The 55,741-nt window shown below is 74.3% G+C and carries 57 protein-coding genes and 1 riboswitch (2 of these 58 only partly in view); of the genes, 11 read left to right on the top strand and 46 right to left on the bottom strand.

The window, feature by feature from the left end; translation table 11 throughout:
* On the top strand, positions 1–1,118 hold the 3' portion of the coding sequence (sppA, locus tag ICW24_RS06350) for a signal peptide peptidase SppA (RefSeq protein WP_226344880.1). Its footprint begins 763 nt before the window's first position; 1,118 of the gene's 1,881 nt are visible here — the last part of the coding sequence; its start codon lies off the left edge, out of view; its stop codon occupies positions 1,116–1,118.
* 151 nt (positions 1,119–1,269) lie between these two features.
* Positions 1,270–2,010 carry a PIG-L deacetylase family protein gene (locus ICW24_RS06345; protein WP_226344879.1) on the top strand — a complete coding sequence of 247 codons (741 nt, stop codon included), beginning with the start codon at positions 1,270–1,272 and terminating at the stop codon, positions 2,008–2,010.
* Between the two features lie 22 nt (positions 2,011–2,032).
* On the opposite strand, the gene ICW24_RS06340 is transcribed toward ICW24_RS06345, so the two are convergent.
* A complete protein-coding gene (locus tag ICW24_RS06340; protein WP_226344878.1) occupies positions 2,033–2,779 on the bottom strand; it encodes a cobalt-precorrin-6A reductase in 747 nt (248 codons plus the stop codon).
* 74 nt (positions 2,780–2,853) lie between these two features.
* Here ICW24_RS06340 and ICW24_RS06335 point away from each other — a divergent pair, with 74 nt between their 5' ends.
* Entirely contained in the window at positions 2,854–4,050 is a 1,197-nt protein-coding gene (locus ICW24_RS06335) for an epoxide hydrolase family protein (protein ID WP_226344877.1), read from the top strand.
* A 503-nt stretch (positions 4,051–4,553) separates the two neighbouring features.
* Here ICW24_RS06335 and ICW24_RS06330 read toward each other — a convergent pair.
* From ICW24_RS06330 to ICW24_RS06300, 7 genes are all read right to left on the bottom strand, one after another.
* The gene (locus ICW24_RS06330) at positions 4,554–4,883 is read right to left on the bottom strand and encodes a DMT family transporter (protein WP_226344876.1); all 330 of its coding nucleotides are present in this window, start codon (positions 4,881–4,883) and stop codon (positions 4,554–4,556) included.
* The gene (locus ICW24_RS06325) at positions 4,883–5,245 is read right to left on the bottom strand and encodes a DMT family transporter (RefSeq protein ID WP_226344875.1); all 363 of its coding nucleotides are present in this window, start codon (positions 5,243–5,245) and stop codon (positions 4,883–4,885) included. The genes ICW24_RS06330 and ICW24_RS06325 overlap by 1 nt, the downstream gene beginning before the upstream one ends.
* Positions 5,242–5,802: a TetR/AcrR family transcriptional regulator gene (locus ICW24_RS06320; RefSeq protein WP_226344874.1), complete on the bottom strand. Its 561-nt coding sequence runs from the start codon at positions 5,800–5,802 to the stop codon at positions 5,242–5,244. The genes ICW24_RS06325 and ICW24_RS06320 overlap by 4 nt, the downstream gene beginning before the upstream one ends.
* Before the next feature lie 138 nt (positions 5,803–5,940).
* Positions 5,941–6,846, bottom strand: a complete 906-nt coding sequence (locus ICW24_RS06315) for a M14 family zinc carboxypeptidase (RefSeq protein ID WP_226344873.1) — start codon at positions 6,844–6,846, stop codon at positions 5,941–5,943.
* 376 nt (positions 6,847–7,222) lie between these two features.
* Positions 7,223–7,969 carry a precorrin-4 C(11)-methyltransferase gene (gene cobM, locus ICW24_RS06310; RefSeq protein WP_226344872.1) on the bottom strand — a complete coding sequence of 249 codons (747 nt, stop codon included), beginning with the start codon at positions 7,967–7,969 and terminating at the stop codon, positions 7,223–7,225.
* Positions 7,966–9,360: a precorrin-6y C5,15-methyltransferase (decarboxylating) subunit CbiE gene (gene cbiE / locus ICW24_RS19655; protein WP_226344871.1), complete on the bottom strand. Its 1,395-nt coding sequence runs from the start codon at positions 9,358–9,360 to the stop codon at positions 7,966–7,968. Before cbiE ends, cobM begins: the two co-directional genes overlap by 4 nt.
* Positions 9,357–9,899, bottom strand: a complete 543-nt coding sequence (locus tag ICW24_RS06300; RefSeq protein WP_226344870.1) for a GNAT family N-acetyltransferase — start codon at positions 9,897–9,899, stop codon at positions 9,357–9,359. Before ICW24_RS06300 ends, cbiE begins: the two co-directional genes overlap by 4 nt.
* Positions 9,900–10,077: 178 nt before the next feature.
* Between ICW24_RS06300 and ICW24_RS06295 the strand changes: the two genes are divergently transcribed.
* Positions 10,078–11,379 carry a cytochrome P450 gene (locus ICW24_RS06295; protein WP_226344869.1) on the top strand — a complete coding sequence of 434 codons (1,302 nt, stop codon included), beginning with the start codon at positions 10,078–10,080 and terminating at the stop codon, positions 11,377–11,379.
* A gap of 53 nt (positions 11,380–11,432) precedes the next feature.
* Here ICW24_RS06295 and ICW24_RS06290 read toward each other — a convergent pair whose 3' ends face one another.
* The 4 genes from ICW24_RS06290 to hisF all read right to left on the bottom strand — a co-directional run bounded on the left by ICW24_RS06290 (position 11,433) and on the right by hisF (position 16,560).
* Complete coding sequence (locus tag ICW24_RS06290) at positions 11,433–12,392, bottom strand: methyl-accepting chemotaxis protein (RefSeq protein WP_226344868.1); 960 nt, start codon at positions 12,390–12,392, stop codon at positions 11,433–11,435.
* A gap of 312 nt (positions 12,393–12,704) precedes the next feature.
* Positions 12,705–14,294, bottom strand: coding sequence for a methyl-accepting chemotaxis protein (locus ICW24_RS06285; RefSeq protein ID WP_226344867.1), 1,590 nt, complete (start codon positions 14,292–14,294; stop codon positions 12,705–12,707).
* A gap of 444 nt (positions 14,295–14,738) precedes the next feature.
* Entirely contained in the window at positions 14,739–15,704 is a 966-nt protein-coding gene (locus tag ICW24_RS06280; protein ID WP_226344866.1) for a DUF5996 family protein, read from the bottom strand.
* A gap of 52 nt (positions 15,705–15,756) precedes the next feature.
* Positions 15,757–16,560, bottom strand: coding sequence for an imidazole glycerol phosphate synthase subunit HisF (hisF, locus tag ICW24_RS06275; protein ID WP_226344865.1), 804 nt, complete (start codon positions 16,558–16,560; stop codon positions 15,757–15,759).
* Positions 16,561–16,600: 40 nt separating this feature from the next.
* On the opposite strand from hisF, the gene ICW24_RS06270 reads away from it, so the two are divergent.
* Positions 16,601–18,145, top strand: a complete 1,545-nt coding sequence (locus tag ICW24_RS06270) for an FUSC family protein (RefSeq protein ID WP_226344864.1) — start codon at positions 16,601–16,603, stop codon at positions 18,143–18,145.
* 52 nt (positions 18,146–18,197) lie between these two features.
* On the opposite strand, the gene ICW24_RS06265 is transcribed toward ICW24_RS06270, so the two are convergent.
* Positions 18,198–18,545 (bottom strand): universal stress protein, encoded by a 348-nt coding sequence (locus tag ICW24_RS06265; RefSeq protein WP_226344863.1) that lies wholly within the window; start codon positions 18,543–18,545, stop codon positions 18,198–18,200.
* 306 nt (positions 18,546–18,851) lie between these two features.
* Here ICW24_RS06265 and ICW24_RS06260 point away from each other — a divergent pair, with 306 nt between their 5' ends.
* The 3 genes from ICW24_RS06260 to ICW24_RS06250 are packed head-to-tail and all read left to right on the top strand — an operon-like array spanning position 18,852 to position 21,920.
* Positions 18,852–19,808: a tripartite tricarboxylate transporter substrate binding protein gene (locus ICW24_RS06260; protein ID WP_226345076.1), complete on the top strand. Its 957-nt coding sequence runs from the start codon at positions 18,852–18,854 to the stop codon at positions 19,806–19,808.
* Entirely contained in the window at positions 19,805–20,413 is a 609-nt protein-coding gene (locus ICW24_RS06255; protein WP_226344862.1) for a tripartite tricarboxylate transporter TctB family protein, read from the top strand. The genes ICW24_RS06260 and ICW24_RS06255 overlap by 4 nt, the downstream gene beginning before the upstream one ends.
* 1 nt (position 20,414) lies before the next feature.
* Positions 20,415–21,920, top strand: coding sequence for a tripartite tricarboxylate transporter permease (locus ICW24_RS06250; RefSeq protein WP_226344861.1), 1,506 nt, complete (start codon positions 20,415–20,417; stop codon positions 21,918–21,920).
* 57 nt (positions 21,921–21,977) lie between these two features.
* On the opposite strand, the gene ICW24_RS06245 is transcribed toward ICW24_RS06250, so the two are convergent.
* The 32 genes from ICW24_RS06245 to pyrR all read right to left on the bottom strand — a co-directional run bounded on the left by ICW24_RS06245 (position 21,978) and on the right by pyrR (position 52,824).
* On the bottom strand, positions 21,978–22,424 hold the full coding sequence (locus ICW24_RS06245) for a TA system VapC family ribonuclease toxin (RefSeq protein ID WP_226344860.1): 447 nt from the start codon (positions 22,422–22,424) through the stop codon (positions 21,978–21,980).
* Positions 22,414–22,641, bottom strand: coding sequence for a hypothetical protein (locus tag ICW24_RS06240; protein WP_226344859.1), 228 nt, complete (start codon positions 22,639–22,641; stop codon positions 22,414–22,416). The genes ICW24_RS06245 and ICW24_RS06240 overlap by 11 nt, the downstream gene beginning before the upstream one ends.
* 120 nt (positions 22,642–22,761) lie before the next feature.
* Positions 22,762–23,268 carry a PH domain-containing protein gene (locus ICW24_RS19650; protein WP_226344858.1) on the bottom strand — a complete coding sequence of 169 codons (507 nt, stop codon included), beginning with the start codon at positions 23,266–23,268 and terminating at the stop codon, positions 22,762–22,764.
* 70 nt (positions 23,269–23,338) lie between these two features.
* A complete protein-coding gene (gene hisG, locus ICW24_RS06230; protein ID WP_264176317.1) occupies positions 23,339–24,190 on the bottom strand; it encodes an ATP phosphoribosyltransferase in 852 nt (283 codons plus the stop codon).
* Between the two features lie 74 nt (positions 24,191–24,264).
* Positions 24,265–24,528, bottom strand: coding sequence for a phosphoribosyl-ATP diphosphatase (locus ICW24_RS06225; protein WP_226344856.1), 264 nt, complete (start codon positions 24,526–24,528; stop codon positions 24,265–24,267).
* Between the two features lie 83 nt (positions 24,529–24,611).
* Positions 24,612–25,085, bottom strand: a complete 474-nt coding sequence (gene ribH / locus ICW24_RS06220; protein ID WP_226344855.1) for a 6,7-dimethyl-8-ribityllumazine synthase — start codon at positions 25,083–25,085, stop codon at positions 24,612–24,614.
* Complete coding sequence (ribB, locus tag ICW24_RS06215) at positions 25,075–26,430, bottom strand: 3,4-dihydroxy-2-butanone-4-phosphate synthase (RefSeq protein ID WP_226344854.1); 1,356 nt, start codon at positions 26,428–26,430, stop codon at positions 25,075–25,077. Before ribB ends, ribH begins: the two co-directional genes overlap by 11 nt.
* Positions 26,427–27,134: a nicotinamide riboside transporter PnuC gene (gene pnuC, locus ICW24_RS06210; protein ID WP_226344853.1), complete on the bottom strand. Its 708-nt coding sequence runs from the start codon at positions 27,132–27,134 to the stop codon at positions 26,427–26,429. The genes ribB and pnuC overlap by 4 nt, the downstream gene beginning before the upstream one ends.
* Complete coding sequence (locus ICW24_RS06205) at positions 27,131–27,742, bottom strand: riboflavin synthase (protein ID WP_226344852.1); 612 nt, start codon at positions 27,740–27,742, stop codon at positions 27,131–27,133. The genes pnuC and ICW24_RS06205 overlap by 4 nt, the downstream gene beginning before the upstream one ends.
* Positions 27,742–28,866: a bifunctional diaminohydroxyphosphoribosylaminopyrimidine deaminase/5-amino-6-(5-phosphoribosylamino)uracil reductase RibD gene (gene ribD, locus ICW24_RS06200; RefSeq protein WP_226344851.1), complete on the bottom strand. Its 1,125-nt coding sequence runs from the start codon at positions 28,864–28,866 to the stop codon at positions 27,742–27,744. The genes ICW24_RS06205 and ribD overlap by 1 nt, the downstream gene beginning before the upstream one ends.
* A 132-nt stretch (positions 28,867–28,998) precedes the next feature.
* A riboswitch (FMN riboswitch) is annotated at positions 28,999–29,141 on the bottom strand.
* A gap of 131 nt (positions 29,142–29,272) precedes the next feature.
* On the bottom strand, positions 29,273–29,548 hold the full coding sequence (locus ICW24_RS06195; RefSeq protein ID WP_226344850.1) for a type II toxin-antitoxin system RelE family toxin: 276 nt from the start codon (positions 29,546–29,548) through the stop codon (positions 29,273–29,275).
* Positions 29,545–29,811, bottom strand: coding sequence for a type II toxin-antitoxin system Phd/YefM family antitoxin (locus ICW24_RS06190; protein WP_226344849.1), 267 nt, complete (start codon positions 29,809–29,811; stop codon positions 29,545–29,547). Before ICW24_RS06190 ends, ICW24_RS06195 begins: the two co-directional genes overlap by 4 nt.
* 268 nt (positions 29,812–30,079) lie before the next feature.
* Positions 30,080–30,829, bottom strand: coding sequence for a 2'-5' RNA ligase family protein (locus tag ICW24_RS06185; protein ID WP_226344848.1), 750 nt, complete (start codon positions 30,827–30,829; stop codon positions 30,080–30,082).
* 112 nt (positions 30,830–30,941) lie between these two features.
* On the bottom strand, positions 30,942–31,601 hold the full coding sequence (gene rpe / locus ICW24_RS06180) for a ribulose-phosphate 3-epimerase (RefSeq protein ID WP_226344847.1): 660 nt from the start codon (positions 31,599–31,601) through the stop codon (positions 30,942–30,944).
* Positions 31,602–31,646: 45 nt separating this feature from the next.
* Entirely contained in the window at positions 31,647–33,272 is a 1,626-nt protein-coding gene (locus ICW24_RS06175; protein WP_226344846.1) for an RsmB/NOP family class I SAM-dependent RNA methyltransferase, read from the bottom strand.
* On the bottom strand, positions 33,269–34,231 hold the full coding sequence (gene fmt / locus ICW24_RS06170; RefSeq protein ID WP_226344845.1) for a methionyl-tRNA formyltransferase: 963 nt from the start codon (positions 34,229–34,231) through the stop codon (positions 33,269–33,271). Before fmt ends, ICW24_RS06175 begins: the two co-directional genes overlap by 4 nt.
* Positions 34,231–34,776: a peptide deformylase gene (gene def / locus ICW24_RS06165; protein WP_226344844.1), complete on the bottom strand. Its 546-nt coding sequence runs from the start codon at positions 34,774–34,776 to the stop codon at positions 34,231–34,233. The genes fmt and def overlap by 1 nt, the downstream gene beginning before the upstream one ends.
* Before the next feature lie 400 nt (positions 34,777–35,176).
* Positions 35,177–37,612, bottom strand: a complete 2,436-nt coding sequence (locus ICW24_RS06160; RefSeq protein ID WP_226344843.1) for a primosomal protein N' family DNA-binding protein — start codon at positions 37,610–37,612, stop codon at positions 35,177–35,179.
* Between the two features lie 114 nt (positions 37,613–37,726).
* Positions 37,727–38,941 carry a methionine adenosyltransferase gene (metK, locus tag ICW24_RS06155; protein WP_226344842.1) on the bottom strand — a complete coding sequence of 405 codons (1,215 nt, stop codon included), beginning with the start codon at positions 38,939–38,941 and terminating at the stop codon, positions 37,727–37,729.
* Positions 38,942–38,987: 46 nt separating this feature from the next.
* Positions 38,988–40,379, bottom strand: coding sequence for a bifunctional phosphopantothenoylcysteine decarboxylase/phosphopantothenate--cysteine ligase CoaBC (gene coaBC / locus ICW24_RS06150; protein ID WP_226344841.1), 1,392 nt, complete (start codon positions 40,377–40,379; stop codon positions 38,988–38,990).
* Between the two features lie 7 nt (positions 40,380–40,386).
* Positions 40,387–40,650: a DNA-directed RNA polymerase subunit omega gene (gene rpoZ / locus ICW24_RS06145; protein ID WP_226344840.1), complete on the bottom strand. Its 264-nt coding sequence runs from the start codon at positions 40,648–40,650 to the stop codon at positions 40,387–40,389.
* Between the two features lie 64 nt (positions 40,651–40,714).
* Positions 40,715–41,344, bottom strand: a complete 630-nt coding sequence (gmk, locus tag ICW24_RS06140) for a guanylate kinase (RefSeq protein ID WP_226344839.1) — start codon at positions 41,342–41,344, stop codon at positions 40,715–40,717.
* Positions 41,341–41,664, bottom strand: coding sequence for an integration host factor, actinobacterial type (mihF, locus tag ICW24_RS06135; RefSeq protein WP_226344838.1), 324 nt, complete (start codon positions 41,662–41,664; stop codon positions 41,341–41,343). The genes gmk and mihF overlap by 4 nt, the downstream gene beginning before the upstream one ends.
* A 251-nt stretch (positions 41,665–41,915) precedes the next feature.
* Positions 41,916–42,251, bottom strand: coding sequence for a chorismate mutase (locus ICW24_RS06130; protein WP_226344837.1), 336 nt, complete (start codon positions 42,249–42,251; stop codon positions 41,916–41,918).
* A complete protein-coding gene (gene pyrF / locus ICW24_RS06125; protein ID WP_226344836.1) occupies positions 42,248–43,171 on the bottom strand; it encodes an orotidine-5'-phosphate decarboxylase in 924 nt (307 codons plus the stop codon). The genes ICW24_RS06130 and pyrF overlap by 4 nt, the downstream gene beginning before the upstream one ends.
* Positions 43,172–43,305: 134 nt before the next feature.
* Positions 43,306–44,358: a dihydroorotate dehydrogenase gene (locus ICW24_RS06120; RefSeq protein ID WP_226344835.1), complete on the bottom strand. Its 1,053-nt coding sequence runs from the start codon at positions 44,356–44,358 to the stop codon at positions 43,306–43,308.
* Positions 44,358–45,374 carry a dihydroorotate dehydrogenase electron transfer subunit gene (locus ICW24_RS06115; RefSeq protein WP_226344834.1) on the bottom strand — a complete coding sequence of 339 codons (1,017 nt, stop codon included), beginning with the start codon at positions 45,372–45,374 and terminating at the stop codon, positions 44,358–44,360. Before ICW24_RS06115 ends, ICW24_RS06120 begins: the two co-directional genes overlap by 1 nt.
* On the bottom strand, positions 45,371–48,697 hold the full coding sequence (gene carB, locus ICW24_RS06110; protein WP_226344833.1) for a carbamoyl-phosphate synthase large subunit: 3,327 nt from the start codon (positions 48,695–48,697) through the stop codon (positions 45,371–45,373). Before carB ends, ICW24_RS06115 begins: the two co-directional genes overlap by 4 nt.
* A complete protein-coding gene (gene carA / locus ICW24_RS06105) occupies positions 48,697–49,908 on the bottom strand; it encodes a glutamine-hydrolyzing carbamoyl-phosphate synthase small subunit (RefSeq protein ID WP_226344832.1) in 1,212 nt (403 codons plus the stop codon). The genes carB and carA overlap by 1 nt, the downstream gene beginning before the upstream one ends.
* Entirely contained in the window at positions 49,905–51,254 is a 1,350-nt protein-coding gene (locus tag ICW24_RS06100; protein ID WP_226344831.1) for a dihydroorotase, read from the bottom strand. The genes carA and ICW24_RS06100 overlap by 4 nt, the downstream gene beginning before the upstream one ends.
* Positions 51,251–52,189 (bottom strand): aspartate carbamoyltransferase catalytic subunit, encoded by a 939-nt coding sequence (locus ICW24_RS06095; protein ID WP_226344830.1) that lies wholly within the window; start codon positions 52,187–52,189, stop codon positions 51,251–51,253. Before ICW24_RS06095 ends, ICW24_RS06100 begins: the two co-directional genes overlap by 4 nt.
* On the bottom strand, positions 52,189–52,824 hold the full coding sequence (pyrR, locus tag ICW24_RS06090) for a bifunctional pyr operon transcriptional regulator/uracil phosphoribosyltransferase PyrR (RefSeq protein ID WP_226344829.1): 636 nt from the start codon (positions 52,822–52,824) through the stop codon (positions 52,189–52,191). The genes ICW24_RS06095 and pyrR overlap by 1 nt, the downstream gene beginning before the upstream one ends.
* Positions 52,825–53,069: 245 nt before the next feature.
* Here pyrR and pgi point away from each other — a divergent pair, with 245 nt between their 5' ends.
* The 3 genes from pgi (at position 53,070) to ICW24_RS06075 (ending at position 55,685) form a co-directional block, all read left to right on the top strand.
* Positions 53,070–54,752, top strand: coding sequence for a glucose-6-phosphate isomerase (gene pgi / locus ICW24_RS06085; RefSeq protein ID WP_372360535.1), 1,683 nt, complete (start codon positions 53,070–53,072; stop codon positions 54,750–54,752).
* Between the two features lie 14 nt (positions 54,753–54,766).
* The gene (locus ICW24_RS06080; RefSeq protein ID WP_226344827.1) at positions 54,767–55,351 is read left to right on the top strand and encodes a DinB family protein; all 585 of its coding nucleotides are present in this window, start codon (positions 54,767–54,769) and stop codon (positions 55,349–55,351) included.
* A 91-nt stretch (positions 55,352–55,442) separates the two neighbouring features.
* Positions 55,443–55,685, top strand: a complete 243-nt coding sequence (locus ICW24_RS06075) for a type II toxin-antitoxin system Phd/YefM family antitoxin (protein ID WP_226344826.1) — start codon at positions 55,443–55,445, stop codon at positions 55,683–55,685.
* A 22-nt stretch (positions 55,686–55,707) separates the two neighbouring features.
* Here ICW24_RS06075 and ICW24_RS19895 read toward each other — a convergent pair whose 3' ends face one another.
* On the bottom strand, positions 55,708–55,741 hold the final stretch of the coding sequence (locus ICW24_RS19895) for a GNAT family N-acetyltransferase (protein WP_226345075.1). Its footprint extends 164 nt past the window's final position; the window shows 34 of its 198 coding nt (coding positions 165–198); its start codon lies beyond the right edge, outside the window; the stop codon is at positions 55,708–55,710.

Raw genomic sequence — 55,741 nt, 5'->3', positions numbered from 1 at the left:
CCGCCGTCGGCGCGACCCCGGACCGCGCGGCGGCCCGGGCCACGGCCCGCCCCGAGCAGGACGGGCACGCCGCACCCACGACGCCGGCGTCCCCCACGACCTCCGGCGCCGGCGCGTCGGCGGAGGCGCCGGGGTCCGACGACCTCGACCTGCGCTTCGTCGACCGGTACCGCAAGAGCGTCCTGGAGAACCCGGCGACCACGCTGCGGCGACGCAAGAAGCCCGTCGTGGCCGTCGTGTCGGCCGGCGGGCCCATCCACCTCGGCCGGGCGCACGGGCCGTCGCGGGGCCGGTCGATCTGCCCGGAGCACCTGGGCGCGGCGCTCCGCTCGGTCGGCGAGGAGGAGCACGTCCGCGCCGTCGTCCTGCGCATCGACAGCCCCGGCGGCTCGTACGTCGCCTCCGACGCCCTCCGCCGCGAGATCCTCCGCCTCCGGGACTCGGGACGTCCCGTCGTCGCGTCGATGGCGGGGGTCGCCGCGTCCGGCGGGTACTACCTGTCGATGCCGTGCGACGAGATCGTCGCGGGCGCCGGGACGCTCACGGGCTCCATCGGGGTCCTCGCGGGCAAGCAGGTCGTCTCGGCCGGGCTCGAGCGGATCGGGGTCCACGTCGACACCGTCTCGCAGGGGCGCTACGCCGAGATGTTCTCGGCCCAGCGCGAATTCACGGACGACGAGTGGGCGCGGCTCGACGCGTGGCTCGACGAGATCTACGCCGACTTCACGACGAAGGCGGCCCACGACCGCGGCATGGACCTCGCCGACCTCGAACCCCTCGCCCGGGGCCGGGTCTGGACGGGGGCGGACGCCGCCGAGCGCGGGCTCGTCGACGCCGTCGGCGGCCTGTCGGTCGCGCTCGACCGGGCCTGCGCCGCCGCCGGCCTGGGCCGCGACGCGGTCGAGGTCCGGGCGCTGCCGAAGTCGTCGCCGTTCGAGATGCTCTCGGCCGCCGAGAACAGCGACAGCGTCTCCGTCACGGCCGGGATCGACCCGCTGGCCGGCGTCGTCGGGCGGGCCGTGGCCGACACCGGGGAGGCCCTCTTCGCCCGCGCCGCGGCCCAGCTCGGTCTCGAGCTGCCGGGACCCCTCGCCATGTCCCCGCTGCGCCTGCGGTGACCGATCGACCGACGGCCCCTGCTGTCTCGCCGGGCGCGGGATCGGGGTCACGGCTGCGCGGACGCCGGGCGGTGCCCATGCTCGTAGCCTGGCCGTGTCGGGTGCCACGCCCGGCGGGCCCGCCGGCCCTCTCACCTCGGTAGGAGAAACCATGACGGACGCGCCGTCCCCCGCCCCCTCCGGCGACCTCCCCGAGCTGCCCGACGACTGGGCCAGCGCGCTCGTCGTCGTCGCGCATCCCGACGACATCGAGTACGGGCTGGCCGCGGCCGTGTCGCGCTGGACGAGCGAGGGCAAGACCGTGCGCTACCTGCTCGTCACCCACGGGGAGGCGGGGATCGACGGGGTCGAGCCGGCCGAGGCGGCGCCCCTGCGGGCCCAGGAGGAACGCGACGGCGCCGCCGAGGTCGGCGTGGACTCCGTCGAGTTCCTCGACCACCACGACGGCGTCGTCGAGTACGGCCTGGCCCTGCGGCGCGACCTGGCCCGCGTCATCCGCGCGCGCCGACCCGACGTGCTCCTCGGGATGACGCACCGCGAGCGCTTCGCCGGGGGCGGCACGAACCAGTCCGACCACCGGGCCGTGGGCCAGGCCCTCGTCGACGCGCGCGCCGACGCCGGGAACCGCTGGATCTTCCCCGAGCTCGTCGCCGAGGGGCTCGAGCCGTGGAGCAGCGGATTCGTCGCGCTGGCCTCCTCCCCCGAACCGACGCACGTGATCGACGTGTCCGGCCAGCTCGACGCCGCCGTCGCCTCCCTCGAGGCGCACACGCGCTACCTCGACGGCCTCGGCGAGTCCGCGCCCGACCCCCGCGAGCTGCTCTCCGGGATCCTCGGGGGCGGCGGCGCCCTCGCCGGCGTCGAGCACGCCGTGGCGTTCGAGGTCTTCTGACGTCGGCCGCCGCGCCGGGGCGTCAGGCCCTGGCGAGGGCTGCGCGGGCGGCGCCCGCGGCGTCGGGGACGACGGTGAGGTCGACGCCGGCGACGCGGGGCGGGCGAGGGCGGGCGACCATGACGACCGGCAGGCCGAGGTCGCGGGCGGCGTCGAGCTTGGCGCGGACGTCGCCGCCGCCGCTGTTCTTCGTCACGACGACCTCGATATCCCGGCCGCGCAGTAGCGCGAGCTCCCCCTCGAGGGTGAAGGGGCCGCGGTCGAGGAGGACCTCGTGGCGTGCCGGCAACGGCGGGTCGGGCGGCTCGATGCTGCGCATGAGGCACCAGGCGGCCACCTGCGCGAAAGCGGCGGCGCCCTGGCGGCCGGTCGTCACGAGGAGCCGGTCCCCCAGCCCGTCGGCCACCCGCGCGGCCGCGGCCAGGTCGGGCACCGCGTGCCAGTCGTCGCCGGGCCCCGCCTCCCAGCCGGGCCGGTCGAGGCGCACGAGCGGCACCCCGGTCGCGGCCGCGGCGTGCGCCGCGTGGGCGCTCATCGTCGCGGCGAACGGGTGGGTCGCGTCGACGAGCACCTCGACGTCGTGCTCGCGCATCCACGCCGCCAACCCGTCGGTGCCCCCGAAACCGCCGACGCGGACCTCGCCCGCCACCCCGGCACTCTCGCGGACGCGCCCCGCGAGGCTGGAGGTCACGCGGCACCCGCCGGCGGCGAGACGACGGGCCACCTCGCGGGCCGGGGCCGTGCCGCCGAGGACGAGGACGTGTCGCATGGGCTCGAGTGTGCCCGGGGGGCCGCGCCGCCACCGGCCCCGGGGCGTTCGGACCGCGACCTAGAGTCGTGCCCATGCCTGCCGAGCCCGAGGAATCGAACGCGAACGCCATCACGCCGTTCACCCTGGACATTCCCCAGAGCGACCTCGACGACCTCCGATCACGGCTTCTCCGGACGCGCTGGCCGGACCCAGAGACGGTGAGCGACACGTCTCAAGGGGCTCGGTCCGACAAGATGCGGGCCCTCGTCGACCACTGGATCCATCGCTACGACTGGCGTCGGATCGAGGCGCGACTGAACGAGTGGGGCCAATGCACGACCGTCATCGACGGTCTCACGATTCATGTCCTCCACGTACGCTCCCGCGTCGAGGGGGCCCGACCGTTGGTGTTGACGCACGGGTGGCCCGGCTCCGTCCTCGAGTTCCGACACGTCATCGGGCCTCTCACGGATCCCGAGGCCCACGGCGGTGTCGCCGGCGACGCCTTCGACCTCATCATCCCCAGCCTTCCCGGGTTCGGTTTCTCGGGCCGCCCGACGCGGACCGGGTGGGATCGAATGCGGACGGCGCGCGCGTGGGCCGTCCTCGTCCGGCGCCTCGGCTACGTGAACTGGTTCGCCCACGGCGGTGACGTCGGGGCGTTCGTCACGGCCGATCTCGCGGCGATCGAGGCACGCGAGGGGATCGGACTGCGCGGCATCCATCTCAACGAGACTCCGTTCGCCCCCACGGAGGACGAGATCCGTGACGCGGACGCGCAGGAGCGACAGATGCTGCGGGAGGGAGAGCAGTACGGGGACCGGCTCTCCGGCTACTTCCACGAAATGACCACGCACCCGCAGACCATCGGGTTCTCGCTGTCCGATTCGCCCGTCGGGCTGGCATCGTGGATCTACACGATGGTCCAGGACATGGCGGGGTCGCACAGTGAGCACGGGGATCTCGAGAAGTTCTTCACGCTCGACGAACTCATCGACAACATCATGCTCTATTGGCTTCCCAACACCGGTGCGTCGGCGGCCCGGATGTACTGGGAGGCGGCCTCCGGCGGCACCGCGGACGCGGGGACGCTGGAGGACCCGGTGACCGTGCCCACCGGCGTGAGCATCATGCCGGGCAGCTACGGCCGCCGGTCACGTCGGTGGATCGAGCGTCGCTATACCGACCTCGTCCACTTCTCCGAGGTCTCCCGAGGCGGCCATTTCGCCATGCTCGAGCAGCCCGAAGCTCTCGTGAACGACGTCCGGGCGACCTTTCGCCACCTGTGAATCACAGCCGCCGCCCGGGGCAGGCTCGAAAACACGGGAACGGAGAGTTTTCGGCACGCGTGCGGCTGTACGTACTGACGAGTGAGAAGCTCCCCGAGGTGGCCGAGCGGATCGAGGACGTAGACGACACGGGCCGCCTTTGCCTCCAGTAGTCGCCGATAGAACACAGCGGACTCTTCGGCGTCGCGGGCCGGGATGATGACGTGGTCGAAACGGGCGGTCATCCCTCTCTCCTGTCGGTTCCCGGGCATGCGAAAGGGGCCCGTGCGCGGTCGCGAGGGGCCTGCGGCGGTGAGGGTCGGCGAAGGAGCCGGCGTTGCGCCGGCGGTCGCCGTGACAGGGGTATGACGTTCGCGACCAGTCACGCGAGGATGCTGGGCGCGGGGATGTCACCGTCGACCTTCCAGAGGTTCGGTGCCTCCATGCCTCGCACGGACTGCCACCGGCACGCGACGCTGAGGCTCTCGCCGCGAGGTCCGACGCAGCTCGATCGAGGCGTCCGGTCAGGACGACGCGTGCGCCGCGCCGAGCTCGACGAGGAGGACGCCGCCGATGATGAGGGCGATGCCGCCGAGCATGACGGGGGTGAGGGGCTCGTGGAAGAGGATCCGGGACGCGACGGCGGTGAGGGCCACGCCGGCGGCGGCCCAGATCCCGTAGGCGACGCCGAGGGCGAGCCCCGCCGCGAGCCCCAGGCTGAGCAGCACGAACGCGAGCACGTATCCGACGCCCACGACGACGTAGTAGCGGGGACGGCCCATCGCCGCCACGCGCAGAGACAGGGTGCCGGCCACCTCGCTGAGGATGGCCCCGGTCAGGAACAGCCACCCCATCAGCCGACCTCGCTCGCCTCGGTCGCGCGGCGGGCCCGCTGCGCCTGCTGCGACCCGAGCTCGACGGCGAGGACGCCCGCGATGATGAGGGCGATCCCCACCCCCATGAGCCCGGTGAGCGCCTCCCCGAAGATGAGCGACGACAGGACCGCCGTGGCGGCGACGCCGAGCGCGCCCCAGATCCCGTACGCGACCCCGAGGGCCATGCCGCGGCGCAGGACGAGCGCGAGGAACGTGAACGAGGCCACGTACCCGAGCCCGACGACGGCGTACAGCCCCGGCCGCTCGAGAGCGCCCTTGAGCGACAGGGATGCGGTGACCTCGCTGGCGACGGCCGCCGCGAGGAGGAACCAGGTGGTCACGAGCGCTCCTCGACGAGTCGGTGCCCGAGCTCACGGACCTCGGCGCGGTCCCGCTCCGAGAGGGGAAGGCCGCCGGCGGCGGCGTTGAACCACAGCCCGTCGGCGATGAGGCGGACGCCGTGCAGGCGGGCCCGCCGCTCGGGGGGCGCGTCGGCGGGGATCCCGACGAGCGCCCCCAGACGCTCGTTCCACGTCGCGGCGAGCCGCTCGCGCAGTCGCGGGTCGGCGAACATGACGAGGTCGCCGGAGTCGAAGTGGCCGTCGCAGATCCAGTCGAGGTAGGCGAGCAGCCGGGCCTGCAGGGTCGGCTCCCCCCGGTCCGCTGCGGGAAGACGCCGCCCGAGCGCGTCCTCGTAGGAGTCCATGAGGTGGTCGACGACGGCGACCATGAGCACCTCCTTCGTCGGGAAGTGGTACATCAGCCCCGGCTTGGTCACCCCGGCCGCACGGGCGGCGCTCTCCAGCGAGATCGTCGCGCCCCCGCGGGCCAGCGCGAGCGTGCTCGCCAGGATGTCGCCTCGGGACGAGGGCCGGTGGGCGGGCAGAGGAGACCTCATCCCGTAAATATACCTTCCGGTCGGGTAAGTAACTCGCTCGGGGGTATCACGTTCCCGACCCGCGACGTGCACGGCGTGACGGGTCCGGGGACGCCGACGGGGGCCGGGGCCGACGGCCCCGACCCCCGTCCGGCGGGCTCAGTGGTGGGTCGCGAGATGGCGCAGCGCGGTGACGTTCCGGCTGATCATCGAGGCGGGCACCGGGCGGGACAGCTCGACGGTCAGCGTCTTGACGTCGGGGTGGCGCGTCCCGAGCCAGGTTCCGTTGCTGCCGTGGTAGGCGGGCAGCACCTTGACCGGCAGCCCGGACAGCCGCGCGTAGGTCCGGGCCACCTGCGCACCCGCGCCCGCGTAGTCGACGCAGCGCAGCGCCTGGTGATAGGTGACGTACGCGGTCGGCTTCACCGACCGGACGAGGTCGTACAGGGCGAGCGACTCCGGCTCCGACAGGGCGCCGCGGCCCGGGTAGTACACGTAGCCCGGCTTCCCCTTGGGCGTCCAGCCGACGAAGTTGCGGTTGAGGTCGACCTTGCGGGCGTTGTGGCGCGTGCCGGCGGCGGCCCCGTCGGGGTTGGGCCGTGCGACGAGGACGTAGGCGACCCCCCTGGGGGCACCGCGCCGCGCGACGGCGTCGAGGATGGGCAGCCCGGCGCACTCGTTGCCGTGGATGCAGCCGACGACGATGACCCGCTTCTTCGCCCCCAGGTCGCCGACGACCCGCACGGTGATGGGGCGGCCGCGCACGGACCGCGCGACCGTCTGGGTGCCGGGCTTGAGCTTGAAGGTCGGCCGCAGCATCGCGTACGTCCGCTCGTCGACGGCGCCCGTGGCGCGGAGGCCGTTGCGCGCCTGGAACGCCCGCACACGCGACGTCGTCAGCGGCCCGTACGTGTTCGCCAGCACTCCGGTGCTGCGCGCCCGGCCGAAGTTGCGGATCTCGGAGGCGCGCAGGGCCCGGTCGATCTCGGCGACGACGGCCCCGACGCTGCCCCGCTTCGCGACGACGTCGGTCGCCGCCGCGGCGGACACAGCCGCGGCCGACACGGTGTGCACAGCGGCCGCGGCGGGCGCGGCTGCCGTGACGGCCGTGGCGGCGGGAGCTGACTGCGCGGCCGCGGGCGACGCCCCGAGGGAACCTCCGACCACGAGGGCGGCGATGCCGACGGACGCCGCGCGAGCCGCGCGGGCGGTCGACGATAGGGGGCGAGGGGGTGTGATCGGAACGCTCGACTGGTGCACGGCGGGCCTTTCGACGGGCGACGGACGGAGACGGGAGCCACCTTCGAGGTGGCACCTGCTCCCCCCGCCACCCCGCGGCCCCGCTGCTCGTCAGCGTGCCACGCACCCCGTCCCGACGGGCGGACCCGGCGCGCACCTGTCACCGAATCGTGTTCTCCGCCTTGGGCGCCCGCGCACTCGCTCAGGCGTGTCGTTCCCGGTGGGGCGAGTACAGGTGGCTGTCGGGGAACCCGTCCGCGGCGAGGACGTCGCCGACGAGGATGACGGCGGTGCGGCGCAGCCCGGCCTCGTGCACCTGCCCGGCGATGTCGGCGAGAGTGCCGCGCAGGACCACCTCGTCGGGCCGGGACGCGTAGGCGACCACGGCGGCGGGGCAGTCGGGGCCGTACCCGGGCGTGAGCTCGGCGACGACCTCGTCGATCGCCTGCGTCGCGAGGTGCAGGACGATGAGCGCGCGGGTCGCGGCGAACGCGGCGAGCGTCTCCGTCGGGGGCATCGCCGTCGCGCGCCGGGCGATACGCGTGAGGACGACCGACTGGCCGACCGTCGGCACGGTGAGCTCGCGTCGCAGACTCGCGGCGGCGGCCGCGAAGGCGGGGACGCCCGGCACGAGCTCGTAGTCGATGCCGAGCTCGTCGAGGCGCCGCATCTGTTCCGCGCAGGCCGAGTAGATGGACAGGTCGCCCGACTGGAGGCGCGCCACGTCCTGGCCCGCGGCGTCGGCCTCCGCGAGCACGGCGACGATGGCGTCGAGGTCGAGGTCGGCGGTGTCGACGAGCCGCGCGCCGGGGGCGGCCTGCGCGATGAGCTCGGTCGGCACGAGGGCGCCCGCGTAGACGACGACGGGGCACTCGCGCACGAGGCGCTGGCCGCGCACGGTGATGAGGTCGGGGGCGCCGGGCCCGGCGCCGACGAAGTGGACGGTCATGACGGGTCCTTCGCTGCGATGGAGGGGGTCGAGGGGTGCCGGGTGTCCGAGCGGGGAGGCCGGGACGCCCCGTCCTCTCGCGCGGGACGAGCACCCGGATCGGCGGCGGGTCCGCGCCCCGGCACCGGCGCGAGGCGGTGGGCCCACTGCGTCACGGGCCGCGCGGGCACCCACCCGGTGAACGAGCCGAGGCCCTCCGCGCGGGAGACCTCGAGGCGGGTGAGGCGCCCGCCGAGGCGCCGCGCGGCGTCCACGAGCAGCGCCTCGGACTCGAGGGTCACGGCGTTGACGACGATCCGGCCGCCGGGGCGCAGCGCGGCCAGGCAGTGCTCGAGCAGGCCGGGTTCGGTGAGCCCGCCGCCGACGAAGATCGCGTCGGGCGGGTCCAGCCCGGCGAGCGCGTCGGGGGCGCGGCCGGTGACGACGCGCAGCCCGGGCACCCCGAGCCGGGCAGCGTTGCGGGCGATGCGCTCGGCGCGGTCGGCGCGGGGTTCGAGCGCCACGGCGCGGCAGCGGCGGTGCGCCCGCATCCATTCGATCCCGATCGTCCCCGTGCCGCCGCCCACGTCCCACAGCAGCTCGCCGGGGGCGGGAGCCAGGGCGGCGAGGGTGAGCGCGCGCACCTCCCACTTCGTGAGCTGGCCGTCGGTCTCGTAGGCGTCGTCGGGCAGGCCCGGCACGAGGCCGAGGGCGGGTGTGTCGTCATCGCGCACGCAGGTGATCGCGACGACATTGAGGGCGTCGACCACCTGCTCGTCGGGGCCGGTGCCGTCCGCCCAGTCCGTCGCGATCCGCTCGACCCGGCGCTCGCCCGGTCCCCCGAGCTGGGAGAGGACGGTCACCCGGCTGCCGCCGAACCCTCGGTCGCGCAGGAGCGCCGCCGCCGCCCGGGGGGTCGAGGCGTCGCGGGAGAGGAGCAGGACCCGTTCGCCGTCGTGCAGGGCCGCCGCGAGGGCGTCGAGCCGCCGCCCGACACCGCTGACGACGGTGACGTCCTCGACGGGCCAACCCAGGCGGGCGCACGCGAGCGACATCGACGACGGGTGGGAGTGGAGGACGAGCCGGCCGGCGCCGACCTCCGCCGCGAGCGTCGTCCCGATGCCGTAGTGCACCGGGTCCCCGGAGGCGAGCACGACGAGCGAGGAACGGCCGTACCGGTCGACGAGGCCGCGCACCGCGGGGCGCAGCGGCGTGGGCCAGGCGACGCGCTCGGCGGTGACCTCCTCCCCCAGCAGGTCGAGCTGGCGGGGGCCGCCGATGACGACGCCGGCCCGGCGCAGCACGGCCCGCGCGTCGTCGGTGAGCCCGGCCCAGCCGTCGGCGCCGAGGCCGACGACGTGGACCGGCGCCGCGTCGTCGGCCCGATCCGCCACGCCGGGTTCGGCGCTCACAGGTCGCCGCTGACGAACGAGAACACGACGAGGTCGACGCGCCCGCCCTTGACGACGCCGGCGTTGCGGGCGACGCCCTCGCGCGTGAAGCCGGCCCGGGCGGCCACGGCGAGGGAGGCGGCGTTGCCGGGAGCGGCGCGCAGCTCCACGCGTTCGATGAGGCGGGCCCGGATGGCCCATTCGGCGAGCAGCCGCGTCGCCGCCGACGCGAGCCCGCGGCCGCGAGCGGCGGGGGCGACCCAGTACCCGACCTCCGTGCAGCGCGTGGTCCAGTCCGTGTTCTTCAGATCCAGGCAGCCCACGAGGCCGGAGCCGTCGTCGAGCGCGAAGACGATCCCCGTGTTCCCTTCGAGCGCCCGGGGCGCGGCGACCTCGATGAAGTCCTGCGCGTGGCGGCGTTCGTACGGCTGCGGGACGGACGTCCACCGCTGCGTCTGCGGGTCCGCGCATGCGGCGACCACGGCGTCCACGTCCTGGGGGCCCAGGGGGCGCAGGGTGAGGTCCGGCCCGGCCAGGGTCGTCGGGGTGAAGCGGGTCATGGCCCCCGATCCTAGCCCCCGGCCGCGGCCGTCCCGACCGCCGTTCCGGCCGCGGACAGGGCCGTGACCTGCGATGATGGGGACTCATGAGCCGAGCGGCCCATCACTGCACCGCCGTGACCTGCGCGGGGGGCGCCGGTGGCGCCCGGGTCGGCCACGGAACGGAGGGGATTCCACGATGAACCGGTCCACGCCCGTCTCGGTCCCGCCCGGGGCTCGCAAGTCCTCCCGCGGCGACGACGCCGCCACGCCCGGCCTCGAGCTCGTGGGCACCACGTGGCAGGTGCGCGGCCACGACGAGGTGCGTCACGTGCTGCGGTCGGGGGTCGTCGTCCAGGCCGGCTTCGCCGCCGAGACCGTGCACGGGCGATCGTCCCGCCCCGCCCGACGCCGGGCCCGGCGCCCGTGGCGGCGGCCGACCGGGCCCGCCCAGGCCGCCACCGGGCCCACTCGGGCCTCCACCGGCCGGGCCACCCCGGTGCTCTACGCCCACGGCGAGGAGCACCGCGCCCAGCGCCGCGCCATCGCGCGCTACTTCACGCCGGCCGCCGTGCGCACCACGTACCGCGGCCTCATGGAAGAGCGGGCCGACGACCTCGTCGCGCAGATCGCGTCAGGCGGCCGCGTCGATCTCGCGGCGGTGACGATGCGCTACTCCGTCGAGGTGGCGAGCCGGGTCGTCGGCCTGACCGAGTCCGACGTCGCGGGCATGACGCGCCGCCTGTCGCGCTTCTTCGAGGTCACCCCGCCGCTGCCGGTCGACACCCGCGAGCGGCGCAGCCGACTCGCCTCCTGGATGGCGGTGCTGCGCGGGACGCGGATGACGCTGCCCCTGGTCGCCTTCGATCGCCACGACGTCCGGCCGGCCGTCACCGCCCGGCGCGCGCGGCCGCAGACCGACGTCATCTCCCACCTGCTCGCGTCCGGCTATTCCGACGCCGAGATCCTCACCGAGTGCATCACGTACGCCGCGGCCGGGATGGTGACGACCCGCGAGTTCATCTCGATGGCGGCGTGGCACCTGCTCACGCACGAGCCGGTCCGCCGCGACTACCTCGCCGCCGACGAGACCGGCCGCCACCGGATCCTGCACGAGATCCTCCGGTTGGAGCCGGTCGTCGGCCACCTGTACCGCCGCGCGAACGCTCCGCTGGAGTTCGACGACGGCACGGTCGTCCCGGCGGGGGCGCTGCTCGACCTCCACGTCCGCGGCGCGAACGCCGACGAGGGCGCCGTCGGCCCGGACCCGCTCTCCCTGTGCCCGCACCGCAGCACCGCGCCCGGGGTCCGCGACGAGGCGCTGGCCTTCGGCGACGGCAGCCACCGCTGCCCCGGCAACGCGCTCGCCATCGCCGAGAGCGACGTGTTCCTCACCCGCCTGCTCGCGCTGCCGGTGCGGCTCGTCTCCGCGCCGCGGCTCGAGTGGGACGAGCTCATCAGCGGGTACGTCGTCCGCGACATCGAGCTCGAGGCCGGCTGACGCGCCGGCCCCGCTCCCGCGCCGGGGCGGGAGCCGGCGGGGCCCGGCCCCGATCAGCGCTGCAGCACCTCGCGGGTCGCCAGCGACTGCTCGGCGAGGACCCCGGCGATGGAGTGCTGGGCGTCGTTGATCCGCTGCACGGTCGCACGCACGCCCTCCAAAGCGGAGGTAACCGACTGGGCCGCGCTTTGGATCCCGCCTACCTTCGCGGTGACCTCTTCGGTCGCTGTTGCGGTCGCGCGGGCCAGGTCCTTGACCTCGGTCGCGACGACGGCGAAGCCCTTACCTGCCTCGCCGGCCCGGGACGCCTCGATGGTGGCGTTGAGGGCGAGCATGTTCGTCTGATCAGCAATAGTCGCGATAGTCCGTACGACGAGGCAGATCTCGACGGTCGACGCGTCAAGGGATGCGACTATGCCGTCCGCCTCAGCGGTGAGGCGGTTGGCCTGCTCGGCCACATTGCTCGCCTCCTCCATGTTGCGCTCGACGTCCGCGATCGTCGAGCGCAGGCGTCGACCTGCCTCCTTGAGGCGGGCCTGGGCGCGGCGATGTTCGATAGCGTTCGACACGAGCAGGGCTGCGTTCTGCAGCGCCTCCTGGCGGGCGGGTGTGAGCTCGATGACCCGCGAGGTGAAGAAGTCCATCGTGCCGACGACGTGACCGTCGCAGACAATGGGGAGGCAAACGCCCGAGTGGATGCCGGCCCGTTGAGCCGCGGGCGCCCGCACGCAGTCGATCACGCGACCGAGGTCCGGTTCGAACACCATTTGCCGGGTCCGCCACGCCCGCCCGGCGACGCCTACGCCCTCGGCAAAAGTTGATTCGCGGGTGACGCGCCGGAACTCCTCCCCTGCGTGTCCCGACTCGACGGCGTTGCGCAGGACCTGGTGGTGAGCGTCGACCTCCCAGAACGAGGCGTACTCCCACTCGAACTCGAGCCGGATCGCGTCCAGTGCGACCTGGACCGACGCCCGCTCCGAGTTCGCCGAGCGCACCTCCTGGAACACCCTCATGAAGCCAAGGAACGCCTCGCCGCCGCTGCGGGTCGATCCGCCCCGCGCCAACCCGTCAGCTCCTCGAGCGTGCCGCCCCTGGCGACGTTCGAACCACATCATCGTCCTCCTTTTCTAACGGCGGTCCCTCGACGGTGTCGAGACTCGGCGTTCGCGGACATCGAAACTCGCCCATGTGATAGACCGGGTGAGCGTGACGGGCGCACCCGGCAGGTGTGCCCACTCTTGGTAGGCGGAGAGATCGGGCGGGGCGGTGGTCTGTACCCCGTCTCTAGGTGCGGGGCGGCCCGTGTCGGTTAGGCCGTCGCACGTTCAGTACTCGAACCGGTTCACTAGCTGCTCGAGCCGGGTCATTTCTCCCTCCAGGGTGACCGCGGGCCCGCAGACGAGGGCGGTGCGTCGCGGATGCTCGGGTACGGCCGCCCCCCTGCATGAGTCGCAAGAGTGAGCCACCGCGCGCAAGTGATGTGCGTCTTCGGCGACAAGCGGAGCGCCCCGGCCCCGGTCTGCAATGATGTGCCGGCTCATGTCGTCGGTGGTCGCGTTCTGCTCCTCCACGGCGGCAACAATGGTCGATTGAGTCTCGTTGATCTGGCCGATGATGGAGCGGATCTCGGCGATGGCGGCCACCGCGTCCTGGGTGTCCGCCTGGATGGTGTCTACCCGGTGGGCGATGTCCTCAGTCGCGAGTCCCGTCGCCCGAGCGAGGTCCTTGACTTCGCTCGCAACGGCCGAGAAACCCTTGCCGGCCTCACCGGCCCGGGCCGCCTCGATCGCCGCGTTGAGGGCGAGCATGTTCGTCTGCTCCGAGATGTCGGTGATCGTCCGCACGACCTTGCCGATCTCGATGCTCGACGTACCGAGCTTCGCGACGCGCATGTCCGTGGCGTCGGCCATCTCGACAGCGTGGGCAGCCACGTCGGCCGCGAGCCGTGCCGAGCGGGCGATCTCCTGGATGGAGGCGTTCATCTGCTCGGTGCCGGAGGCGACGGTGTGGATGGTCTCGCCCACCGAGGTCGTCGTCCTCGCGACCCCGCCGACGAGGTCACGCAGGCGCTCCTGGGCGCGGCCCAGCGCCCGACCGATGTGGGTGATCTCGTCGTTGCCGCTCAGGCGCGGTACCGACGTGAGGTTGCCCGCCGCCATCTGGTCGATGGAGGTGTGCAGCTCGCGCAGTTGCCCGCGCAGCCGGAACGCGAGGGTGAGCGTGATCCACGTGCACAGGATCATGACCAAGAGGACGACCGCGAGCTGGACGAGGCGCACGATCATGTCGATGCGCCCGGCCTCCTCGCCGGCGGCCTGGATCCGCATCGTCAGCGAGCTCTCGAGCTGCGGGATGAGCACGGCGAGCTTCTGGTACTCCCCCCACGCGTCTTCGAGGACGACGCGGTCGGCCCGGGCCAGCGCCGCGGGTGTGTTCGTCCGGAGCAGCGCCATCGCCCGGTCGTCGGCGGCGAAGAAGCGCGCCCACGCCTCGCGGATCCGTTGGTACTGGCCGCGTTCCTCGGCGGTGAGCGTCGACATCGGCATCGTCGTGAGCACCCGGCGGAGGTCCTGCGACGACCGCAGGTAGCCCGCGCGGTTCGCGTTCGTCTTGGCGATCGCCCGCGGGGCCCCGATGCGGCGCGTGTCCCAGGCGACGGCCGCCTGCCAGCCGCTGACGTCCGAGTTGTACGTGCGGATCGTGGCCGCGACCGCGAGCGCCGACCGGATCTGTTCCGTGCGCTCGAGCTCGGCGCGGTACCGGTTGGAGGAGACGAACCCGACGCCCCAGACGATGAGGGCGCCCTGCGCGCCGACGAGGCCCACGATGATGAGCCGCGCGATGATCCGCAGGCGCGCGTCGTGGGGGGTCCGACGGCGGCGGCTCTCGGTCCGCGACGTGTCCTGACGCTCCATGGTGCTTTCGTGTCTCCGTCCCCGGGGGCCGCGCCCCACTCCGAAGCGCCTATCGGCCGAAATGGCCCGAGCACCACCAAAGTCCCCGAATCGGGCGAACGTCTCCCGGCGGGGCGGCGCCCACCCGCCCCGCCCGCCTGGCCCGCGCCCGCCCCACTGGACGGGTCACCGGCGTCTCCCACAGCCGCCCGCCCGCACGGCGGGCGGCGGCGTTGACGATTTCTTGACGGAATCGAGGAGATCCGCGAACCTCGCGGTCGAGGACGAGGGGCAGGGGGCGCCCCTACGCTGGAGATCGGGACCCCGGCCACCCCCCGGTCGGGCCCACACCGGTGGCCTCGGCTCCCCCCCAGCCGGGGCCACCACTATGCCCGCACCGCTCGACGAGCCGGCGGACGCGCCGACCCTCGTCCGACGTCGGAACGTCGGTCCGGCCGGTGGTGCCTACCCGTGACCTGGTCGTCGCGGGCGGTGGTGGTCCCAGCGGGCGGGGTCGTCCTCGAGCGTGGCGCGGTCCCAGCCGCCGAGGTCGGCGGCCGCCGCGTACGTCGTGTGCAGGAACTCCAGGAGCGCCCGGTCGGGATCGTCGGCAGTGCGCACCGCCTCGTAGGGCAGGAGGAACTGGCCGTTGTCGGCGCTGTAGTAGGCGGCGTCGGGCCCTACCGGGTGGTCGGCGAACCCCTCCGGCTCCGGATAGGCGTAGGCGTAGAACGCGCCCTCCTCTCCCCCGCCGGGCCAGAACCCGCAGCTGCTCAGCTCGGCCGAGTAGCCCTCTTCCATGACCCAGTCCCCGCAGTTGGGGGCACCGCCGGGATGCGTGGGCGCCGAGCGGCCCGAGAAGCGCGTGCGGGCCAGATCCAGCGCCCCCCAGAAGAAGTGCACCGGGCTGACCTTGCCGACGAAGTGGGATCGGAACTCGCCCAGGACCCGGTGGGGCTGCGTCAGCTGACCCCAGAACAGTCGCGCGGCCTCGGGGTCGTAGGAGGCGTGCTCGGTGTCCTGCGCGAACGGGATCGCCGGGTCGACCTCGTTGGGACGGTCCTGGATCTCGACCCGGATGCCGAGCCGGCCCAGCGCCGCCGTCGTCTCCTCGTGGAAGTGGGCCACCGACTTGGCCTCGAGCCGGACGGTCTCGGCGCCGCCGTCGCTGCTGCGGAGGCGGAGCAGGTGGTCGACGAAGTCGAACTCGAGGTCGAAGAGCCGGTGGCCGTCGGGGATGCTGCCCGTGGTCAGCCCGCGCGGCGTGACGTAGAGGGTCACCTGCCACCAGTGGTTGACCAGTGGAGCGGACCCGAGGCGGATTTTGCCGACGATCTGGGTCCACATGTGCAGGGTGTCGCGGGTCGCGCCCCAGTCCTCGACCCGCAGCCGCGGCCACGCCTGACCGTTCGCGGTGTTCCGGGTCGTCACGTCGGCACCTCCGGGTGGTGGTTCGTCGTCGGTTCGTCGTGGGCGAGGTCGATCAGTGGGCCGGGGCGGCCGTGGCGCGGGACCGGCGCACGGCGTGGCCGGCGGCGGCCAGCGCGTCCTTGACCTGCCCGATCGTCAGGTCACCGAAGTGGAAGACGCTCGCGGCGAGGACGGCGTCTGCACCGGCCGCCACGGCGGGCGGGAAGTGCTCCACGGCCCCGGCGCCGCCGCTCGCGATGATCGGCACGTCGACGAGGGCACGGACGGCCGCGATGAGCTCGGCGTCGAAGCCGGCCTTCGTGCCGTCGGCGTCCATCGAGTTGAGCAGGATCTCCCCCGCGCCGCGGCGGGCGGCCTCCGCGCACCAGGCCAGCGCGTCGAGGCCGGTGCCCCGGCGGCCGCCGTGCGTGGTCACCTCGAAGCCGGAGTCGGTGGGCGGGCCGTCAGGGCGGCAGCGGCGCACGTCCGCGGAGAGGACGAGGACCTGCGCGCCGAACCGGTCGGCCACCTCGTCGATGAACTCGGGGCGCGCGATCGCGGCGGTGTTGACGCCGACCTTGTCGGCCCCGCTGCGCAGCAGCCGGTCGACGTCCGCGACGGTGCGCACGCCGCCGCCGACCGTCAGGGGGATGAAGACCTCCTCCGCGGTGCGCCGGACGACGTCGTACGTCGTCTCGCGGTCGCCGGAGGAGGCGGTGACGTCGAGGAACGTCAGCTCGTCGGCCCCCTGCTCGCCGTAGCGGCGGGCCAGCGCGACCGGGTCGCCCGCGTCGCGCAGGTTCTCGAAGTTGACGCCCTTGACGACGCGGCCGGCGTCGACGTCCAGGCACGGGATGACACGGGTGGCGACGGGCACGGCGCCAGTCTAGGTCGGTCCGCGGGGCAGAATGAGAGGCATGGACGCGCGCGAGGACGAGGCCGACGTCGGGCCCCGCGCCATCGGCGGAGGCGACGCCGCCCGCGCCCGACGCGGCGAACACCGCGGCTCCCGGCCTCAGGAGGCCCACGTCGTGCGGGGTCGAGGCGGTCGACGCGACGACGCCGGCGACCACGACACGCCCCATGCCCCCGACGACGACGACGACGACCTCGACGACGGCGGCCCGCGCGCGGTCCCCGCCCGGGGGCCCCTGGAGCGGGCGTGGCTCAACCTCTCGGCGGAGCTGGCCCCGCGGGCCGTGGCCCGCTCCCGCGACTCCGTCGAACGGCGCGTGACCCGGGCGCGGCAGCGGATCTTCTTCATCGTCCAGTGCGCGCTCTCCGCGTCGCTCGCCTGGTACATCGCGGGCGTGCTGCTCGGGCACCCAGAGCCGTTCTTCGCGCCGATCGCGGCGCTCGTGGCCCTCGGCCAGTCCTACGGCCAGCGCATCGAACGCGTCGTCCAGATCGTCATGGGCGTGGCGATCGGTGTGCTCGTCGGCGACACGTTCGTGCACTACTTCGGCGCCGGGTTCTGGCAGCTCGCCGTCATCATCGTCCTGTCGATGACCGTGACGAGCCTGCTCGGCGCCGGCATGCTCATGGTCACGCAGGCGGGGGTGCAGTCGGCGTTCGTCACGATGATCGTCGCCGGGCCCGGCGAGGCGTTCTCGCGCTGGACCGACGCCCTCGTCGGCGGGCTCGTCGCCCTCGCCGCCGCGACGATCACGCCCGTGTCGCCCCTGCGCCGGCCGCGGCGCTACACCGGCACCATCGTCGTGCAGCTCGGCGAGGTGCTCTCCGACACGGCCCGCGCCCTGCGCGAGCGCGACCGCGAACTCGCGGCCGCGTCCCTGACGAAGGCCCGCGAGACGGAGTCGGCCCTCGAACGCCTCCACGACCTCGCCGACGACGGCCTGGCCGTCATCCGCTCCTCACCGTTCCGGCGGGGGCACCTGCCGGCCGTGCAGGCCATCGCCGACATCATCGAGCCCCTCGACCGGGCCATCCGCAACATCCGCGTGCTCGTGCGCCGCGCCACCATCGCGCTGCGCGAGGGCGAGCAGGTGCCGAAGGCGTACATCGACCTCATCGACGACCTCGCCGCGGTCGCCCGGACCATGGCCGAAGACCTCGCCGAGCGCAACCTGCCGACGGGAGCGCAACCGCACCTGCTCGACCTCGCCGAGCGCACGACGTACGTGTCGTCGCGCCCGTCGCTGAGCAGCGAGGTCATCCGGGCGCAGGTGCGATCGACGATCGTCGACCTGCTCATGGTCACGGGGCTCACGCACTCGGAGTCCCTCGACTACATCCCCACGTCGTACTCGCTCGAGCCCGAGGGCGACGCCCCCGCGACCGAGCCCCTGTTCCTGCCGGCCGAGTCCGAGCCGGAGCCGCAGACCACGCCGCTGTCGATGATCGACCCGGTCACCGGCCCCCTCGACCGGGAGGCCATCGCCCGCAGCCTCGCGCAGCGGGAGCACCGGGAGGCGGAGCGCGACGCCCACCCCACCGGCTGACGCCCGTCGCGCCCGGGGAGGGGCCGGCGCGGGGGGTTCGGCGTCGGTCGGTTCAGGGCTTGACGGCGATGACGGGGACGCGCGACTCGAGCAGCACCTGCTGGGCCTGGCTGCCGAGGAGCAGCTTGCCGACCGGGCTGCGGTGCCGCACCCCGATGACGACGACGGAGACCGACCCGTCGTTGGCGAGGTCGATGAGCTCGCCGGCCGCGTCGCGGGCCCGGGCATCGGGGCCCACGTGCCGCAGGGCGATCCCGTCCCGCTCGGCCGGCTCGTCGCCGTCGCGGCCGCCCAGGTGGAAGACGAGCACGTCCTCGTCGCGGCGGCGGGCCTCCGCGATCGCGAACTCGAGCGCGGCGGCGCCCTCGGCGGTCGGGGCGGAAGCGAGGAGTACGGACATGCCGGGGCACCTTTCGACGACGGCCGCGGCGCCGGAGAGTCGACGCCGGAGGCCCTGTGATCCAGGTCTCGTACATTACGCTGACGCCACCCCGACCGGCCGACCCCCGTGCCGGCGAATCGAACCCGGCCGTCGTCCGGCGGCGGCCCACCCACGCCGCCGCCGCGGCCACGCGGGCGAGCCCCTCCCCCGAAAGGTGATGACGTGCGCGAGGCACGCGAACCGGCATCGGACCCGGTGTCCGAACCGCCCCCCGGCCACGACCCCGACCGGCCCGCCGCCCGCCCCGGGCGCCGACGGCTCGTCATGGCGATCTACGCGGCGTTCGCGGCGCTCGTCATCGGGGCGGCCGCGTTCTTCTCCGTGACGTCCGCCTCGGGCGGCAGCGACATCCGCGCCAACCTCACGCTCATCGCCCCGGCCGGGCCGGGCGGTGGGTGGGACACGTTCCAGCGCGAGTCCCAGCAGGCCATGCGGGCGAACAAGCTCGTCAACAACGTCCAGGTCGTCAACATCCCCGGCGCCGCCGGCACCATCGCGCTCGGCAAGCTGACGACGATGGGCGGTCAGCCGAACAAGCTCATGGTCTCGGGCACCGGCCTCGTCGCCGGCGTCGCCCAGCTCGACGCGCCCGTCGACCACGGCGACGCCACGCCCATCGCGCGCGTCGTCGAGGAGTACGACGTCGTCGTCGTCAAGGCCGACTCCCCCTACCGGACCCTCGACGACCTCGTCACCGCGTGGAAGCAGGACCCCGCCAAGGTGTCGTGGACCGGCGGCGGGACCTTCGACCAGCTCGTCTCCACCGACCTCGCGCTCAAGGCGGGCATCGACCCCGGCGCGCTGACCTACATCCCGAAGTCCGGTGGCGGCGAGGCGACCACCGCCCTGCTCAACGGGACCGCCGTCGCGGCCACGTCGGGGTACATGGACATGGCCGACCAGATCGAGGCCGGGCGTCTCCGGGCCCTCGGCCTCGCGGCCCCGCAGCGCCTGCCCGGCGTCGACATCCCCACGCTCACCGAGCAGGGGTATGAGACGACCCTCGCGAACTGGCGGATGGTCGTCGCCCCGCCCGGCATCACCGCGAAGCAGAAGTCCGACATCGTCGACCTCGTCACCGCGACCGTCGCCACCCCGGAGTGGAAGAGCGCCCAGCAACGCAACCGGTGGACCCCCGTCTTCCTCACCGGCCCCGAGCTCGACTCCTGGCTCGCGCAGGAGGAGAAGCGGATCGCCGCCCTCGTCGAGGAGCTGAAGTGAGCACGTCGAGCACGCCCGAGCCGCACGGGCCCACCGCAGGGGGGACCGGCGACCAGGACCCCGCCCGCGCGTCGGACCGGCCCCCGTCGGGGTCACAGACCCCGGGCCGATGGGGGTTCTTCACCGGGCGCAGCGGGCTGGTCATCCCGCTGCTGCTCGCCGCGTTCGCGACCTACCTCGTCGTCGGGAACCTGACGATGTCGATCCCCAAGGGCGCCGACTTCCCCGGTCCCACGTTCTTCCCGTGGTTCCTCGCCGCGGTGGCCTACGTCCTCGCCGCCCTGCTCGTCGTGCACTACCTGCGCCACCCCGAGGTCCCCGCCGAGACCTCCGGCCGCACGTACACCACCTTCAGCGACTGGCGCGCGATCGCCTGGTGCGTCGGCGGGTTCGCCGCGTTCGCCGTCCTGCTCGAGGTCCTCGGCTGGGTCCTCGCGGCCGGTCTCCTCTTCTGGTGCGTCGCGCGCGGCATCGGCAGCCGACGTGCGGTCTTCGACCTCGTCCTCGGCCTCGTCGTGTCGAGCCTCATCTACCTGACGTTCGGCATCGGCCTCGGGCTGCCGCTGCCGTCGGGCGTCTTCGGACTGTTCGCCGGAGGGAACTGACATGGACCAACTCATCGCCCTCTTCGGCGGCTTCGGGGGCGCCCTGTCGCCGATGAACCTGCTGTGGGTCGTCGTCGGCTGTCTGCTCGGCACCGCCGTCGGGGTCGTCCCCGGCCTCGGGTCGTCGATGGCCGTCGCCCTCCTGCTGCCCCTGACGTTCGCCCTCGACCCCACGGGCGCGTTCATCATGTTCGCCGGCGTGTACTTCGGCGGGCTGTTCGGCGACTCGACCATGGCCATCCTCATGAACACCCCGGGCCAGGGCTCGGCGATCGCGTCGACGTTCGAGGGCCACGCCATGGCCAAGAGCGGGCGAGCCCCCCAGGCGTTGGCGACGGCCGCCATCGGCGCCTTCGTCGGCGGCATGATCGCCTCGACCGTCGTCGTCTTCCTCGCCCCCAAGCTCGCCGACCTCTCCGCGGAGTTCGGCCCGGCCGAATACCTGGCCCTCGCGCTCTTCGCCTTCGTGGCCACGAGCTCGATCGTCGCCGACTCCGCCGTCAAGGGCCTCGCCTCCCTCGTCCTCGGCCTCGGCATCGCCTGCGTGGGCATCGACTCCTTCACCGGCACCGAGCGGTTCACGATGGGCGTGCCGGAGATGTTCGACGGCATCTCCATCGTCACGGTGACGGTCGCGATCCTCGCCCTCGGCGAGGTCTTCCACGTCGCCGCGCGCATCCGCCGCGACCCGGAGGGGCACGAGATGCGACTCTCGGGGCGGCCGTTCCTGTCCCGGGCGGAGTTCCGCGAGGCCCTCCCGGCGTGGTTGCGCGGCACGGCGATCGGCCTGCCGTTCGGGATCATCCCGGTCGGCGGCAGCGAGGTGCCCACCTTCATGGCCTACGACGTCGAGCGCCGCCTCGACCGCCGCCGCCCGGACCCGCAGTTCGGCCGGGGCGCGATCCGGGGCCTCGCCGGCCCGGAGGCGGCGGGCAACTCGACGACGGGCATGGCCATGGGCGCGCTGCTCGCGCTCGGGCTCCCCGTGTCGAGCACCGCGGCGATCATGCTCGCCGCGTTCCAGCAGTACGGCCTCCAGCCGGGGCCGCTGCTGTTCACCCGCGCCGCGGACCTCGTGTGGGCGCTGCTCGCGAGCTTCTTCATCGCGATGATCGTGCTCCTCGCGCTCAACCTGCCGTTCGCGTCGCTGTGGGCGAAGCTGCTGCTCATCCCGCGGCCGTACCTGTACGCCGGGATCATGGTGTTCTGCGGGCTCGGCGTGTACGCGACGGCGGGCCAGCCGTTCGACCTGTTCCTGCTGCTCGGGCTCGCCCTCGTCGGGTTCGCCATGCGCCGCCACGACGTGCCGCTGGCCCCGCTCATGATCGGCCTCGTCCTCGGGCCGCTGTTCGAGACGTCGCTGCGCGACGGGCTGCTGTCCTCCGACGGCGACTACGGCGTGTTCGTGGCCCACCCGATCCCGGTGATCATCTACCTCGGCCTGCTCGTCGTCCTCGCGTTCGTCGTGCGCGCCAAGCTGCGCGCCCGGGCGAGCCACGACCTCTGAGCCGGCGAACGCGGGAGCCGGCGCCTGTGACGGCGAGGCAGAATCAGCCGTTCGCGGTCAGGGCGACCACAGGTCGACGTGGTGGTGATCGGCCGGGGCCAGAGAACTGACAAGGCCCGTGTCGAAGGTGGCCAGGCGTTGGCCGTGTCTCGCCGCCAGGTCGACCAGATGCATATCGGTCACCTGACGCCGGCCGATCATCACGCGCACGTCGACGACGGCGGAGTCGAACGACGCGTCGTCGTCGAGCCAGGCCCAGCCCGGGAGCGAACGAACGTCACGCAGCGCCCCAAGGGCCTCCGGCGTCGACACCTTCCGTCCGACGACCGCCGGGGTGAGCAGGAGCCGCACCAGGCCGGACTCTGTCACGGCCGTCGTCGCGAAGGCCGTCGCGACCGCGCGGAATTGCCGCCGAGCGGCCTCGTGGTGGAGGTGCCGGTCCCAGATGAGCGCGAGGAGCACGTTGACGTCCAGGAGACGTCGAACCGGGGTCTCAGTCGTCATCGCGGTACGACGCGACCAGTTCGTCGGTCACGACATGTCCGGGAACTCCGTGAAGAATCGGGAACTCGTTCGATGACGATTCCGACGGTCGACTCTGCGGACTCAGCGAGGCCAACGCCAGCTCGGACACTGCGCGCCCGAGCGAGATGCCTTCTGCGCGCGCCTTGGCTCGCGCAGCACTCAGCACCACCTCGTCCAGATCAAGGGTCGTTCGCATGAGCGCATCATAACATCGACGCATCAGCATGCCGGTGCTCCAACTCCGGCGTCCCCGGGGACATCGGCAGCACGACGTCTCGCCCTCCCTCGAACGACGTCCTCGGGCAGGACACCTACGTCAGGTCGACGCGACGTCGACCTCGGGCGGGTCGCCCGGCCCGGAGTGGTAGCGCAGGAGGGCGGCGAGGCGGGCCGCGTTGGCCCGGCCCCGGGCCCCGTCCGCCTTCTGGATCGCCATGACGGCGACGACGTCGGTGTCGGCCAGGTCGAGGGTCACCCACGGTGCGCCGCGCCCGAACTGCATCCGCAGGATCTCGGCCCACTCGAGGCGCCGCGTCGTGAGCAGGTTGCGGACGACGAGTCCGACGGGTGAGGGGCGGGCCTCGATGAGGCCGTAGCGGAGCAGCAGGGCGGACGCCGCGAGGCCGAGGAGGAAGAGGAACCCGCGGTCGAGCGGCGTCCACTGCTCCCCCGGGATGGTCAGGGCGCCGGCGGCGGCGACCGCGAGGACCGCCACCGACGACACGAGCGGCACCACCCGACCCCACCCGGGTCGGAACGGGGCGTACGGGTCGGCCGGGCGCGCCCGCCTCGCGGGCGGCGGGGAGTCGTCGTGCGGGCTCACCCGACCACCCTCCCACGGCGGCCGGGCCCCCTGCCGGTCCGGGCGTCCGCGCCCGGGCCGGCCGGTGCGGTCACAGCCGGCAGGCGGAGATGTCGGTGACGAGGATGCCGCGCGCGCCCAGGGCGTACAGGCGGTCCATGACCCGGTTCATCCCGCTGCGCGGCACCATGGCGCGCACGGCGGCGAAGTCCGTGTCGTGCAGGGGCGAGACCGTCGGCGACTCGATGCCCGGGGTGAGCGCGCACGCGTCCTCGACGAGCTCGGTGCGGATGTCGTAGTCCATGAGCACGTACGTGCGGGCGGTGACGACGCCCCCGAGGCGGCGGGCGACCACCTCGAGCGCCTGCTCCGTGCGGGGATCCCCCGCGCCGTTCCGCGAGATGAGGACGGCCTCGGAGCGCAGGATCGGGTCGCCGAACGTGACGAGGCCCTGGTTGCGCAGCGTCGTCCCGGTCTCGACGACGTCGGCGATCGCGTCGGCGACGCCGAGCGTGATGGCCGTCTCGACGGCCCCGTCGAGCCGGACGACGTCGGCGGACACGCCGTGCTCGGCGAGGTGCGCGCGGACCAGGCCGTCGTAGGAGGTGGCGATGCGTCGCCCGTCGAGGTGGGCGACGCCGTCGGCGACCCCGGGCGGGCCGGCGAAGCGGAACGTCGACCGCGCGAAGCCGAGGCCCATGACCTCGATCGCCTCGCTGCCGGAGTCGAGGAGCAGGTCGCGGCCGGTGATGCCCGCGTGCAGGGTGCCGGACCCGACGTAGACGGCGATGTCGCGCGGGCGCAGATAGAAGAACTCGATGCCGTTGGCGGCGTCGGTGACGACGAGTTCCTTGCTGTCGCGGCGCACCGCGTACCCGGACTCGCGCAGCATCGTCACGGCGGCGTCGGACAGCGAGCCCTTGTTGGGGACGGCGATGCGCAGCGTGGGGCCGTCGGGGTCCGGGGCCGTGGAGGGCAGGCCGGTGGTGTCGGTGGGAGTGCTCACGGGGCGGTCCTTCAGAGGTGGGTGTAGACGTCGTCGGGGGTCAGGCCGCGGTCGACCATGAGCACGGTGAGGTGGTACAGCAGCTGGCTGATCTCCTCGGCGGTGCGCTCGCGCCCCTCGTGCTCGGCTGCCATCCACACCTCGGCCGCCTCCTCGACGATCTTCTTCCCGATGGTGTGCACGCCGCCGTCGAGCTCGGTGACCGTGCGCGAGCCGGCGGGGCGCGTGTGCGCCTTCTCGGCGACCTCGGCGTACATGGCGTCAAACGTCTTCACGTCCGCCCACCCTAGACGCCGCGCGCGGACCACCGGCGCGCCGTCTCACGCGCGGGGTCCGACGCGAGGCGTCCGGCGCCGGGTCAGGCGCGCCCGACGTCCCGCAGCGCGACGGCGGTGCTCACGGCGGCCATGGCGGCCTCGTACCCCTTGGACTCGTGCCCGCCCGATAGTCCCGCGCGGTCGCGGGCCTGGACGAAGTTGTCGCACGTGAGGACGCCGAACCCGATCGGGGTGCGGCAGTCGACCGAGACCCGGGTCAGGCCCGAGGTGACCGCGTCGCACACGTACTCGAAGTGCGGTGTGCCGCCGCGGATGACGACCCCGAGCGCGACGATGACGTCGAACCGGTCGGCGAGCGTCGCCGCCGCCACGGGCAGCTCGAAGCTGCCGGGGACGCGCACGAGGACCGGCTCGTCGGTGCCGGCCTCCCCCAGCGCCTTCTGCGCGCCCGCGACGAGCCCGTCCATGAGCTCCTCGTGCCAGCGCGCCGCGACGATCGCGACCGACAGGCCCGACCCGTCGGCCTCGACCTGCGGCGATCCCTCACCGGACATGGCTGATCCTCTCGTCGTGGGCCCACGCGGGCCCGTTCTGGTCCTGCGTGATCTGCGTGTCGTACGTCGCGTCCACGATGCCGGGAGCGGCGCCCGCCGCGGCGTCGGCGCGCCGTTGGGAGGGCACGTCGTGGCCCAACCGCTCGTGCTTGGCGCGCAGGTAGGCGACGTTGTCGGGGGTGGGCAGGGTGTCCACGGCGGTCCTGCCGTCGACGCGGATCCCGGCCTCGGCCAGCGCCGCGGCCTTGGCCGGGTTGCCGGTGAGCAGGTGCACCGCCTCGACGCCGAGGTCGTGCAGGATCGCGCCGGCCGCCACGTACTCGCGCCCGTCGACCGGGAGGCCGAGGTCGAGCTGGGCGTCGACGGTGTCGCGCCCCGCGTCCTGGCGGGCGTACGCGGCGAGCTTGGCGGCGAGACCGACCCCGCGGCCCTCGTGCCCCCGCAGGTAGACGAGGACGCCGCCGTGCGCCGCGATCCGCGACAGCGACGCCTCCAGCTGCGGCCCGCAGTCGCAGCGCAGCGAGCCGAACCCGTCGCCGGTCAGGCACTCCGAGTGCACCCGCACGAGGGTGGGCGCGCCCGGCGCAGGCGGGTCCGCGACGAGCGCCACGTGCTCGGCGCCGGTGAGCAGGTCGCGGTAGCCGTGCGCCCGGAAGCGCCCGTGCACGGTGGGGATGCTCGTCACGGCACCCGCCTGCACCCGGTCGTGCCGCGCCCGCCACGCCGCGAGGTCGGCGATCGTGATGACGGGGTACCCGTGCTCGGCCCCGAGGGCGAGCACCTGCGGGGTCCGCATCATCGTGCCGTCGTCGTTCACGAGCTCCGCGATGGCGCCGACCGGCGGTAGCCCGGCCAGGCGCGTGAGGTCGACGGTCGCCTCGGTGTGGCCGCGGCGCTCCAGCACCCCGCCCGGGCGCGCCCGCAGCGGTACGACGTGGCCGGGCCGGATGAGATCGGCCGGACTCGTCGCCGGGTCGGCGAGGAGGCGGATGGTCCGGGCGCGGTCCGCGGCGCTGATGCCGGTGGTCACGCCCCGGGCCGCGTCGACGGTCACCGTGTACGCCGTCCGGAGCGGATCGGCGTTGTCGGCGACCATGAGCGGCAGGTCGAGCTCGTCGGCCCGCTCCGCCGGCATCGGCGCGCACAGGTAGCCGGAGGTGTGCCGGATCGTCCAGGCCGCCGCCCGCTCGGTCAGGGTGGCGGCGGCGAGGACGACGTCGCCCTCGTTCTCCCGGTCCGTGTCGTCGAGGACGAGCACGGGGTCGCCGGCCCGCAGCGCCGCCAGCGCGTCCTCGATGCGTGCGAACGGCGGCGCGCCCGCCTCAGGCCGCTCGCCCCCGCTCATACCGGCGCCCCCTCGCGCTGCGCGGCGGGACCGCGCTCGCGATGGGTCGCCCGCACCCAGACGACGAACCCGTAGAGCACGAGCAGGGAGTAGACGGCGTAGAGGACGGCGCTCGGGTAGTACTCGCTGTGCCACAGTAGGGGCACGCCCACGAGGTCGACGGCGATCCACGCGAGCCAGAAGTCGTTCCAGCCGCGCGCCATCGCGTACGTCGCGACGATGGAGCCGATGAAGATCCACGCGTCGGTCCAGTGGTACCAGCGCGGCGCCGGCCACGTCGCGCCGACGGACGCGAAGATCCACTGCGCGAGGACGACCCCGCCCACCCAGAAGGCGAGGTAGCCGAGGCGCTCGGCGCCGGTCGCCCACCGCGGCGTGATGGCGGGGGCGTCGTCGGCGCGGGCGGCCTGCGACCGGCGCCACGTCCACCAGCCGTACACGCTCGTGACGATGAAGAAGATCTGCCGGGCGGCCTGGCCGTACAGAGGGTGGCGGCCGTCGTCGACGGACAGGGCCATGCCGAAGAAGACGGTGAAGAGGATGACGTTGCCGACGATCCCCACCGGCCACGCCCACACGCGGCGGCGCAACCCGCCGACCGCGGAGGCGAACCCGAAGCCGTTGCCGATGATCTCCCGCCACAGCAGCGGGTACCCGGCGATGTCCACCTTCGCGTCGTACAGGGTCGTGAGCCAGTCGCTCATGAGGGGGCCTTTCCGTTCGTGGCGAGCATGTTCTCGACGTACTTGGCGAGGACGTCGACCTCGAGGTTGACGCGGGCCCCCACACCGGCGGAGCCGAGCGTCGTCGCGGCGAGCGTCGTGGGGATGAGGCCGACCGAGAAGGAGTCGTCGTCGAGCGCGCTCACCGTGAGCGACGTGCCGTCGACGCAGATCGAGCCCTTCTCGACGACGTAACGCCGCAGACCGGCGGGCAGGGCGATCGTCACGACCTCCCAGCGGTAGCCGGGCTCGCGACGCAGGATCGTGCCGGTGCCGTCGACGTGCCCCTGGACGACGTGCCCGCCGAACCGGCGGTCGGCGCGCATGGCCCGTTCGAGGTTGACGGGGTCGCCCGGGGCGAGGTCGCCCAGGCTCGAGCGGTTCAGCGTCTCGGCCATGACGTCGACGGCGAACGTGCCGGCGTCCGCGTCGGCTCCGGTCACGGTGAGGCAGACGCCGTTGACGGCGATGGACGAGCCGATCGCGGCGTCCGAGACGGCCAGCGGGCCGCGCACACGCAGGACGGCCGAGTCGGTGCCGGGGTCGATGGCCTCGACCCGGCCGAGTTCTTCGACGATGCCGGTGAACATCAGGTGTCTTCCTTCTCGGGTGGGGTCCCCGCGGCGGGGCGGCGCGGGGTGAGGGTGAGGCGGACGTCGTCCCCGAGGCGGGTCACGTCGTGCAGGTCGAGGCGCCACGCGTCGCCGATGGTGCCGACGCCCAGGTCGCCGAGCCCGCCGGGGCCGGAGCCGAGGAACGCGGGGGCGACGTAGGCGACGACCTCGTCGACGAAGCCGGCCCGGGCGAACGCCGCCGCGAGGGTGGCGCCCCCCTCGAGCAGGACGTGGCGGATCTCGCGGGCGTGCAGGTCCGCGAGCAGGGCGGGCAGGTCCCGGTCCGTGCGGATCAGGGTGGGGGCGCGGCCGTCGAGGAGCCGCGCGTCGGCGGGCAGGGGGCGCTCGCCGACGACGACCCGCAGCGGCGGGACGTCCGGCGGGCGGCGGACGGGGGCGGGCCCGCGAGCCGCCGTGGGCGCGGCGGGAGACGTGCGGACGTCGAGGGCGGGGTCGTCGGCGAGAGCCGTCCCCGTCCCGACGACGATCGCCCCGCACCGCGCGCGCAGCGCGTGCACATCGGCGCGCGCAGCCGGCCCGGTGATCCACCGGCTGCTCCCGTCGGCGGCGGCGATGCGGCCGTCGAGGGTCGTCGCCGTCTTCCACGTGACGAAGGGCCGGCCGGTGGCGATCGCGTGGGTCCACGCGCGGTTGAGCGCGTGGGCCGGGGGGCCCGCGACGGCGTCGACCTCGACGAGCACGCCGCGGCGGGCCAGTTCGCGGGCGCCGCCGCCGGACGCGGCGCCCGGGTCGGCCTGGGCGTACACGACCCGCCCCGGTCCGGCCGCCGCGAGGGCGAGCGCGCAGGGGCCGGTGCGCCCGGTGTGGTTGCAGGGTTCGAGCGTGACGAACACGGTGCCGCCGCGCACGTCGGCGCCCCGGGCGGCCGCGTCGGCGAGGGCGACGGCCTCCGCGTGCGGCGTGCCCGCCCCGGCGTGGTGCCCCGCCCCGGCGAGGGCCCCGTCGCGGTCGAGGACGACGCAGCCGACGCGGGGGTTCGGGTCGGCGATCGGGCCGCGCTCCGCGAGCTCGAGGGCGAGGGCCATCGCGGCGCGGTCGCCGGGGCGCGCGGCGTCGGCGAGGTGGGGCTGGGTGGCCACGCGTTCCTCCGTCCGTCCGGGTCCGAGCATCGGACTCCGGGGACGCGTGCGGGACGCGGACATCGACGAGGCATCGCGGCGCGACGCGTCGTCGGCGAGGTGGACGCGCCCGAGGGCACGACCACGACTCGCGCGTGCTGCCTCCCATCCGGACTTTCACCGTCGGTCCTGGAGTTCCACCAGGTCAACCGCCACGCTCGGCCCCGAGGGGCCGCGCCTGTGCGGGTCGCGGACTGTCACCGCCGGCTCGGACTTTCACCGACCCCGGAGCACGTGGCCCCAAGTATGCCACCGGCGGCGCACGGGGCCGCGGGCGCGGTGCCGGAGTGGCACAGGCGCGCGTCGTCCGGCCGGCCGCGTCGAACGATCGTGCGTGTTCTCCCGACGAGGCAACGAGCTGGTGGGCTCAGTGCCGGCCGTAGGCATCGCGGCGGTGTTCGATGCGGAGCACGACGACCTCGCGGTCCTGCTCGTTGATCCGGTACAGGATCCGATAGGTGCCACGCCGCGCAGAGTGGATCCCGGTGAGCTCGCCGGTGAGGGCTTTCCCGACTCGCCGGGGGTTGTCGATGAGCGCCCCCGTGAGGAACTCGACCACTGCTGCGGCGACAGCCTCCGGCAGGCAGCTCTGGATGGCTCGAGATGCCGGTGGGGCGAGGACGAGCTCGACGGGCTGCGTCACCGGAGCAGCGCGCGCACGGCATCGGCTCCGCGGACGACATTGCCTTCCTGGTAAGCCAGGTCGGCTTCGCGGATGTCGGCCAGCGCCGCGGGATCGCTGAGCACGGCCACGGTCTCCTCGAGCTCGGCGAGGTCCTCTGGGCTGAGGATGACGGCGGCAGCCTTGCCGTTGCGGGTCACGGTCACTCGCTCGTGCTCGCGCTGCACTCGGTCGACCACGTCGCTGAAGTGATCGCGGACCTCACGCAAAGACTCGATGCTCATGACCACAATTGTGGCGCTCAGCGGGACAGGGGTCAAACCCCACACCCGACGAGTGGGGGCGCTCCAGGACCGGGTCTGGAAGGACCAGCTCCGACGTCTGGCGAGAGGTGGCGGGTGATGTGCGAGAGCCGAGGGGTTCTCGGACGCGGGCTCTTCCATCGACCTGACCCGACCCCCGTGGCAGCGCCGCCCCACCGCACCGGGGCAGCGTCGACCGCGTCGTCGCGTCAGCGGCCGCGCAGCGAACCGCCCGAGGGGGCTCGGTCGGTCAGGCGTCCTCGCCGACCCGTCGGGGCCGGGACTCGGGCTCCGGGTCGCGCGCCCACCACCGCCCGCCCCGGCCGTCGTCGAGGGCGTAGGTCGCGAGCGTGTCGTGGCGGGGGTGACCGCCCCGCCCCGCCCCGAGGTGGGAGGCGACCAGGGCGACCTCCGGCGCCGACCACGACGGTCCGGCGTACGTGTCGAGAATCCGCAGCCACCGGGTCGCCTCGACCGGGGCGCGCCAGCGGCCGAGGGTGACGTGCGGGGTGAGGTCCCCTCCGGCGACGGCGATCCCGTGCCCCGCGAGGGCGTGGCGCACGCGGGTGGCGAGCGTCACCAGTGTCGGGGCGGCGTCGGCCGGCCCAGCGACGGGCCGGGCCACCTGGACCGTCGGGTCGCCCGCCGGCGGCGGACCCGACGGGCCGGCGGGGTCGACCGGCTCACCAATGCCGCTTGCGGCGTGTGCGTCCTCGCGCACCCCGGCCCACAGCACCCGAGCCCGGGTGACGTCGGGGAACGCCCCGCCCCCGGCGATCGACAGCCGCGGCGCACGCACCGCGTCGCACACCTCCCGCAGGGTTTCGTCGGCGGCGTCGAGGCGGTGCTGCGCCGCGTCGGCCGCGAAGGCGAGCGTCACGTGGGCCTGGTCGTCGGCGGCCCAGCGCGGCGCGCCCGGGGCGTCGAGGCGGGGCTCGAGGAACTCCCGAAGGTCCTCCAAGGCCTCCGGCGGGGGCAGGATCGCAGCGAAGACACGCATCGCAGCATTGTCGCCCGGACCACCGCCGCGCGGGCCGCTCGCACCCGGGACGTCCCCGTCTCGGACCGGGATCGCCCGCGTTCTGCCCGCCGGGGCGTCGCGCGCGGCTTCCTCAGACGTGCCGGTGGGCGGCGGCGAGGGCGCGCAGGCGCGCGACGTTCTCGGCCGCGCCCTCGGCGTTGTAGACGGCGGACCCGGCGACGAAGACGTCGGCGCCGGCCTGCGCGCACTGCTCGATCGTCGAGGCGGACACGCCGCCGTCGACCTGGATCCAGATGTCGCCGCCGTGACGGCGCACGGCCTCCCGGACCTGCGTCACCTTCGGCATCATGTCGGCCATGAACGACTGGCCGCCGAATCCGGGCTCGACGGTCATGACGAGCACCATGTCGACCTCGCGCAGCAGCTCCTCGTAGGGCGCGAAGTCGGTCCCGGGCTTGATCGCCATGCTCGCCCGGGCGCCCTGGGCGCGGATGTCGCGGGCGGTCCGCACCGGATCGGCGGCGGCCTCGACGTGGAACGTCACGCTCTTCGCGCCCGCCTCCGCGTACGGCGGGGCCCAGCGGTCGGGGTCGTCGATCATCAGGTGGCAGTCGAGCGGGATCGGGGTGACCCGCAGCAGGGACTCGACGACCGGCAGCCCGAGGGTCAGGTTGGGGACGAAGTGGTTGTCCATGACGTCGACGTGTGCCCAGTCGGCGGTCGAGATGGCCTCGAGCTCGCGCTGGAGGTTGGCGAAGTCCGCGGACAGGATGCTCGGCGAGATCTGCACCCGCCCACCCTATCCACGGGCCACCGGGCCGCCGGGTTCGGCTCGTCAGGCGCGCTTGCGCAGGAGGGCGAGGAACATCGCGTCGGTCCCGTGGACGTGCGGCCACAGCTGCACGTACGGCCCCGGCCCGAGATCACCGATCTGCTCCCCCGCCGCGTCGCGGAACAGGGGACGGGCGTCGACCGCCTCGAGGTCGGGGTGGCGTTCGAGGGCGTCGGCGAGCAGGAACCGGGTCTCGGCGAGGTGGGGGCTGCACGTCGCGTACGCGAGCCACCCGCCGGGGGCCGTGGCCCGGGCCGCGGAGTCGAACAGCTCGCCCTGCAGGCGGGTCAGGGCGCCGACGTCGTCGGGGGTGCGGCGCCAGCGCGCCTCGGGGCGGCGGCGCAGCGCGCCCAGCCCGGTGCACGGGGCGTCGAGCAGGACGCGGTCGAACGCGTCCGGCTCCTCCGCTCCGACGGTCCGCCCGTCGCCGGTGCCGATCATCACCTGCGCGCCCGCGTCGAGGGCCGCGGCCACGGCCCGGCGCACGAGGTCCGTGCGGGCGACGCTGATCTCGTTGGCGAAGACGACGGCGCCCCGGTCGAGCGAGGCGGCCGCGAGCAGGGCCACCTTGCCGCCGGGGCCGGCGCACAGGTCGAGCCAGCGCTCGTCGGCGGCCGGCTCCCCGGCCGCGACGAGAGCGAGGGGGATGAGCTGGCTGCCCTCGTCCTGCACCGCGGCCCGACCGCGCCGGACGGCCTCGATCGCGCCGGGGTCGCCGCCCGAGGCGAGGACCGCGCCGAGCGGGCTGAGGGTGGAGGCCGTCGCACCGGCGTCGACGAGCTCGTCGACCCGGGCGAGTCCCGGCCGGGCCACGAGCGAGACGAGCGGGGCGGCGTTGTCGGCGTCCAGGAGGGCCCGCAGGTCGGCGTCGACCGTCTCGGGCGTGCTCGCGCCGTGGCCGAGGAGCGCCTGCCGCAGGGCCCGCACGACCCACGTCGGGTGGCTGGTGAGCACGGCCAGGGCCTCGACCTCGTCGAGCCCCCGCGTGAGCAGGCCGCGCCACGTGTCGGCGTCCTTCTCGCTGATGCGCCGCAGCACGGCATTGACGAATCCGCCGACACCGGAACCGATCTCGGCCCGCGCGAGCGAGACGGTCTCGCCCACCGCGGCGTGCGGGGCGACCCGCATCCCGAGGAGTTGGTGGGCGCCCAGGCGCAGGACGTCGAGGGCGGCGGGGTCGATGGCGGCGAGGTCCCGGCCGGCGCACTTGGCGATGAGCTGGTCGTAGAACCCCCGCATCCGGGTGGCCCCGTAGACGAGCTCGGTCGCGAACGCGGCGTCGCGGCCGGTGAGGCCCTCGTGGCGCAGGTGGGTGGGGAGTTCGAGGTTCGTGTAGGCGCCGCCGGCGACGGCGCGCATGACGGTGTAGGCCGCGCGCCGCGCGGGGTCGCCACCGCGGGCCCGCTCGGAGGGACGCTGCGCCGAGCGGCGGGCGGGGTCGGCGTGCCGGGGCCGGCCGCCGTGACCGACGCGCCCGCTGCCCGGGGCCCGGGAGGTGCCGCGCTGGGCGGGATCGGTGCGGTCGCCCCGCTCGGGGCGCCCGGCGGGGCCGCGGCGATCCGGTCGCCCCCGGTCGTCCCGTCGGTGCGGCCCGTCCCGCCGGTCGTGGCGGTCGTCGTCGTGGCTCATGCCTCGAACCTCTCCCCCGCGCCGACGCGTCGGCCCCGGGCCCAGTCGGCGGCGGACATCGGCTTCTTCCCCGGCGCCTGGACGGTGCCGAGCTCGACCGCGGCGGTCCCGGTGCCGACCCACACGGTGTTCTTGCGGGGCTCGATCTCGCCGGGCGCGAGGTGCGTGGGCGGCGCCGACGCACCGGAGGAGCCCGTTGGCGTCCCGGGTGCCGGCGTCACCGGCCCGAGCTTGATCCGCTCACCGCGGTGGGTGGTCCAGGCCCCGGGAGCCGGGGTGCAGCCGCGCACGAGCGCGCCGAGCGCGTCGGCCGGCTCGTCCCACCGGACCCGGGCGTCGTCGGCGGTGAGCTTGGGGGCGTGGGTGACGCCGTCGGCCCGCTGGGGGCGCGGCACGATCGACCCGTCGGCGAGTCCGTCGAGGGAGTCGACGAGCAGCGGCGCACCCTCGACCGCGAGGCGCGCCAGGAGATCGCCCGCGGTCTCCCGTGCCCCGACGGCGACTTCGTGCCGCGCGAGGACGGGCCCGGTGTCGAGGCCCTCCTCGAGGAGGAACGTGGTCGCGCCGGTCACCTCCTCGCCCGCGATGAGCGCCCGCTGCACGGGCGCCGCGCCGCGCCAGGCGGGCAGCAGCGAGAAGTGCAGGTTGACCCATCCCCGGCGCGGGATCGCGAGCGCCTCGGGGCGGATCAGCCCGCCGTACGCGACGATCGGGCACGCGTCCGGTGCGAGCTCGCGCAGGCGGTCGAGGAACGCGGGGTCGCTCGGGCGGGCCGGGGTGAGCACCTCGACGCCGGCCGCGAGGGCCGCGACCTTGACCGGCGACGGCAGGAGCGTGCGGCCGCGCCCGGCGGGGGCGTCGGGGCGGGTGAGGACCGCGAGCACGTCGTGGCCGGAGTCGAGCAGCGCCCGCAGCGACGGCAGCGCCACGTCGGGGGTGCCGGCGAAGACGACGCGCATCACTGCCCCCGGCCGCGGGTCGGGTGCGGGCTCGCCTTGACGACCGGGCCGGGCGCCCCGGCCCACTCCGCGTCGCGCATCGCCTTGATCGCCTGCTTGCGCGTCTCGCGGTCGAGTCGGTCGACGAAGAGCACCCCGTTCAGATGGTCGGTCTCGTGCTGGAAGCAGCGCGCGAGCAGCTCGGTGCCCTCGATGCGCACGGGTTCGCCGCGCATGTCCTGACCGGTGGCGACGGCGCGTCGGGCGCGCGGGGTCTCGAACTGCAGTCCGGGGATGGACAGGCAGCCCTCCTCACCGTCCTGAAGCTCCTCCGAGAGGTCGAGGTTCGGGTTGACGACGTGCCCGAGGACCCCGTCGACGTAGTACGTGAACACCCGCAGACCCACCCCGATCTGCGGCGCGGCCAGGCCCACGCCGGGCGCGTCGTGCATCGTGTCGACGAGGTCGGCCACGAGGGTGCGCAGCTCCCGGTCGAAGTCGGTGACCTCCGCGGCCGGGGTGCGCAGGACCGGATCACCGATGAGGCGGATGTCGTGGACGGCCACGGGCGGCAACTCCTGCGGGTCGGGGGCGGTCGAGTGGGGCGAGGACGAGGCCGGGCGGGACGTCGAGGAGCGGTCGGTGCGGCGGCGGCGCTGGGCCGTGATCGCCGTCGTGCGCCTCGGCCCGGCGGCCGACGTCGCGGCGTCGAGGCACCGGCCGAGCGGTCCCGGCCGCTCGGGATCGCCAGTCTACCGAGGGGGCACGGAGGCGAGTTCGCGAGCCGCGGTGAGCGGGACCGGCAACACGGGTGGGCCGCCTCACCTCCCGGGCCCGCCCGAGGCGCGGCCTCCTCCGGCGGGCACGGGAGGCCGACCGGCCGTTCGGTCGGGGCCCACCGGGCGCGACGGGCGCGCGGGGTGTGCGGTGGGGCCGGCGGACGCGTCGTCGACGAGGTCGCGGCCCTCACGCGAGGTCGCCCTCGCCCACCCGGACGGCGAGAGCCGGCGCACGCCGGGCGCTGCGGCGGCGTTTGAGGGCTCCGAGGGCGGCGGCCGCCGCCGCGCCCTGCGGGCGTGGCGCGCGCAGCAGCGCCTGGGCGGGCCGCTGCGCCTCCGGCAGGTCGGCGGGGACGACCCCGCCGGGCCCGGGGCGGCCACCCTCGACCGGGAGCGGGCCGAGCACGTCCACTCCCGCCGGGAGCCCCGCCTCCCCCAGGGCCTCGACGAGCGCCGCGTGCGGCCCGGACAGCCGTGCCGACCACGTGGCGGGCGGCAGCGCGAGCTCGGTGCGCTCCGTGAGCTCCCGGTCGGCGAACCACTCGGGGGCCCACCGGACGAGGGCCTCGACGACGGGCAGGGTCGCGTGCTCTGGCGCCCCGGCGAGGACGACGACGCCGCCCTCGGTCTGCGGCCGGGTCAACGCCGCCGCGGTGAGCCAGCGGCGCAGCGCCTCCTCGCCGGCGTCGAGGGTGGGGCGGTCGAGGTTCGCCCACGCGTCGAGGAGGAGCGTGGCCGCGTAGCCCCCGTCGGCCACGGGCTCGGCGCCCGGCGTCGCGATGACGAGGGCGGGCTCGGCCGGCACGTCGGGCAACACCTCCCCGGACCCGGACGTGCGCACCCGCGCGCCGGGGAACGCCCGCCCCAGCTCCTCGGCGGTGCGGCGCGCGCCGACGGCGCTGCTGCGCAGCCACCCGCCCCCGCACTGGGCGCAGACGAACCGGGCGACGCTCGTCCCGCACCGGCGGCACGTGGGCGGCGCGTCGGGCGCCGGCAACGACAGGGGCCCGTGGCAGGCGGGGCACCGGGCCCGGGCGCGGCAGTGGAAGCACGACAGCGACGGCAGGTAACCGCGCCGGGGCACCTGGACGAGCACCGGCCCGCGGTCGAGGCCCGCCCGGGCGGCCCGCCATGCGGCCGAGGGCAGGTGCGCGCGGGCGGCGGGCCCGTCGCGCTCCGCGTCGTGGCCCTCCCCCGCGACCCGGACGGACGGCGCGAGCCGCCGGCGGGCCGAGCGGTCGGGGACGAGCTCGCGCAGCAGCCCGTCTGCCACGAGCTGCGCCACCTCGACGGTGCGTGCGAACCCTCCCGCGAGGACGGCCGCGCCGGTCGACGCCGCGCGGCGCAGGAGGACGGAGCGCACATGCGGGTACGGCGCCCTCGGCTCGGCGAGCAGGTCGTCGCCGTCGTCCCACCACGCGACGAGCCCGAGGTCGTGCACGGGCGCGAACGCGGCGGCGCGGGTGCCGACGACGCACCGCACGTGCCCGCGGAGCACCTTGAGCCACGCGGTGTACCGCGCCTGCGGCCCCTGGTCGGCCGAGAGGCGCACGTGCCGACCGGGGCCGAGCCGTGCGGACAGGGCCCGGTCGACGCGGACGAGGTCGCGGTGGTCGGGGACGACGAGCACGACCCCGCGGCCGCCGTCGAGCGCGGCCCCCGCGGCGGCGGCGAGGGCGGCGGCCCAGTCGCCTCCGCCGGCCGGCAGGGCCGACCACGCGGCGGCCGGCCCCTCGCCCTCCGCGACCCGTCGCAGGAAGCTCCGGCCCGCCGGATAGTGCTCCCACGCGCGCAGATCCGCCGGCGCGACGGCGTCCGCCGGCTCCCCCGCGCCCGCGGGGGAGCCGGCCCCGGGTGCGTTACGAGGGGCGGCCTCGGCCCCGGCTTCGAGGGCAGCCGCGACGGCCGCCCGGAGGGCGGTGTCCGGGGCGGTGTCCGGGGCGGTGTCCGGGGCGGTCTCGGGGACGGTCTCCGGGTCGATGTCCCGGGCGGTCTCGAGAGCGACCCCGGCAGCGGCCCCGACGGCACCCTGAGGGCCGGCCTCCGATCCGGCGTCGACGCCGTCGGCGGGGGCGACCGGCGGCCCGGCCGCGTCGAGCGCCTTCTCGGCGCGGGCGTGCCGGGGCGGAACGGCGAGGCGCAGGACGTCGACGAGCGTACCGGCGTACTCGTCGGCGACGCCCCGGCACAGGGCGAGCACCTCCGGGGTGAGCACCGGCTCGGGGCTGACGACCCGGTGCAGCGGCGTGAGGGTGCCCTGATGGTCGGCCACGTCCTTGCGGGCGACGACGAACCCGTCGACGTCCTGACCGGCGAAGCGCACCTTGACCCGGACCCCGGGACGAGCGGTGTCGTCGAACTCGGCGGGCACCGCGTACTCGAAGGGCCGGTCGAGGTGGGGCGGCAGGACGTCGACGACCACCTCGGCCACTGGCTCCGACGCGGCCAACGGCTGCGCGGGACGGGCCCGGACCGGCGGCGGCGCCGGCACCTGGATCGCCGGGAGGTCCAACGTCGGCGCCGACGGCCCCCGCCCGACGCCGCTCGGGGCGGGCGGCGCGCCCGAGGCGAGCGCGGTGTGCGTCCCGCCCGCGCTCCCTCGCTCGCCGATGCGCTCGCTCATGTCCCTCGTTCTATCGCACGCCCCCGACAACGTCCCGACCCCGCGACACGCCCCCCGCACGACGTCGCCCGCCGTCCCGCGCGAGGCGGGTCCGGCGGGCGACGGTCTCCCGCGTCAGCGCGCGGCGCGCTGCAGCTCCTCGACCCGGTTCGTCTTCTCCCACGTGAAGGGGTTGACGAGGCCGGGGGCGGTCGTGCGGCCGAAGTGGCCGTTCGCCGCGGTGGTCTGGTAGATGGGGCGGAGCAGGTCGAGCTGCTCGACAATGGCGGCCGGACGCAGGTCGAAGACCTCGGGGATGGCCTTCTCGATGCGGTCGATCGGGGCCTTCTCGGTGCCGAACGTCTCGACGTACAGGCCGACGGGCTGGGCCTTGCCGATCGCGTAGGCGACCTGGACCTCGCAACGGTCGGCGAGGCCGGCGGCGACGACGTTCTTCGCGACCCAGCGCATGGCGTACGCGGCGGAGCGGTCCACCTTCGAGGGGTCCTTGCCCGAGAACGCGCCACCGCCGTGGCGGGCCATGCCGCCGTAGGTGTCGACGATGATCTTCCGGCCGGTGAGGCCGGCGTCGCCCATGGGGCCGCCGACGACGAACTTGCCGGTCGGGTTGACGAACAGGCGGGCGTCGGCGCCGTCGAGCTCAACGCCGGAGTCGCGCAGCTCGGCCAGGACCGGCTTGACGATGTAGGCCTCGACGTCGGGCTGCAGCAGCGCGTCGAGGCTGACGTCCTCGGCGTGCTGGGTCGACAGGACGACGGTGTCGAGGCGCACCGGGCGGTCGCCGTCGTACTCGATGGTGACCTGGGTCTTGCCGTCGGGGCGCAGGTAGGCCATCTGGCCCGACTTGCGGACCGCCGTGAGCCGCTCGGACAGGCGGTGGGCGAGGTAGATCGGCAGCGGCATGAGCTCGGGGGTGTCCGAGCAGGCGTAGCCGAACATGAGGCCCTGGTCGCCCGCGCCCTGCTTGTCGAGCGGGTCGACGCCGCCGGTGCGGTTCTCGTAGGCGGTGTCGACGCCCTGGGCGATGTCGGCGGACTGCTCACCGATGGAGACCTCGACGCCGCAGGTCTTACCGTCGAAGCCCTTGACCGAGCTGTCGTAGCCGATGTCGATGATCGTCTTGCGCACGAGGCTGGGGATGTCGACGTAACCCGTCGTGGCCACCTCGCCCGCGACGTGCACGAGTCCGGTCGTCACCATCGTCTCGACGGCGACCCGGGCCTTGGGGTCCTGCTCGAGCATCGCGTCGAGGATGCCGTCGCTGACCTGGTCACAGATCTTGTCGGGGTGTCCTTCGGTGACGGACTCGGACGTGAACAGACGGGACACGGGCACACTCCTGAACGGGGGTGGACGGCGGGATGCGGGCCTCACTCTATCGAGTCGGTCGGTCGTTCCTGAATCCCGCCCGCTCCTCGATCGCGTCCCAGATCCCGCCGGCGACGGCCACCTTGCTCGCCGGACCGAGCTGTTCCGGCTCCGGGTCGTCGGCGCCGAGCAGGTGCACGGTCGTCGCCTCCGCACCGAACGTCTTGTCGACGCCGACCTCGTTGGCCACGAGGAGGTCGACCCCCTTGCGCGCGAGCTTGGCCCGCGCGTGGTGCAGGACGTCGCCTTCCTCGTCGCCGGTCTCGGCGGCGAAGCCGACGACGTACGTCCCCCCGAGGGAGTCGGCGGCGCGGCGGCCGCCCTCGTCGGCGGCGGCCGGGTTCGCGGCGCGGTCGGCGTCCCGGGCGCGGACGAGTCCGGCGAGGATGTCGGGGTTGCGCACGAGCCGGATGACCGGCGCGTCGCCCGCGTCGGGGTCGGCCCCGGGCTCGTGAGTCTTCTTGATCTTGGCCCCGGCGACGCCGTCGGGCCGGAAGTCCGCGACGGCGGCGGCCATGACGACGACGTCGGACCCCGGCGCGTGCTCGCGCATCGCGGCCTGCAGTTCCAGGGCCGACTCGACGCGCACGAGCTGGACCCCGGCCGGCGTCGGCAGCTCGGTGTTCGCCGCGACGAGCGTGACGTCGGCGCCGCGCTCGGCCGCGACCTGCGCGAGGGCGTACCCCTGCTTGCCCGACGAGCGATTCCCGAGGAAGCGCACCGGGTCGAGCGGCTCCCGCGTGCCCCCGGCGCTGACGACGACGCGCCGCCCGCGCAGCGGACCGTCCTGCCCCTGCCCCGGTGCACCGGAGGGCCCGGAGGGACCCGCCGACGCGTCCTTCGCCAGGGCCGCGAGCGCCGCGGCGAAGATGTCCTCGGGTTCGGGCAGGCGGCCGGGGCCCGTGTCGACCCCGGTGAGGCGACCGGAGGCGGGCTCGACGACGTGGACCCCGCGCGAGCGCAGCGTCGCCACGTTGGCCACCGTCGCCGGGTGCTCCCACATCTCGGTGTGCATCGCAGGCGCGAGGACGACCGTCCCCCGGGCCGTGAGGAGCACGTTCGTCAACAGGTCGTCGGCGAGGCCGTGGGCCGCGCGGGCGACCAGGTCGGCGGTGGCCGGGGCGACGAGGACGAGGTCGGCCTCCTGCCCGAGGCGCACGTGGCGCACCTCGTGCACGTCGTCCCACACGCCCTCGGCGACGGGGCGCCCCGACAACGCCGACCACGTGGGGGCGCCGACGAAGCGCAGCGCCGCGGCGGTGGGTACGACCGTGACGTCGTGCCCGGCCTCGGTGAACCGGCGCAGGAGGGTTGCCGCCTTGTAGGCGGCGATCCCCCCGGACACGCCGAGCACCACCCGGAGGCGGCGGGCGTCGTCCGGGTGGTGCTCGGTGGTCATCGCGGTCTCAGGCCTCGACGGGCGTCGAGGTGAGGAGGCGATCGTTGATCTCGCGGAGGGCCACCGACAGGGGCTTCTCGTGGATCTGCGTGTCGACCAGGGGGCCGACGTACTCGAGGAGCCCCTCGGAGAGCTGGCTGTAGTAGGCGTTGATCTGGCGGGCTCGCTTGGCCGAGTAGATCACCAGGGCGTACTTGCTGTCGGCGACCTGGAGCAGGTCGTCGATCGGCGGGTTGGTGATGCCTTCGGGGTGGGCCGGGGTGCCGGACACAGGTTCTCGATTCGTCGTCGTGCGGTGGTCGGGTGCGATTGCCGGGCTCGCAAGGCCCCGGGCGTCACCCCGCGTGCTGCGGTCGATCCGCGGGCGCGGCTGCGGATCGACCCGTCCATGATACGAGCTCCGCCGCGGCGCGGGCGACGTCGTCGTTGACGATGGTCGTGTCGAACTCCTCCGCGGCCGCGAGTTCGACGCGCGCCGTGGTGAGCCGGGCCGCCCGCTCCTGCTCCGACTCGGTCCCTCGCCCGACGAGCCGGCGGACGAGTTCGTCCCAGCTCGGTGGGGCGAGGAACACGAAGTGCGCGTCGGGCATCGCCTCGCGCACCTGGCGCGCGCCCTGCAGGTCGATCTCGAGGAGGGCCGATCGCCCCTCGTCCAACGCCGCCACGACGGGGGCTGCCAGGGTGCCGTAGCGGTGGCGGCCGTGCACGACCGCGTGCTCGAGGAACTCCCCCGCGGCGACCCGCGACTCGAACTCCGCCGGGGACAGGAAGTGGTAGTGCAGTCCGTCGACCTCGCCGGGGCGGGGCGGCCGCGTCGTCGCCGACACGGACATCCACACCTCCGGGTGGTGTTCCCGGACGTAGGCCGAGACGGTGCCCTTGCCGACGGCCGTCGGCCCCGCCAGCACGACGAGGCGCGACCGGCCGGCGGCGGACCGCTGCGGTGCCGAGGGATCCCCCGTCACATCTCGCCTTCGCCGAAGCGGTCGAGGAGCGCGGTGATCTGGTTGGCGCCGAGACCGCGGACGCGGCGCGTCTCGGAAATGCCGACCTCCTCCATGATCTGGCGGGCGCGGACCCGCCCGACGCCGGGCATCGACTCGAGGAGGGAGCTGACCTTCATCTTGCCGATGACGTCGCTCGTCTTGCCCTCGCCGACGACCTCCTTGAGCGTGTTCTGGCCCGACTTGAGGCGGTTCTTCACCGCGGCGCGCTCGCGGCGGGCGGCGGCGGCCTTCTCGAGCGCCTCGGCGCGCTGCTGCGGGGTCAGCTGGGGTAGTGCCACGGGGGGTCTCCTCGTCCTGGGCGCGAGACGCCCGAGCGCCGGGCCGGCGTCGGTGCCGTGTCGCGGTGGGTGAAGGTCCGAGACGAGCAGGTGCCCGCGCGGATCGGTGTGGCCGACCCGGGGGAGCGTCCCGCGGACCGGATGTCGATCCGAACTTATCGACCGTCCTGACGTGGCGCAACGAGGGGAGCGAATCGGGTCGGCGCGCGCCGCCCACCCCGGCCCGACTCGCCGGCGTTCCTCGGCCCCGCTCAGGCCTGCGGGTCCTCACCTGCGGCGATGGCCAGGTGGTGGCGGATGACCTCTTCGACGACGAACGCGAGGAACTTCTCGGCGAAGGCCGGGTCGAGATCGGCGCTCTCGGCGAGGGCCCGCAACCGGGCGATCTGCGCCGCCTCGCGCCTCGGGTCGGCGGCGGGCAGCCCCCGGTCCGCCTTGAGCCGGCCGACGCGCTGGGTGCACCGGAAGCGCTCGGCGAGCAGGTGGACGAGCGCCGCGTCGATGTTGTCGATGCTCTGCCGCAGGTCGGCGAGCTCGGTCGGGACGTCGGTGGCCTCGTCACCGGATCGCGGGGTCGGCGTGCTCACGTCAGGTCCTCTCGGAGTCGGTCGGCGGTGCGGGCAGCCGCGGCGCGCAGGGCGGCGGGGTCGGGGCCGGCGGAGAGGACCTCGCGGCTGCTGGCGGCCAGGACGGCCGGGAGGGCCGCCCCGAACACCTCCCGCAGCATCTCCGGCGTCCCGCCCTGGGCGCCGACGCCCGGGGCGAGCAGCGGCGCGTTCGCGGCGGCGAGGTCGAGGCCCAGGCGGGCGACGGCGTCGCCGACCGTCGCCCCCACGACCATCCCGACGCTGCCGAGCTCGCCGGCGGCGCGGGCCGCCGCGTTGTCGCGGGTCACGCCGGCGACGATCGACCCGGCCACGCTCGTGCCGGCGGCGTCGCGAGCGTGCTGCACGCTCGCACCCTCGGGGTTGGACGTCAGGGCGAGGACGAAGACGCCACGGCCGTGGCGCGCGGCGAGGTCGAGCGCGGGGCGCAGCGACTCGTAGCCCAGGTACGGGCTGAGGGTGACGGCGTCGGCGGCCAGCGGCCCGTCCTCGAGATACGCGTGGGCGTACCCCTCCATCGTCGAGCCGATGTCGCCGCGCTTCGCGTCGAGCAGCGCGAGCGTCCCGGCGGCGCGGACGCGCGCGAGGACGTCCTCGAGCACGGCGACACCGGCCGACCCGAACCGCTCGAAGAACGCCGACTGCGGCTTGACGCACGCGACGTGACCGGCGAACGCCTCGACGCACGCGTCGGAGAACCGGCGCAGGCCGTCGACGTCGTCGGTCAGCCCCCACCAGCGCAGGAGCCCCGCGTGCGGGTCGATGCCGACGCACAGCGGGCCGTGCGCCGACATCGCCCGCGCGAGGCGCGTCCCGAACGGCGCTCGCGCGTCGGAACCCGCCGCGTCGGGCGGCGTGTCGCCGGGGCGGGCGGGTGAGTCGGACGTGGCGGGGGTGGTCATCGAGGCGGCTCCTTCGGGCGTCCCGGCGGGTGGCACCCGGCCGATCCACCCACCCGTCACGTGGGCCGCCGAAGGCGGGTCGATCGGACGGGACGGGGCGGGACCGGTCGGGACAGGCGGGGTTCGTACGCGGATCAGGGCAGGCGCGTGTGGGCGAGCCCGACGGCGTCGGCCACGGTGCGCAGCCCGCGGCGGCTCAGACCCTCGGCGAGCTCGTCGCGGACGCGGACGGGGGCGTGGGGATCGCCGAACGTCGCGGTACCGACCTGGACGGCGCTCGCTCCGGCGGCGAGGAACTGCAGGGCGTCCTCGCCGCTGCCGACGCCGCCGACGCCGACGATCGGCTTCGTGGGCAGGGTCCCGGCGAGCATCGCCGCGTACACCTGCCACACGGCGCGCACGGCGACGGGACGGATCGCCGGCCCCGACAGCCCGCCCGTGATCCCCGCGAGGTGGGGGCGCATCCGGTTCGTGTCGATGCTCATGCCGAGCAGGGTGTTGATCATCGTCAGACCGTCGGCGCCGGCGTGCAGGCAGGCGCGGGCGATGGCGACGATGTCGGTGACGTCCGGCGAGAGCTTGACGAACAGCGGAGTGTCCGGGAGCTGCTCACGCACCCGGTCCACGACCTCGGTCGACGAGGCGGCGTCGCAGGCGAAGACGAGGCCGCGGTTGGCGACGTTGGGGCAGGAGATGTTGACCTCGACGCCGACGCACGCCGAGAACGCCTCGCTCGTGCGCAGCGTCTTGGCGACGACCGCGAACTGGCGCGGGTCGGTGCCGGCGATCGACGGCAGGACCCGGGCCCCGGTCGAGGCGAGCCACGGCAGGTCGGTGGTGACGAACGCCTCGATGCCCGGCCCCTGGAGCCCGATCGAGTTGAGCATGCCGCCGGAGGTCTCGGCCATCCGCGGGGTGCCGCGCCCCGAGCGCGGGTCGAGCAGGACCGTCTTCGACACGAACGCGCCGAGGTCGTCGAGGGGGAAGAACCGGGCGAGCTCGCGGCCGTTCGCCGCGCACCCCGAGGCCGTCATGACGGGGTTGGGCAGCGTCATCCCGGCGAGGTCGACGGACAGGTCGGTCTCGACGTGGCGGGCCGCGGTGGTGCCGGCGCCCGGGTCGGGCGCGCCGGGGTCGGCGGTGGCCGCCTTGTGGTCACCCTCGCGGGACTTCTTGCGACCGAACATCACTGCGCTCCTTCGTCGCTCGCGTCGGGCCCGGACTCGGCGGACGCGGCCTGCTCGGGCGCGTCGGCCTCGACCGGGGCACTCGCCCGGGCCGGCCGGTCCCCGGCACCGACGGGCGCGGCCGGGACGATCGGCGCACCGAGGGTGTCGTCGGGCACCCGACACCAGCCCTGCTCGAACGCGTCCCAGCGGATGCGGTCGCCGCGGAACACGGGCCCCTCCACGCACGAACGGACCATGCGGGTCACGCCGTCGGAGCCGCGCACCGGCATGACGCACGTCATGCAGACGCCGACGCCGCACGCCATCGACTCCTCGACGGCGACCTGGGCCACCGCGCCGTGGTCGGCGGCCACGGAGGTGACCGCCTCGAGCATCCCCATGGGGCCGCAGGCGTAGACGACCGACGCGCCGCTGCCGTCGATGACGTCCCCGAGCACGTCGGTCACGCGGCCCTGGTGGCCCCGCGAGCCGTCGTCGGTCGTGATCGTCACGCCGTCGGCGTACCGCTCGGCCTTGTCGGCCCCGAAGAGCCGCTCCCAGCTCGCGCCGCCGAGGACGAGCTCGACGCGGCAGCCGCGGTCGCGCAGCGCCGAGGCGAGCCAGAACAGGGGGGCGCTGCCGTAGCCGCCGCCGACGAGCACGCAGGCGACGCGCTCGCGCGGCAGGGGGAAGGCGCGCCCGAGAGGGCCGACGAGGTCGACGACGGCGCCGACGTCCTGCGCGACGAGCCACTGCGTCCCGGGACCGTTGGCGGCCACGACGATGTCGAGGATGTCCTCCTCCGACCGGTCCGCGGCCGGGCTCACGGCGTGTAGGCTGAAGCTGCGCCGCAGCAGCGCGCCCGACGTCGGGCCGCCGACGGTGATCCCGACGAACTGCCCCGGCCGGGCCAGGTCGGGCACGCCGGGCGCCGCGAACGTCATGTACTGGAAGTCGCCGACGGGACGCGTCGCGACGAGTCGCGCGGCGACGTGCACGACCGACGGTTCGGTGCGCGGGGACACCCTGCTCATACCTGCTCCTCCCGACGCCCCCGCCGGAGCGTGGCCGCGTGTTCCTGCAGCGACGCCACGCCGGGCGCGGCGGCGCGGATCGCCTCGATGCCCTGCACGGCCGCGCCGAGCTGCTGGATCGTCGTGATGATCGGACGGTCCATGCTCGTCGTCGCGGTCCGGATCGCGTAGCCGTCGCGGCGCGTGTCGCTGCCCGCGGGGGTGTTGACGACCATGTCGACGTTACCGGCGAGGATCTCCTCGACGATGGTCGGCTCGCCGTTCGGACCCGGGCCCTCGCTGTTCTTGCGCACGCCGGTGGCGGCGATCCCGTTGCGCCGCAGCACCTGGGCGGTGCCGGCCGTGGCGAGGATCTCGAAGCCGAGGTCGGCGAGGCGCTTGACGGGAAAGATCATGGCCCGCTTGTCGCGGTTGGCCACGGAGACGAAGACGCGCCCGCTCGTCGGCAGCCCGGCCAGGGCCCCCATCTGGGTCTTCGCGAAGGCGGGTCCGAAGTGGGCGTCGATGCCCATGACCTCCCCCGTCGAGCGCATCTCGGGGCCGAGCACCGAGTCGACGACCCGGCCCTCGTGGGTGCGGAACCGCTTGAACGGCAGGATCGCCTCCTTGGCCGACACCGGGGCGTCGATCGGCAGCGCCCCGCCGTCGTAGTCGGTGGGCAGCATGCCCTCCTTCCGGAGCTGGGCGATGCTCGCGCCGAGCATGATCCGGGTCGCGGCCTTGGCCAGCGCCACGCCCGTCGCCTTGGCGACGAACGGCACGGTCCGGCTCGCGCGGGGGTTGGCCTCGAGCACGTAGAGCACGTCCTGCGCGAGGGCGAACTGCACGTTCATGAGGCCGCGCACGCCGATCCCCTCGGCGAGGCGGCGGCTGCTCTCGCGCACCCGCTCGAGCTCCCCGGGGCCGAGGGTGACGGGCGGGATGACGCACGCCGAGTCGCCGGAGTGGATGCCGGCCTCCTCGATGTGCTCCATGATCCCGCCGACGTACAGGTCGTGGCCGTCGTAGAGGACGTCGACGTCGATCTCGATCGCGTCGTCGAGAAACCGGTCGACGAGCACCGGCTTGTCCGGGCCCGCGACGGTCGCGCGGGTCACGTAGTCGACGAGCGTGTCGTCGTCGTAGACGATCTGCATGCCGCGGCCGCCGAGGACGTAGCTCGGGCGGACGAGGACGGGGTAGCCGATGTCGCGGGCGATGCCGAGGGCGTCGTCGGCCGAGTAGGCCACGCCGTGCTTCGGCGCCGGCAGCCCCGCCTCGGCGAGGACCCGGCCGAAGTGGCCCCGGTCCTCGGCGAGGTCGATGGCCTCCGGGGAGGTGCCGACGATCGGCACCCCCTCGGCCTTGAGCGCGGCGGCCAGGCCGAGCGGGGTCTGCCCGCCGAGCTGCACGATGACGCCGGCGACCGGCCCGGCGGCCATCTCGGCGTGGACGACCTCGAGCACGTCCTCGAGGGTCAGCGGCTCGAAGTACAGCCGGCTCGACGTGTCGTAGTCGGTCGAGACCGTCTCGGGGTTGCAGTTGACCATGACGGTGTCGAAGCCGACCTCACGCAGCGCGAAGCTCGCGTGCACGCAGCTGTAGTCGAACTCGATGCCCTGGCCGATGCGGTTCGGGCCGGAGCCGAGGATGATGACCGCCGGCGTGGTGCGGGGCGCGACCTCGGTCTCGTCGTCGTAGGAGGAGTAGTGGTACGGCGTGCGGGCCGCGAACTCGGCGGCGCACGTGTCGACCGTCTTGAAGACCGGCCGGACCCCGAGGGCGTGCCGGACGCCGCGCACGACGGGCTCGGAGAGGCCGACGATCTCGCCGATCTGGGCGTCCGAGAACCCGTACCGCTTCGCGAGGCGCAGCGCCTCCGGGCTGATCGAGCGGCTGCCGCCGGCCGAGGCGGCGATCGTCGAGGCCACCTCGTCGAGGAGGGCGATCTGGTCGAGGAACCACGGATCGATGCCCGTCGCCTCGTGGACGTCGGCCACGCTCAGGCCCCCGCGCAGCGCCTGCTGGACGAGGACGATGCGGCCGTCGGTGGGCGTCGTCGCCTGGTCGAGCAGGGCCCGGGCCATCTCGCGGCTCGGCTCCTCCCCGCGCCGCCAGTGGAAGCTCGACCCCGACTTCTCGACCGAGCGCAGCGCCTTCTGCAGCGCCTCGGTGAAGTTGCGGCCGATCGCCATGGCCTCGCCGACCGACTTCATCGTCGTCGTCAGCGTCGCGTCGGCGGCGGGGAACTTCTCGAAGGCGAACCGCGGCACCTTGACGACGACGTAGTCGAGGGTCGGCTCGAAGCTCGCCGGCGTCTCGCGGGTGATGTCGTTGGGCACCTCGTCGAGCGTGTAGCCGATCGCCATCTTCGCGGCGATCTTCGCGATGGGGAACCCGGTCGCCTTCGACGCGAGCGCGCTCGAGCGCGAGACGCGGGGGTTCATCTCGATGACGATGATCCGCCCGTCGACGGGGTCGACGGCGAACTGGATGTTGCATCCGCCGGTGTCGACCCCGACCTCGCGGATCACGGCGATGCCGATGTCGCGCAGCCGCTGGTACTCGCGGTCGGTGAGGGTGAGCGCCGGCGCGACGGTGATCGAGTCACCCGTGTGCACGCCGACCGGGTCGACGTTCTCGATGGAGCAGACGACCACGACGTTGTCGGCGTGGTCGCGCATCACCTCGAGCTCGTACTCCTTCCAGCCGAGGATCGACTCCTCGAGGAGGACCTCGGTCGTCGGGCTGTCGTGCAGGCCGGCCCCGCCGATGCGGCGCAGGTCGTCCTCGTCGTAGGCGAAGCCGGACCCCAGGCCGCCCATGGTGAAGCTCGGCCGGACGACGAGCGGGTAGCCGAGCTCGGCGGCGCCGGCGATGAGCTCGTCCATCGTGTGGCAGATGACCGAGCGGGCCGACTCGGCCCCGCAGCGCTCCACGACCCCCTTGAACGCCTCCCGGTTCTCGCCGAGCTCGATCGCCTCGACGTTCGCGCCGATGAGGGGGCACCCGTAGCGCTCGAGCACCCCGGCCTCGTGCAGGGCGATCGCGGCGTTGAGCGCCGTCTGCCCGCCGAGCGTCGCGAGCACGGCGTCGGGCCGCTCCTTGGCGATGATCGCCTCGATGATCTCGGGGGTGATCGGCTCGACGTACGTCGCGTCGGCGACGTCGGGGTCGGTCATGATCGTCGCCGGGTTGGAGTTGACGAGGACGACCCGCAGGCCCTCCTCGCGCAGCACCCGGCACGCCTGGGTGCCGGAGTAGTCGAACTCGGCGGCCTGGCCGATGACGATCGGCCCGGAGCCGATGACGAGGACGCAGGAGATGTCGTCGCGTTTGGGCATCAGGCGTGGTGCTCCTTCGCGTGGCTCGTCATGAGGTCGACGAACCGGTCGAACAGGTAGGCGGAGTCGTGCGGGCCCGCGGCGGCCTCGGGGTGGAACTGCACCGAGAAGGCGGGGACGTCGAGGCACTCGAGCCCCTCGACGACGTCGTCGTTGAGGCAGACGTGGCTCACGCGCACGCGGCCGTGGTCGGTGCCCTCGGCGGCGTCGCTGGGGGCGGCCACGGCCCCGCCGGCCTCGCCGTCGTCCCCGGTCAGCGGGGCGTCGACGGCGAAGCCGTGGTTCTGCGCGGTGATCTCGACCTTGCCCGTCGACCGGTCGAGCACCGGCACGTTGATCCCGCGGTGCCCGTAGGTGAGCTTGAACGTGCCGAACCCCAGGGCCCGGCCGAGAAGCTGGTTGCCGAAGCAGATCCCGAAGAAGGGGATGCGGCGGGCGAGCACCTCGCGCAGCAGGGTGATCTCGGACGTGGCCGTGGCCGGGTCCCCGGGGCCGTTGCTGAAGAACACGCCGTCGGGGCGCACCGCGAGGACGTCGTCGATCGAGCTCGTCGCGGGCAGGACGTGCACGTCGATCCCGCGCTCGGCCAGCATGCGCGGGGTGTTGGACTTGATGCCGAGGTCGAGCGCGGCGACGGTGAACCGCCGCTCCCCCACGGCGGGCACCGTGTACGAGGTCTCGATGCTGACCTGCGAGGCCAGCTCCGAGCCCGCCATGGCGGGCGCGTCCTGCACCCGGCGGACCAGCTCCTCCGTCGCGAGCGCGGCCTCGTCGCCGGAGAAGATGCCGACCCGCATCGCGCCCCGCTCGCGCAGGTGCCGGGTGAGGGCCCGGGTGTCGATGTCGCTGATCCCGACGACGCCCTGCTCGCGCAGGTCGTCCTCGAGGGTGCGCTCGCTGCGCCAGTTGCTCGGCCGGATCGCCGGGTCGCGGACGACGTAGCCTGCGACCCAGATGCGCCGCGACTCCGCGTCGTCGTCGTTGACGCCGGTGTTGCCGACGTGTGGGGCCGTCATGACGACGACCTGCCGGTGGTAGCTGGGGTCGGTGAGCGTCTCCTGGTAGCCGCTCATGCCCGTGGAGAAGACGGCCTCGCCGGTCGTCTGTCCCACCGCGCCGTAGGCGAGCCCGTCGAAGCGGCGGCCGTCCTCGAGGACGAGCGCGGCGCGCGGGCGGTCCAGCAGCGAGGTGGTGCGGGTCGGGTCGCTCACGCGGGCACCTCGATCGTGTCGGGGGCGGCGCCCAGGTCGACGACCCGGCCGTCCAGGAGGGTCGGCGTGCCCCGCAGGATGGTCGTGACGACGGCGCCGGTCAGCGTGCGGCCGTGCCACGGCTGGTTGCGCGACCGCGACTGGGTCGCCTCGCGGTCGACGGTGATCTCGCGGGTCGGGTCGACGAGGGTGATGTTCGCGGGCTCGCCCGGGGCCAGGGGCCGACCGTGACCGGTCAGGCCGGCGATGGCCGCGGGCCGCACCGACATCGCCTGCGCCACGTCGGCCCAGGTCATCCGACCGGGCTGCACGAGGTAGGTCGACACGACCGACAGCGCGGTCTCGAGGCCCAGCATCCCGAACGCGGCGACGGTGAAGTCGTGCTGCTTGTCGTGCAGACCGTGCGGGGCGTGGTCCGTGCCGACGACGTCGATCGTGCCGTCGGCGAGGCCGGCGCGCAGGGCCTCGACGTCGTCGGGCGTCCGCAGCGGCGGGTTGACCTTGTAGGCGGAGTCGTAGCTCTCCAGCAGGTCGACCGTGAGGGCGAGGTGGTGCGGGGTCACTTCGGCGGTGACGTCGAGGCCGTCGGCCTTGGCGCGGCGGATGAGCTCGACCGATCCGGCGGTCGACACGTGGCAGACGTGCAGGCGCGAGCCGGTGAGCTTCGTGAGCATGATGTCGCGCCCGATGATCGACTCCTCCGCGACCGCCGGCCATCCCGGCAGGCCGAGGCGACCCGACCACGGCCCCTCGTCGCAGCACGAGGCGCGGGGCGCGAGCTGCGGGTCCTGCGCGTGCTGGGCGATGACGCCGCCGAAGGCGGTGACGTACTCGAGCGCCCGCCGCATGAGCACCGGGTCGTGCACGCAGTGGCCGTCGTCGCTGAACATCCGCACGCCCGCTCGGCTGCGGGCCATGAGGCCCAGCTCGGCGAGCTCGGTGCCGGCGAGGTCCTTGGTCACCGCCCCGACCGGGAAGACGTCGGCGTGCGGCGCCTGCAGGCCCTTGAGGTAGACCCAGTCGGCGTCGCTCGCGCTGTCGGTGACCGGGGTCGTGTTCGGCATGGCCATGACCGCGGTGTACCCGCCCGCCGCGGCGGCCCGGGCGCCCGACGCGATCGTCTCGGTGTCCTCGCGGCCCGGTTCGCGCAGGTGGGTGTGGACGTCGACGAGGCCGGGCAGGGCCACGAGCCCGGTGGCGTCGAGCACGCGGGCGTCGGGCGCGTCGATCCCCTCGCCGACCTCGGCGATGACCCCGTCGCGCAGGAGGAGGTCGGCGCGTCCCCGGCCGAGCAGGTCGGCCCCGGTGATCAGGATGGGCCCCGTGGAGGGGGTGGGCGTGCTCACGAGCGGCTCCCTTCGCCGGCGAAGACGTGGAACAGGACGGCCATGCGCACGCTGACGCCCGCCGCGACCTGGTCGAGGATGAGGGATCGGGCGGCGTCGGCCGCCTCCGGGGCGATCTCCAGGCCGCGGTTCATCGGGCCGGGGTGGGCGACGACCGCGTGGTCGGGCAGACGGCGCAGGCGTTCGCGGGTCAGGCCCCAGCCGGCGACGTAGTCGGCCTCGCTCGGGAAGAATCCCCCGCTCATGCGCTCGCGCTGGACCCGCAGCATCATCAGCGCGTCGACGTGCGGCAGGACCGCGTCGAGGTCGTCGGTGACCGTGACCCCGGCGGCGCCCGGCCAGTCCCGGACCCCGGTGGGCAGGAGGGTCGCCGGCGCGACGAGGGTGACGTCGGCGCCCAGCTCGCGCAGGCAGATGAGGTTGCTGCGCACGACGCGGGAGTGGAACAGGTCGCCGACGATGGCGACGTGCCGGCCCTCGAGGTTCCCGAGCCGGCGGCGCATGGCGAACGCGTCGAGCAGCGCCTGCGTGGGGTGCTCGTGCATGCCGTCGCCGGCGTTGACGACCGGCAGGCCCGTCCAGTCCATCGCGAGCTTCGGGGCGCCGGAGGCGCTGTGGCGGATGACGAACCCGTCGACGCCCATCGCGGCGACGGTGAGCATCGTGTCGCGCAGCGACTCGCCCTTACTCGTCGAGGAGCCCTTGCCGCTGAAGGCCATGGTGTCCGCCGACAGCCGCTTCGCCGCGAGGTCGAAGCTCATCTTCGTGCGGGTGCTGTCCTCGAAGAACATGTTGACGATCGTGCGTCCGCGCAGGGCCGGGAGCTTCTTGAGCTCGCGTTCCTGCACGTGCGACATCTCCTCGGCCGTGTCGAGGAGGGTCGTGATCTGTTCGCGGTCCAGTCCCTCGATGCCGATGAGGTGGGGCAGGTGCATCAGCGGGCCTCCTTGGCGATCCGGACCTCGTCGGTGCCGTCGAACTCGTCCAGGAGCACCGAGACGCGCTCGCTGCTGCTCGTGGGCAGGTTCTTGCCGACGTGGTCCGCTCGGATGGGCAGGTCGCGGTGGCCACGGTCCACGAGGACGGCGAGGCGCACGGCGCGCGGACGGCCGATGTCGCCGAGGGCGTCCAGCGCGGCCCGCACGGTGCGGCCGGAGTACAGGACGTCGTCGACGAGGACGACGACCTTGTCGTCGATGCCGTCGCCGGGGATGCGGGTGGGTTCCATGCGGCGCGTCGGGCGGCGACGCAGGTCGTCGCGGTAGAGCGTGATGTCGAGGGTGCCCAGCGGGACGTCGACGCCCTCCACCTCGGAGACGAGGCGCGCCAGTCGGGCGGCGAGGGCGACACCGCGGGTGGGGATGCCGAGGATGACGAGGCCCGAGGCGCCCTTGTTGCCCTCGATGATCTCGTGGGCCATGCGGCGCAGGGCCCGCCCCACGTCGGGGGCGCCGAGGACGACTCGCTCCCCCACGGTCGGCTCGGTCGATTCGGTCCGGCCCGCAGCGGGATCCACGTGGGAGGACGGGATCGGCTCGGGCGATGAGGGTGCAGCAGAGTCGGGCGTCATCAGGCGCCGGACCTCCTTCCCCGCCTCACAGGACGGTGGTTAAAGGATGTCGAAACGGCTCGACCCTACCGCGCCGCGCGACGCCGTCCTGCACCGCGACCCGCAACCCCTGCAGCCGTGGACCCCCTCGGCACCCCGTCGGCCCGTTCTTCGAGATCCACCTGTCGGGCGTGACCGGATCAGGAGCGCCGGGGGTCCTAGGCTGGCCGTGCACGTCCACCACCCCGCAGCGAGAGGCGATGTCGATGTCCGAACCGATCGACCCCACGACGACGCAGGCCTGGGAGAAGCTCACCGAGCTCGAGGCGTGGCTGGAGCCCGACCTGCGGGCCTGGTTCGACGCCGACCCCCAGCGGGCGCAGCGGTTCAGCTTCGACGCGGCAGACCTGCACGTCGACCTCAGCAAGAACCTCGTCTCCGACGACATCGTCGCGGCCCTCGTGCAGCTCGCCGACGAGGTCGGTCTCGCCGGCCGCCGCGACGCCATGTTCGCGGGCGAGCGGATCAACGTCACCGAGGACCGCGCCGTGCTGCACACCGCGCTGCGGCTCCCCAAGGACGCCGAGCTGCGGGTGGACGGCCAGGACGTCGTCGGCGACGTCCACGCCACCCTCGAGAAGGTCTACGCGTTCGCCGAGAAGGTCCGTTCCGGGGAGTGGACCGGTCGGTCCGGGCAGCGCATCGAGACCGTCGTCAACATCGGCATCGGCGGCTCCGACCTCGGGCCGGTCATGGTCTACGAGGCCCTGCGGCCGTACGCCCAGGAGGGCCTGACCGCCCGGTTCGTCAGCAACATCGACCCCACCGACATCGCCGAGACGACGGCCGATCTCGACCCCGAGACGACGTTGTTCATCGTCGCGAGCAAGACGTTCACGACGCTCGAGACCCTGACGAACGCGCGGCTCGCCAAGGCGTGGCTGCTGCGCGAGCTCGGCCTCGAGCCCGGCAGCGACGCCGCGAAGGAGGCCGTGGCCACGCACTTCGTCGCCGTCTCGACCGCCCTCGACAAGGTCGCCGACTTCGGCATCGACCCCGACAACGCGTTCGGGTTCTGGGACTGGGTCGGCGGCCGCTACTCGGTCGACTCGGCGATCGGCACGAGCCTCGCGGTCGTCCTCGGCCCCGACACGTTCGCCGACTTCCTCGCCGGTTTCCACGCCATGGACGAGCACTTCCGCACCACCCCGGTCGAGCGCAACGTGCCCGCCCTCATGGGTCTGTTCAACGTGTGGGACGTCAACTTCCTCGGCGCCGAGACGCACGCGGTCCTCCCCTACGACCAGCACCTCCACCGGTTCCCGGCGTACCTGCAGCAGTTGACGATGGAGAGCAACGGCAAGGGCGTCCGCTGGGACGGCGAGCCGGTCACGTGCGCGACGGGCGAGGTGTTCTGGGGCGAGCCGGGGACCAACGGCCAGCACGCCTTCTACCAGCTCATCCACCAGGGCACCCGCATCGTCCCGGCCGACTTCATCGCCTTCGCGAACCCGGCACACCCGCTCACCGACGCCGAGGCGTCCGGTGGGGGTGAGGCCGTCGACGTCCACGAGCTCTTCCTCGCGAACTTCTTCGCCCAGACCGCGGCGCTCGCCTTCGGCAAGACGGAGACGGAGGTGCGCGACGAGGGCACCGCGGAGGAGATCGTCACGGCGCGGGTGTTCCCGGGCAACCGCCCGACGACCTCGATCATGGCGCCGGCCCTCACGCCCGGCGTGCTCGGTCAGCTCATCGCCCTGTACGAGCACATCACGTTCGTCCAGGGTGTCGTCTGGGGCATCGATTCCTTCGACCAGTGGGGCGTCGAGCTCGGCAAGCAGCTCGCCAAGCAGATCACCCCGGCCGTGGGCGGCGACGAGGCCGCGCTGGCGAAGCAGGACGCCTCGACCCAGGGCCTCATCCGCTGCTACCGGGAGCACCGCTCCTGATCGGGGGTGGCGCCGTGGACGACCCCCGCACGGAGCATCTGCGCCGGGCCCTGACCGCTGCCCGCGACGCGATGCGCTGGAAGCTCGAGGGTCTGTCGGAGTACGACGCCCGGCGGCCCCTCACGCCGACGGGCAGCAACGTCCTCGGGGTGGTCAAGCACGTCGCGAGCGTCGAGCTCGGCTACCTCGGCGACGTCTTCGGCCGGCCGAGCGGGGTGCCGCTGCCGTGGCTCGCGCCCGACGCCGAACCGAACGCCGACATGTGGGTGCCGCCGGAGGAGTCGCGGCAGTCGGTGCTGCGCCTGCTCGACGCGGCCGCCGCGACGACGGAGGGGACACTGGCGGCGCTCGACCTCGACGCGCCGGGCGAGGTCCCGTGGTGGGGCCCCAACCGCCGGCGGGTCACCCTCCACGAGATCGCCGTCCACATGATCGCCGAGTCGCACCGCCACGCCGGCCACGTCGACGTTCTTCGCGAGCTCGTCGACGGGCAGGCCGGGTACCGCGCCGACAACGACAACCTCGCGCCGGGCGACGCGACGTGGTGGGCCGACTACGTCGCCCGGGTCCGGGCCGCCGCCGACCGGTGTCGCGACTGATCGAGGTCGCTGCGCATCCGCCCCGGGTGGCCACAGCCCCCTGGGCTAGGCGTACGCGATGACGCACCCCTGGTGATGGAGGTCGATGCACGTGAGCGCAGTGACAGCGACGCCGGCACGGGCCGACCTGCACCGCCTGATCGACCAGGCGAACGAGGAGTCCGAGCCGCTGACGATCACCGGCCGGCGTGGGAACGCCATGCTCGTCGGCGAGGACGACTGGCGAGCGATCCACGAGACCTTGTCCCTGAAGTCGGTACCCGGCCTACCTGAGTCGATCCGCCAGGCACGCGCCGAGGGCGTCGAGGCCGGCTCCACCGAACTCGACTGGTGAGCGACGCGCTCTGGACGCGTGCCTACTCATGCCGGCAGCTCATAGACCCGGACGGG

Source organism: Agilicoccus flavus (assembly GCF_014857905.1).
GTDB lineage: Bacteria > Actinomycetota > Actinomycetes > Actinomycetales > Dermatophilaceae > Agilicoccus > Agilicoccus flavus.
Note: the sequence above shows the minus strand (reverse complement) of the source record. Positions and strands in the feature narration are given on the sequence as shown.

What these genes read in the sequence shown, in the direction of transcription:
- ICW24_RS06115 (WP_226344834.1), bottom strand. Translation starts at nt 45,374, where the DNA reads ATGAGCAGGGTGTCCCCGCGCACCGAACCGTCGGTCGTGCACGTCGCC.
- carB (WP_226344833.1), bottom strand. Translation starts at nt 48,697, where the DNA reads ATGCCCAAACGCGACGACATCTCCTGCGTCCTCGTCATCGGCTCCGGG.
- ICW24_RS06345 (WP_226344879.1), top strand. Translation starts at nt 1,270, where the DNA reads ATGACGGACGCGCCGTCCCCCGCCCCCTCCGGCGACCTCCCCGAGCTG.
- ICW24_RS06245 (WP_226344860.1), bottom strand. Translation starts at nt 22,424, where the DNA reads ATGACGACTGAGACCCCGGTTCGACGTCTCCTGGACGTCAACGTGCTC.
- pgi (WP_372360535.1), top strand. Translation starts at nt 53,070, where the DNA reads ATGTCCGAACCGATCGACCCCACGACGACGCAGGCCTGGGAGAAGCTC.
- ICW24_RS06190 (WP_226344849.1), bottom strand. Translation starts at nt 29,811, where the DNA reads ATGAGCATCGAGTCTTTGCGTGAGGTCCGCGATCACTTCAGCGACGTG.
- ICW24_RS06295 (WP_226344869.1), top strand. Translation starts at nt 10,078, where the DNA reads ATGAACCGGTCCACGCCCGTCTCGGTCCCGCCCGGGGCTCGCAAGTCC.
- ICW24_RS06270 (WP_226344864.1), top strand. Translation starts at nt 16,601, where the DNA reads ATGGACGCGCGCGAGGACGAGGCCGACGTCGGGCCCCGCGCCATCGGC.
- fmt (WP_226344845.1), bottom strand. Translation starts at nt 34,231, where the DNA reads ATGCGCGTCGTCTTCGCCGGCACCCCCGACGTGGCGCTGCCGTCGCTG.
- pyrF (WP_226344836.1), bottom strand. Translation starts at nt 43,171, where the DNA reads ATGACCACCCCCGCCACGTCCGACTCACCCGCCCGCCCCGGCGACACG.
- ICW24_RS06340 (WP_226344878.1), bottom strand. Translation starts at nt 2,779, where the DNA reads ATGCGACACGTCCTCGTCCTCGGCGGCACGGCCCCGGCCCGCGAGGTG.
- ICW24_RS06330 (WP_226344876.1), bottom strand. Translation starts at nt 4,883, where the DNA reads ATGGGGTGGCTGTTCCTGACCGGGGCCATCCTCAGCGAGGTGGCCGGC.
- ribH (WP_226344855.1), bottom strand. Translation starts at nt 25,085, where the DNA reads ATGTCCGGTGAGGGATCGCCGCAGGTCGAGGCCGACGGGTCGGGCCTG.
- ICW24_RS06335 (WP_226344877.1), top strand. Translation starts at nt 2,854, where the DNA reads ATGCCTGCCGAGCCCGAGGAATCGAACGCGAACGCCATCACGCCGTTC.
- ICW24_RS06260 (WP_226345076.1), top strand. Translation starts at nt 18,852, where the DNA reads ATGGCGATCTACGCGGCGTTCGCGGCGCTCGTCATCGGGGCGGCCGCG.
- ICW24_RS06175 (WP_226344846.1), bottom strand. Translation starts at nt 33,272, where the DNA reads ATGAGCCACGACGACGACCGCCACGACCGGCGGGACGGGCCGCACCGA.
- ICW24_RS06300 (WP_226344870.1), bottom strand. Translation starts at nt 9,899, where the DNA reads ATGACCCGCTTCACCCCGACGACCCTGGCCGGGCCGGACCTCACCCTG.
- ICW24_RS06290 (WP_226344868.1), bottom strand. Translation starts at nt 12,392, where the DNA reads ATGAGGGTGTTCCAGGAGGTGCGCTCGGCGAACTCGGAGCGGGCGTCG.
- ICW24_RS06265 (WP_226344863.1), bottom strand. Translation starts at nt 18,545, where the DNA reads ATGTCCGTACTCCTCGCTTCCGCCCCGACCGCCGAGGGCGCCGCCGCG.
- ICW24_RS06285 (WP_226344867.1), bottom strand. Translation starts at nt 14,294, where the DNA reads ATGGAGCGTCAGGACACGTCGCGGACCGAGAGCCGCCGCCGTCGGACC.
- ICW24_RS06160 (WP_226344843.1), bottom strand. Translation starts at nt 37,612, where the DNA reads ATGAGCGAGCGCATCGGCGAGCGAGGGAGCGCGGGCGGGACGCACACC.
- coaBC (WP_226344841.1), bottom strand. Translation starts at nt 40,379, where the DNA reads ATGACCACCGAGCACCACCCGGACGACGCCCGCCGCCTCCGGGTGGTG.
- ICW24_RS06185 (WP_226344848.1), bottom strand. Translation starts at nt 30,829, where the DNA reads ATGCGTGTCTTCGCTGCGATCCTGCCCCCGCCGGAGGCCTTGGAGGAC.
- ICW24_RS06205 (WP_226344852.1), bottom strand. Translation starts at nt 27,742, where the DNA reads ATGTTCACCGGCATCGTCGAAGAACTCGGCCGGGTCGAGGCCATCGAC.
- ICW24_RS06240 (WP_226344859.1), bottom strand. Translation starts at nt 22,641, where the DNA reads ATGCGAACGACCCTTGATCTGGACGAGGTGGTGCTGAGTGCTGCGCGA.
- ICW24_RS06250 (WP_226344861.1), top strand. Translation starts at nt 20,415, where the DNA reads ATGGACCAACTCATCGCCCTCTTCGGCGGCTTCGGGGGCGCCCTGTCG.
- pyrR (WP_226344829.1), bottom strand. Translation starts at nt 52,824, where the DNA reads ATGACGCCCGACTCTGCTGCACCCTCATCGCCCGAGCCGATCCCGTCC.
- pnuC (WP_226344853.1), bottom strand. Translation starts at nt 27,134, where the DNA reads ATGAGCGACTGGCTCACGACCCTGTACGACGCGAAGGTGGACATCGCC.
- ICW24_RS06095 (WP_226344830.1), bottom strand. Translation starts at nt 52,189, where the DNA reads ATGCACCTGCCCCACCTCATCGGCATCGAGGGACTGGACCGCGAACAG.
- ICW24_RS06320 (WP_226344874.1), bottom strand. Translation starts at nt 5,802, where the DNA reads ATGAGGTCTCCTCTGCCCGCCCACCGGCCCTCGTCCCGAGGCGACATC.
- ICW24_RS06120 (WP_226344835.1), bottom strand. Translation starts at nt 44,358, where the DNA reads ATGTTCGGTCGCAAGAAGTCCCGCGAGGGTGACCACAAGGCGGCCACC.
- ribB (WP_226344854.1), bottom strand. Translation starts at nt 26,430, where the DNA reads ATGAGCGGGGGCGAGCGGCCTGAGGCGGGCGCGCCGCCGTTCGCACGC.
- cobM (WP_226344872.1), bottom strand. Translation starts at nt 7,969, where the DNA reads ATGACCGTCCACTTCGTCGGCGCCGGGCCCGGCGCCCCCGACCTCATC.